At 66.3% G+C, this 57,671-nt stretch carries 43 protein-coding genes and 2 pseudogenes (1 of these 45 running past the window's edge); 25 read left to right on the forward strand and 20 right to left on the reverse strand.

The features are described from left to right. The 12 genes and pseudogenes from dnaA to H7A86_RS00060 all read left to right on the forward strand — a co-directional run bounded on the left by dnaA (window position 1) and on the right by H7A86_RS00060 (window position 13,750). Window positions 1–1,329 (forward strand): chromosomal replication initiator protein DnaA, encoded by a 1,329-nt coding sequence (gene dnaA, locus H7A86_RS00005; protein ID WP_024939149.1) that lies wholly within the window; start codon window positions 1–3, stop codon window positions 1,327–1,329. 276 nt (window positions 1,330–1,605) lie between these two features. Next, complete coding sequence (dnaN, locus tag H7A86_RS00010) at window positions 1,606–2,706, forward strand: DNA polymerase III subunit beta (RefSeq protein ID WP_104650390.1); 1,101 nt, start codon at window positions 1,606–1,608, stop codon at window positions 2,704–2,706. Between the two features lie 1,086 nt (window positions 2,707–3,792). Further along, window positions 3,793–4,899 carry a DNA replication/repair protein RecF gene (gene recF, locus H7A86_RS00015; RefSeq protein ID WP_104586351.1) on the forward strand — a complete coding sequence of 369 codons (1,107 nt, stop codon included), beginning with the start codon at window positions 3,793–3,795 and terminating at the stop codon, window positions 4,897–4,899. A 114-nt stretch (window positions 4,900–5,013) separates the two neighbouring features. Continuing rightward, window positions 5,014–7,458 (forward strand): DNA topoisomerase (ATP-hydrolyzing) subunit B, encoded by a 2,445-nt coding sequence (gene gyrB, locus H7A86_RS00020; protein WP_119130011.1) that lies wholly within the window; start codon window positions 5,014–5,016, stop codon window positions 7,456–7,458. 67 nt (window positions 7,459–7,525) lie between these two features. Then, window positions 7,526–8,362, forward strand: a complete 837-nt coding sequence (locus H7A86_RS00025) for a CPBP family intramembrane glutamic endopeptidase (RefSeq protein ID WP_119130012.1) — start codon at window positions 7,526–7,528, stop codon at window positions 8,360–8,362. 62 nt (window positions 8,363–8,424) lie between these two features. Next, the gene (locus H7A86_RS00030; RefSeq protein WP_104586348.1) at window positions 8,425–9,231 is read left to right on the forward strand and encodes a M48 family metallopeptidase; all 807 of its coding nucleotides are present in this window, start codon (window positions 8,425–8,427) and stop codon (window positions 9,229–9,231) included. Window positions 9,232–9,383: 152 nt separating this feature from the next. Beyond that, the gene (locus tag H7A86_RS00035; RefSeq protein ID WP_119130013.1) at window positions 9,384–10,580 is read left to right on the forward strand and encodes a heme biosynthesis protein HemY; all 1,197 of its coding nucleotides are present in this window, start codon (window positions 9,384–9,386) and stop codon (window positions 10,578–10,580) included. Between the two features lie 153 nt (window positions 10,581–10,733). Continuing rightward, window positions 10,734–11,405: an energy transducer TonB gene (locus H7A86_RS00040; RefSeq protein WP_039518127.1), complete on the forward strand. Its 672-nt coding sequence runs from the start codon at window positions 10,734–10,736 to the stop codon at window positions 11,403–11,405. A gap of 85 nt (window positions 11,406–11,490) precedes the next feature. Continuing rightward, window positions 11,491–12,255: a TonB-system energizer ExbB gene (exbB, locus tag H7A86_RS00045; protein WP_053046134.1), complete on the forward strand. Its 765-nt coding sequence runs from the start codon at window positions 11,491–11,493 to the stop codon at window positions 12,253–12,255. Between the two features lie 45 nt (window positions 12,256–12,300). Next, a complete protein-coding gene (locus tag H7A86_RS00050; protein WP_119130014.1) occupies window positions 12,301–12,723 on the forward strand; it encodes an ExbD/TolR family protein in 423 nt (140 codons plus the stop codon). A gap of 3 nt (window positions 12,724–12,726) precedes the next feature. Beyond that, window positions 12,727–13,137 (forward strand): ExbD/TolR family protein, encoded by a 411-nt coding sequence (locus H7A86_RS00055; protein WP_104606212.1) that lies wholly within the window; start codon window positions 12,727–12,729, stop codon window positions 13,135–13,137. A gap of 214 nt (window positions 13,138–13,351) precedes the next feature. Further along, a pseudogene (locus H7A86_RS00060) lies at window positions 13,352–13,750 on the forward strand (ExbD/TolR family protein). A 247-nt stretch (window positions 13,751–13,997) separates the two neighbouring features. Here H7A86_RS00060 and H7A86_RS00065 read toward each other — a convergent pair. From H7A86_RS00065 to cls, 3 genes are all read right to left on the reverse strand, one after another. Then, window positions 13,998–14,765 carry a pyridoxine 5'-phosphate synthase gene (locus H7A86_RS00065; RefSeq protein ID WP_119130015.1) on the reverse strand — a complete coding sequence of 256 codons (768 nt, stop codon included), beginning with the start codon at window positions 14,763–14,765 and terminating at the stop codon, window positions 13,998–14,000. A gap of 10 nt (window positions 14,766–14,775) precedes the next feature. Beyond that, window positions 14,776–15,045: a hypothetical protein gene (locus H7A86_RS00070; protein WP_104535352.1), complete on the reverse strand. Its 270-nt coding sequence runs from the start codon at window positions 15,043–15,045 to the stop codon at window positions 14,776–14,778. 74 nt (window positions 15,046–15,119) lie between these two features. After that, window positions 15,120–16,580: a cardiolipin synthase gene (cls, locus tag H7A86_RS00075; RefSeq protein WP_104586248.1), complete on the reverse strand. Its 1,461-nt coding sequence runs from the start codon at window positions 16,578–16,580 to the stop codon at window positions 15,120–15,122. Between the two features lie 136 nt (window positions 16,581–16,716). On the opposite strand from cls, the gene H7A86_RS00080 reads away from it, so the two are divergent. After that, window positions 16,717–17,811 carry a PA0069 family radical SAM protein gene (locus H7A86_RS00080; RefSeq protein WP_115676439.1) on the forward strand — a complete coding sequence of 365 codons (1,095 nt, stop codon included), beginning with the start codon at window positions 16,717–16,719 and terminating at the stop codon, window positions 17,809–17,811. A 97-nt stretch (window positions 17,812–17,908) separates the two neighbouring features. Here H7A86_RS00080 and H7A86_RS00085 read toward each other — a convergent pair whose 3' ends face one another. Then, a complete protein-coding gene (locus tag H7A86_RS00085) occupies window positions 17,909–18,610 on the reverse strand; it encodes a 2OG-Fe(II) oxygenase (protein ID WP_119130572.1) in 702 nt (233 codons plus the stop codon). 306 nt (window positions 18,611–18,916) lie between these two features. After that, window positions 18,917–20,257 carry an outer membrane protein transport protein gene (locus H7A86_RS00090; protein ID WP_104586250.1) on the reverse strand — a complete coding sequence of 447 codons (1,341 nt, stop codon included), beginning with the start codon at window positions 20,255–20,257 and terminating at the stop codon, window positions 18,917–18,919. A gap of 217 nt (window positions 20,258–20,474) precedes the next feature. Here H7A86_RS00090 and H7A86_RS00095 point away from each other — a divergent pair, with 217 nt between their 5' ends. The 3 genes from H7A86_RS00095 to H7A86_RS00105 all read left to right on the forward strand — a co-directional run bounded on the left by H7A86_RS00095 (window position 20,475) and on the right by H7A86_RS00105 (window position 22,553). Continuing rightward, window positions 20,475–21,167, forward strand: a complete 693-nt coding sequence (locus H7A86_RS00095) for a rhomboid family intramembrane serine protease (protein WP_003482177.1) — start codon at window positions 20,475–20,477, stop codon at window positions 21,165–21,167. Window positions 21,168–21,246: 79 nt separating this feature from the next. Continuing rightward, window positions 21,247–21,567, forward strand: a complete 321-nt coding sequence (locus H7A86_RS00100) for a DUF1820 family protein (RefSeq protein ID WP_016901574.1) — start codon at window positions 21,247–21,249, stop codon at window positions 21,565–21,567. Then, a complete protein-coding gene (locus tag H7A86_RS00105) occupies window positions 21,567–22,553 on the forward strand; it encodes a D-2-hydroxyacid dehydrogenase family protein (protein WP_119130016.1) in 987 nt (328 codons plus the stop codon). Before H7A86_RS00100 ends, H7A86_RS00105 begins: the two co-directional genes overlap by 1 nt. A 236-nt stretch (window positions 22,554–22,789) precedes the next feature. Here the strand turns inward: H7A86_RS00105 and H7A86_RS00110 are convergent, their stop codons facing one another. Next, window positions 22,790–24,319 carry a S41 family peptidase gene (locus H7A86_RS00110; RefSeq protein ID WP_119130017.1) on the reverse strand — a complete coding sequence of 510 codons (1,530 nt, stop codon included), beginning with the start codon at window positions 24,317–24,319 and terminating at the stop codon, window positions 22,790–22,792. Between the two features lie 141 nt (window positions 24,320–24,460). Then, window positions 24,461–25,759 carry a murein hydrolase activator EnvC family protein gene (locus tag H7A86_RS00115; RefSeq protein ID WP_180707973.1) on the reverse strand — a complete coding sequence of 433 codons (1,299 nt, stop codon included), beginning with the start codon at window positions 25,757–25,759 and terminating at the stop codon, window positions 24,461–24,463. Window positions 25,760–25,856: 97 nt separating this feature from the next. Here H7A86_RS00115 and H7A86_RS00120 point away from each other — a divergent pair, with 97 nt between their 5' ends. Together H7A86_RS00120 and H7A86_RS00125 are read left to right on the forward strand one after the other, a co-directional pair. Then, window positions 25,857–26,513, forward strand: coding sequence for a DUF4097 family beta strand repeat-containing protein (locus H7A86_RS00120; protein WP_104586254.1), 657 nt, complete (start codon window positions 25,857–25,859; stop codon window positions 26,511–26,513). Between the two features lie 60 nt (window positions 26,514–26,573). Continuing rightward, window positions 26,574–28,361, forward strand: a complete 1,788-nt coding sequence (locus H7A86_RS00125; RefSeq protein ID WP_119130018.1) for a M28 family metallopeptidase — start codon at window positions 26,574–26,576, stop codon at window positions 28,359–28,361. 327 nt (window positions 28,362–28,688) lie between these two features. Here H7A86_RS00125 and H7A86_RS00130 read toward each other — a convergent pair whose 3' ends face one another. The 4 genes from H7A86_RS00130 to H7A86_RS00145 all read right to left on the reverse strand — a co-directional run bounded on the left by H7A86_RS00130 (window position 28,689) and on the right by H7A86_RS00145 (window position 33,847). After that, window positions 28,689–29,135 (reverse strand): PepSY domain-containing protein, encoded by a 447-nt coding sequence (locus H7A86_RS00130; RefSeq protein WP_180707974.1) that lies wholly within the window; start codon window positions 29,133–29,135, stop codon window positions 28,689–28,691. 291 nt (window positions 29,136–29,426) lie between these two features. Beyond that, window positions 29,427–30,488 carry a glycoside hydrolase family 5 protein gene (locus tag H7A86_RS00135; RefSeq protein WP_119130020.1) on the reverse strand — a complete coding sequence of 354 codons (1,062 nt, stop codon included), beginning with the start codon at window positions 30,486–30,488 and terminating at the stop codon, window positions 29,427–29,429. A 511-nt stretch (window positions 30,489–30,999) separates the two neighbouring features. Next, window positions 31,000–31,989 carry a glycoside hydrolase family 5 protein gene (locus tag H7A86_RS00140; protein WP_180708108.1) on the reverse strand — a complete coding sequence of 330 codons (990 nt, stop codon included), beginning with the start codon at window positions 31,987–31,989 and terminating at the stop codon, window positions 31,000–31,002. Window positions 31,990–32,773: 784 nt separating this feature from the next. Then, window positions 32,774–33,847, reverse strand: coding sequence for a glycoside hydrolase family 5 protein (locus H7A86_RS00145; RefSeq protein WP_119130022.1), 1,074 nt, complete (start codon window positions 33,845–33,847; stop codon window positions 32,774–32,776). 308 nt (window positions 33,848–34,155) lie between these two features. On the opposite strand from H7A86_RS00145, the gene H7A86_RS00150 reads away from it, so the two are divergent. After that, the gene (locus H7A86_RS00150) at window positions 34,156–35,214 is read left to right on the forward strand and encodes an NAD(P)-dependent alcohol dehydrogenase (RefSeq protein ID WP_104586240.1); all 1,059 of its coding nucleotides are present in this window, start codon (window positions 34,156–34,158) and stop codon (window positions 35,212–35,214) included. Between the two features lie 183 nt (window positions 35,215–35,397). Here the strand turns inward: H7A86_RS00150 and H7A86_RS00155 are convergent, their stop codons facing one another. The 4 genes from H7A86_RS00155 to H7A86_RS00170 all read right to left on the reverse strand — a co-directional run bounded on the left by H7A86_RS00155 (window position 35,398) and on the right by H7A86_RS00170 (window position 43,826). Further along, window positions 35,398–36,486 (reverse strand): acyltransferase family protein, encoded by a 1,089-nt coding sequence (locus H7A86_RS00155; protein ID WP_119130023.1) that lies wholly within the window; start codon window positions 36,484–36,486, stop codon window positions 35,398–35,400. A 673-nt stretch (window positions 36,487–37,159) separates the two neighbouring features. After that, complete coding sequence (locus H7A86_RS00160) at window positions 37,160–38,641, reverse strand: FAD-dependent oxidoreductase (protein ID WP_115675515.1); 1,482 nt, start codon at window positions 38,639–38,641, stop codon at window positions 37,160–37,162. A 129-nt stretch (window positions 38,642–38,770) separates the two neighbouring features. Continuing rightward, on the reverse strand, window positions 38,771–43,243 hold the full coding sequence (gene gltB, locus H7A86_RS00165) for a glutamate synthase large subunit (RefSeq protein WP_119130024.1): 4,473 nt from the start codon (window positions 43,241–43,243) through the stop codon (window positions 38,771–38,773). Window positions 43,244–43,445: 202 nt separating this feature from the next. Then, entirely contained in the window at window positions 43,446–43,826 is a 381-nt protein-coding gene (locus H7A86_RS00170; protein ID WP_104586236.1) for an I78 family peptidase inhibitor, read from the reverse strand. A gap of 59 nt (window positions 43,827–43,885) precedes the next feature. Here H7A86_RS00170 and H7A86_RS00175 point away from each other — a divergent pair, with 59 nt between their 5' ends. Beyond that, a complete protein-coding gene (locus H7A86_RS00175; RefSeq protein ID WP_232099351.1) occupies window positions 43,886–45,187 on the forward strand; it encodes a DNA topoisomerase IB in 1,302 nt (433 codons plus the stop codon). A gap of 2 nt (window positions 45,188–45,189) precedes the next feature. Here the strand turns inward: H7A86_RS00175 and H7A86_RS00180 are convergent, their stop codons facing one another. Further along, window positions 45,190–45,753 (reverse strand): class I SAM-dependent methyltransferase, encoded by a 564-nt coding sequence (locus H7A86_RS00180; protein ID WP_232099144.1) that lies wholly within the window; start codon window positions 45,751–45,753, stop codon window positions 45,190–45,192. Window positions 45,754–46,102: 349 nt separating this feature from the next. On the opposite strand from H7A86_RS00180, the gene H7A86_RS00185 reads away from it, so the two are divergent. Next, window positions 46,103–46,423 carry a hypothetical protein gene (locus H7A86_RS00185; protein WP_119130026.1) on the forward strand — a complete coding sequence of 107 codons (321 nt, stop codon included), beginning with the start codon at window positions 46,103–46,105 and terminating at the stop codon, window positions 46,421–46,423. A gap of 225 nt (window positions 46,424–46,648) precedes the next feature. Here the strand turns inward: H7A86_RS00185 and H7A86_RS00190 are convergent, their stop codons facing one another. After that, entirely contained in the window at window positions 46,649–46,993 is a 345-nt protein-coding gene (locus tag H7A86_RS00190) for a hypothetical protein (RefSeq protein WP_119130027.1), read from the reverse strand. A 263-nt stretch (window positions 46,994–47,256) separates the two neighbouring features. Between H7A86_RS00190 and H7A86_RS20820 the strand changes: the two genes are divergently transcribed. From H7A86_RS20820 to H7A86_RS00200, 4 genes and pseudogenes are all read left to right on the forward strand, one after another. After that, window positions 47,257–47,511, forward strand: coding sequence for a hypothetical protein (locus H7A86_RS20820; RefSeq protein ID WP_232099150.1), 255 nt, complete (start codon window positions 47,257–47,259; stop codon window positions 47,509–47,511). Beyond that, a pseudogene (locus H7A86_RS20825) lies at window positions 47,511–47,600 on the forward strand (pirin family protein); the annotation flags it as partial. The gene H7A86_RS20820 and the pseudogene H7A86_RS20825, both read left to right, overlap by 1 nt. Before the next feature lie 82 nt (window positions 47,601–47,682). Then, the gene (locus H7A86_RS20830) at window positions 47,683–48,123 is read left to right on the forward strand and encodes a hypothetical protein (RefSeq protein WP_232099152.1); all 441 of its coding nucleotides are present in this window, start codon (window positions 47,683–47,685) and stop codon (window positions 48,121–48,123) included. Between the two features lie 208 nt (window positions 48,124–48,331). After that, window positions 48,332–48,946, forward strand: a complete 615-nt coding sequence (locus H7A86_RS00200) for an FMN-dependent NADH-azoreductase (protein ID WP_119130028.1) — start codon at window positions 48,332–48,334, stop codon at window positions 48,944–48,946. Between the two features lie 206 nt (window positions 48,947–49,152). On the opposite strand, the gene H7A86_RS00205 is transcribed toward H7A86_RS00200, so the two are convergent. The 3 genes from H7A86_RS00205 to H7A86_RS00215 all read right to left on the reverse strand — a co-directional run. Further along, window positions 49,153–50,100 (reverse strand): LysR family transcriptional regulator, encoded by a 948-nt coding sequence (locus tag H7A86_RS00205; protein ID WP_104650095.1) that lies wholly within the window; start codon window positions 50,098–50,100, stop codon window positions 49,153–49,155. 425 nt (window positions 50,101–50,525) lie between these two features. Then, window positions 50,526–50,744 (reverse strand): hypothetical protein, encoded by a 219-nt coding sequence (locus H7A86_RS00210; RefSeq protein ID WP_119130029.1) that lies wholly within the window; start codon window positions 50,742–50,744, stop codon window positions 50,526–50,528. Further along, a protein-coding gene (locus H7A86_RS00215; protein ID WP_119130030.1) for a glycoside hydrolase family 94 protein crosses the window boundary here: on the reverse strand, window positions 50,741–57,671 show its 3' portion. Its footprint extends 1,727 nt past the window's final position; 6,931 of the gene's 8,658 nt are visible here — the last part of the coding sequence; the start codon falls outside the window, past its right edge; it ends in the stop codon at window positions 50,741–50,743. The genes H7A86_RS00210 and H7A86_RS00215 overlap by 4 nt, the downstream gene beginning before the upstream one ends.

Genomic DNA, 57,671 nt, shown 5'->3' on the forward strand with positions numbered 1-57,671 from the left:
ATGGATGCTTGGCCCCGCTGTCTGGAACGTCTCGAAGCCGAATTCCCGCCCGAAGACGTCCATACCTGGTTGAAACCCCTGCAAGCCGAAGACCGCGGCGACAGCATCGTGCTGTATGCGCCCAACGCCTTCATCGTCGACCAGGTCCGCGAGCGCTACCTGCCGCGCATCCGCGAACTGGTGGCGTATTTCGTCGGCAACGGCGAAGTGGCGCTGGCGGTCGGCTCGCGCCCACGCGCGCCGGAACCGCAGCCGGCACCGATGGCCACGCCCAGCGCGCCGGTTGCCGCGCCGATCGTGCCGTTCGCCGGCAATCTGGATTCGCATTACACCTTCGCCAACTTCGTCGAAGGCCGCAGCAACCAGCTCGGGCTGGCCGCCGCGATCCAGGCCGCGCAGAAGCCGGGTGACCGCGCCCACAACCCGCTGCTGCTGTACGGCAGCACCGGCCTGGGCAAGACCCACCTGATGTTTGCCGCCGGCAACGCGCTGCGCCAGGCCAATCCCGCCGCCAAGGTGATGTATCTGCGCTCGGAACAGTTCTTCAGCGCGATGATCCGGGCGCTGCAGGACAAGGCGATGGACCAGTTCAAGCGCCAGTTCCAGCAGATCGATGCGCTGCTGATCGACGACATCCAGTTCTTCGCCGGCAAGGACCGCACGCAGGAGGAGTTCTTCCACACCTTCAACGCGCTGTTCGATGGCCGCCAGCAGATCATCCTGACCTGCGACCGCTACCCACGCGAGGTCGAAGGCCTGGAACCGCGGCTGAAGTCGCGCCTGGCCTGGGGCCTGTCGGTGGCGATCGACCCGCCGGATTTCGAGACCCGTGCGGCGATCGTGCTGGCCAAGGCGCGCGAGCGCGGTGCCGAGATTCCGGACGACGTTGCGTTCCTGATCGCCAAGAAGATGCGCTCCAACGTGCGCGACCTGGAAGGCGCGCTCAACACCCTGGTGGCACGCGCCAACTTCACCGGCCGCTCGATCACGGTGGAATTTGCCCAGGAGACGCTGCGCGACCTGTTGCGCGCCCAGCAGCAGGCGATCGGCATCCCCAACATCCAGAAGACCGTGGCGGACTACTACGGCCTGCAGATGAAGGATCTGCTCTCCAAGCGACGCACCCGCTCGCTGGCGCGTCCGCGCCAGGTGGCGATGGCGCTGGCCAAGGAACTGACCGAACACAGCCTGCCGGAGATCGGCGACGCCTTCGCCGGCCGCGACCACACCACCGTGCTGCATGCCTGCCGGCAGATCCGCACGCTGATGGAGGCCGACGGCAAGCTGCGCGAGGACTGGGAAAAGCTGATTCGCAAGCTCAGCGAGTAGGCCGGGGACGGCCCTGACGGTCCGCGTGGAGAAAAGCGTGGAAACGTTGGGGTCAAATGCGGGAGAATCTGTGGATAACGTTGCCTCGCAGGTCGGGCGGAAAACTATCCACAGGTTTTACCGCTAGACCAGGGGCACTAGTCCAACGACTTTCAGGCGTGAAATTTTCTTTGGAAACAAAGAGTTACGGTGGTTATCCGCTGAAAACGGCCCTACCATCACCACCAAGCTTTTGATTTATTCCATATCTTTTAAAGCATAGGGGCACGGAACCACATGCGTTTTACACTGCAGCGCGAAGCCTTCCTCAAACCGTTGGCCCAGGTGGTCAATGTGGTCGAACGCCGTCAAACCCTGCCGGTTCTGGCCAATCTGCTGGTGCAGGTGAAGGACGGACAGGTCTCGTTGACCGGTACCGACCTGGAAGTGGAAATGATCTCGCGCACGATGGTGGAAGACGCGCAGGACGGCGAAACCACGATTCCGGCCCGCAAGTTGTTCGACATCCTGCGCGCCCTGCCCGACGGCAGCCGCGTCACCATTTCGCAGACCGGCGACAAGGTCACGGTGCAGGCCGGGCGTAGCCGCTTCACCCTGGCCACGCTGCCTGCCAACGATTTCCCGTCGGTGGATGAAGTCGAAGCCACCGAGCGCGTGGCAGTGCCGGAAGCGGCGTTGAAGGAGCTGATCGAGCGCACTGCGTTCGCCATGGCCCAGCAGGACGTGCGCTACTACCTCAACGGCTTGCTGTTCGACCTGCGCGAGGGCCTGCTACGTTGCGTTGCGACCGACGGCCACCGCTTGGCGCTGTGCGAGACCGAACTGGAGAAGTCCGGCGGCGCCAAGCGGCAGATCATCGTGCCGCGCAAGGGCGTGACGGAACTGCTGCGCCTGCTGGAAGCGGCAGATCGCGACGTGGAACTGGAAGTGGGTCGCAGCCATATCCGCGTCAAGCGCGGCGATGTGACCTTCACCTCCAAGCTGATCGACGGCCGCTTCCCGGACTACGAGGCAGTGATTCCCATCGGCGCCGACCGCGAGGTCAAGGTCGATCGCGAAGCGCTGCGTGCGTCGCTGCAGCGTGCGGCGATCCTGTCGAACGAGAAATACCGTGGTGTGCGTGTGGAAGTCTCGCCGGGCCAGCTGAAGATCAGCGCACATAACCCCGAGCAGGAAGAAGCACAGGAAGAGATCGAGGCCGACACCAAGGTTGATGATCTGGCCATCGGCTTCAACGTGAACTACTTGCTGGATGCGCTGTCGGCATTGCGCGATGAGCACGTGGTCATCCAGCTGCGCGATGCGAATTCGTCGGCACTGGTGCGGGAAGCCAGCAGCGAGAAGTCGCGCCATGTGGTGATGCCGCTGCGTCTCTGACATTGCGTTCCACGTGGAACACGAAGAGCCCGGCAACTGCCGGGCTTTTTGTTTGTGCAGCGAGAGGGCGACTCTCTTGCTGCGTCAAGCTTTCGAGGCGCTGGCAATCACGGGCTGCGCAGGAGCGGCATTGCCTGCTTCGCTGCCTCGGCACGTTGCCCTGAAGCGACTGCTATGGCGTGCTGGGTGGTTGCACGACGTTGCCGGAGCCGATCGCCAGGCAGTTGGCCAGGCGAGGCTCGATGGACACGCCGCTCTTCCGGCGGTCGAGGATCGGGTGGTATGCGCGTCAGCTCGCTTCGTTGACGCCACGACCGCTGGAGCACCCCAGGCATTCGCAGGCCATGATCGTGCAGCTATTCGGCCGCTGTCATCGACGTGGACGTTGGGACGATCGCGTGTGGTGCTGCACTACATCCTTGCGACAGGCAGCGAGCTGTCTCATTACCGCATTGCTGTGAACGCTAGGGGCCTGGGTTGGACCATCTGCCGCTCCCAGAGCAAGCTGGTCCCCAGGCATGCTGTCGGTGGGATCCCCCAGAGTTGACCTGACCCAGGTCGTTGCCCTTCGAGGATTGGCGATACCGCGCGTCGCACCTGGTGGTGAGATTGCCTTTCAGTCGGGGGCGCTTCTTCGGTGCCCCAATCGACATCGTGCGAAGCCCGGTTGGCCTGAACGACTTCATCTGAGTCCAAGATTTGCTGCGCCATACTCAACTGCTCGGCAGCGCCTGGTCGATGTGTTTCCTTGGCCCGTTTTTGACTTATGCACATCGAGCTTTGCTTTTAAATCTATAAATAATTTAAGAGCTTGGTGGTGATGGTAGGGCCAGATTTCGCCAGAAACTACCCTATCTCCATGTTTTGAAAGGATTTTGTTGCCTCGAAACCCTGTGTCTAGACCCCTGTGGAAGGGTCAGCAACCTGTGGATAAGCATGCGGCGCTCCTCAGGCCTGTTTCTTATCCACAGCTTGTCCCCTGCTTGTCCGTGGGTCGCTTCACGTGGCCACGCGCAGGATCCGCATCGATCACGTATCCTCCGCTCCGACCGGGATGCCGGATCACAGCGCAGAGCACACCGATCGATGCACGTAGTGCGGTTGTCCATCCATCGACTTCGTCGTTTCGCGACCGTCGACCTTCACCCCACCCGTTCCTTGAACCTGCTGACCGGCGATAACGGTGCAGGCAAGACCAGCGTGCTGGAAGCGTTGCACCTGATGGCCTACGGCCGCAGCTTTCGTGGCCGCGTGCGCGATGGACTGATCCAGCAAGGTGCCAGCGATCTGGAAGTCTTCGTGGAGTGGCACGAGGGCACGGCCGAGACGGGCGAACGCACGCGTCGGGCAGGTCTGCGCCATAGCGGGCAGGAATGGACCGGCCGGCTGGACGGCGAGGATGTCGCACAGCTCGGCGCCCTGTGTGCCGCACTGGCTGTGGTGACCTTCGAGCCCGGGAGCCATGTGTTGATCAGTGGTGGCGGTGAACCGCGGCGACGGTTCCTGGATTGGGGCCTGTTCCACGTGGAACCAGACTTCCTGGCGCTATGGCGGCGCTATGCGCGGGCGCTCAAGCAGCGCAATGCCTTGCTCAAGCAGGGCGCACAGCCGCGGATGCTCGATGCCTGGGATCACGAACTTGCCGAATCCGGCGAAACGCTGACATCGCGTCGCCTTCGCTACCTGGAGCGGCTGCAGGAACGGTTGATCCCGGTCGCCGCTGCCATCGCCCCGTCGCTGGGATTGTCCGCGCTGACATTCGCGCCGGGCTGGAAACGTCATGAGGTCTCGCTTGCCGATGCGCTGCTCCTGGCACGCGAGCGTGACCGTCAGAACGGCTACACCTCGCAGGGGCCACACCGCGCCGATTGGGCACCCGCCTTCGACGCGCTCCCGGGCAAGGATGCGCTCTCGCGTGGCCAGGCAAAGCTCACCGCCCTCGCCTGCCTGCTGGCGCAGGCCGAAGACTTCGCCCATGAGCGTGGCGAATGGCCGGTGATTGCATTGGACGACCTGGGTTCGGAGCTGGATCGCCACCACCAGGCGCGCGTGCTGCACCGCTTGGCCTCCGCACCGGCCCAGGTGCTGATCACTGCCACCGAAGTGCCGCCCGGCCTGCTCGACTCCGGAAAGCTGCTACACCAGTTCCACGTGGAACATGGCAATGTCGCCGTATTGAGGCCCGTGGCCTAGCCATCCGCGGCGCAGGTGGGCCGACTGGTATAATTTCCGGGCTATCCCCCTTTTCCCACGGTGCGATGCGGCTCCTGCCGCCTGCGCCCGTGTTGTGGAGCTAACGGCACACGCATGACCGACGAACAAAACACCTCGCCTACTCCCAACGGCACCTACGACTCCAGCAAGATCACCGTGCTGCGTGGCCTGGAAGCCGTCCGCAAGCGCCCTGGCATGTACATCGGCGATGTCCATGACGGCACCGGCCTGCATCACATGGTGTTCGAGGTTGTCGACAACTCGGTCGACGAAGCCCTGGCGGGCCATGCCGACGATATCGTGGTGAAGATCCTCGTCGATGGCTCGGTGTCGGTGTCCGACAACGGCCGCGGCGTGCCGGTCGACATCCACAAGGAAGAAGGCGTCTCTGCGGCGGAAGTGATCCTCACCGTGCTACATGCCGGCGGCAAGTTCGACGACAACAGCTACAAGGTTTCCGGCGGCCTGCACGGTGTGGGCGTGTCGGTGGTCAACGCGCTGTCCGAGCACCTGTGGCTGGACATCTGGCGCGACGGCTTCCACTACCAGCAGGAATACGCGCTGGGTGAGCCGCAGTACCCGCTCAAGCAGCTGGAAGCCTCGACCAAGCGCGGCACCACGCTGCGCTTCAAGCCGGCCGTGGCGATCTTCAGCGATGTCGAGTTCCATTACGACATCCTGGCACGCCGCCTGCGCGAGCTGTCGTTCCTCAACTCCGGCGTCAAGATCTCGCTGATCGACGAGCGCGGCGAGGGCCGTCGCGACGACTTTCACTACGAAGGTGGCATCCGCAGCTTCGTCGAGCACTTGGCCCAGCTCAAGTCGCCGCTGCATCCGAACGTGATCTCGGTGACCGGCGAGCACAACGGCATCGTGGTGGACGTGGCCCTGCAATGGACCGACGCCTACCAGGAAACCATGTACTGCTTCACCAACAACATCCCGCAGAAGGATGGCGGTACCCATCTGGCCGGCTTCCGTGCTGCGCTGACGCGGGTACTCAGCAACTACATCGAGCAGAATGGCATCGCCAAGCAGGCCAAGGTGGCGCTGACCGGTGACGACATGCGCGAAGGCATGATCGCGGTGCTGTCGGTCAAGGTGCCCGACCCCAGCTTCTCCTCGCAGACCAAGGAAAAGCTGGTCAGCTCCGATGTGCGTCCGGCGGTGGAAAACGCCTTCGGTGCGCGGCTGCAGGAGTTCCTGCAGGAGAATCCGAACGAAGCCAAGGCCATTACCGGCAAGATCGTCGACGCCGCACGTGCGCGCGAAGCTGCGCGCAAGGCGCGTGACCTGACCCGCCGCAAGGGCGCGCTGGACATCGCCGGCCTGCCCGGCAAGCTGGCCGACTGCCAGGAAAAAGACCCCGCGCTGTCCGAGCTGTTCATCGTCGAGGGTGACTCGGCGGGTGGCTCGGCAAAGCAGGGCCGCAACCGCAAGAACCAGGCGGTGCTGCCGCTGCGCGGCAAGATTCTCAACGTCGAGCGCGCGCGTTTCGACCGCATGCTGGCGTCCGACCAGGTCGGCACGCTGATCACCGCGCTTGGCACCGGCATCGGCCGCGATGAGTACAACCCGGACAAGCTGCGCTACCACCGCATCATCCTGATGACCGACGCCGACGTCGACGGCTCGCACATCCGCACCCTGTTACTGACGTTCTTCTACCGGCAGATGCCGGAGCTGATCGAGCGCGGCTACATCTACATCGGCCTGCCGCCGCTGTACAAGCTCAAGCAGGGCAAGAGCGAGCTGTATCTCAAGGACGATGCGGCGCTCAATGCCTATCTGGCCAGCAATGCGGTCGAAGGCGCGGCGCTGATCCCTGCCACCGACGAGCCGCCGATCACCGGCGAAGCGCTGGAAAAGCTGTTGATGCTGTTCACCAGCGCCAACGAGGCGATCGCGCGCAATGCGCACCGCTACGACCCGGCGCTGCTCACCGCGCTGATCGACCTGCCGCCGCTGGACGTGGACCAGCTGCAGGCCGAAGGCGAGGCGCATCCCACCCTGGATGCGCTGCAGGCGGTGCTCAACCGCGGCACCCTGGGCACGGCGCGCTACCAGCTGCGTTTCGACCCGGCCACCGACAGCGCCTCGGCGTCGCTGGTGGCGGTGCGCAGGCACATGGGCGAGGAATTCACCCAGGTGCTGCCGATGGGCGCGTTCGAAAGTGGCGAGCTGCGTCCGCTGCGCGAGGTGTCGCTGGCCCTGCACGACCTGGTCCGCGAAGGCGCGCAGATCGTGCGCGGCAACAAGACCCACCCCATTACCAGCTTTGCCCAGGCGCATGCCTGGCTGCTGGAAGAGGCCAAGCGGGGCCGCCAGGTGCAGCGCTTCAAGGGCCTGGGCGAAATGAACGCCGAGCAGCTGTGGGAGACCACGGTCAACCCGGATACGCGTCGCCTGTTGCAGGTGCGCATCGAAGACGCCGTGGCCGCCGATCAGATCTTCAGCACCTTGATGGGCGATGTGGTCGAGCCACGCCGCGACTTCATCGAGGACAACGCGCTGAAGGTGTCCAACCTGGACATCTGAGCCACCGTCGCCTGCCGGCACATCGCGCAGGTGATGCGCCGGCGTCTGCGGTTTTTTCAGGACGACGATGCGCAAAGATCCTCCACCGAGGCCGGCAGCGACGCCGGTTGCCGGCAATGCCCCGCTGCTTCCGCCCTTGCTCGGCTTCGGCATCGATGTACTGATCGCCACCGGCCTGCTGTTGTTGCTGAGCGTGGCCGGTTTCGCGCTCTGGGGCGTGTTCCGCGGCGTCAGTGCCGTGCAGGCCGCCAAGGCGCAGGGCCTGACGCCCTCCCCGACCCAGATCATGGCCACGATCGGACAACCCGGCGTGCTGGTGCAACTGCTCACCGCGCTGGTCAGCACGGCCTCGCCGGCCCTGCTGCTGTACTACTGGCGCCGCCGTGCGACCGCAGACGAACGCAGGGCTTCGCGGGCCGCCACCAGGCGTGCCTCGACCTGGGGCTGGACCGCGCTGATCGCGGTTGGCGTGTTCCTGCTCAGCAATCTGGTCAGCGTCGCGGCGTCCGCGCTGGGCATCAAGCCGGTGCCGACCAACCTGCCGTTGATGGAAGAAGCCATCAAGCAATGGCCGCTGGCGCTGGTGGTGTTTGCCGTGGCCATCGCCCCGGCGTACGAAGAACTGCTGTTCCGACGCGTGCTGTTCGGCCGCCTGCTCGCCGCCGGCCGGCCCTGGCTGGGCATCGTGCTGAGCAGCGCGATCTTTGCGCTGGTGCACGAAGTGCCCGGCGTCAGCGGCAACGGCCCGGCCGCCATCGCGCAACTGTGGCTGGTCTACGGCAGCATGGGCGCGGCGTTTGCATGGCTGTATTGGCGCACCGGCACGTTGTGGGCACCGATCGTGGCGCATGGCGTCAACAACGCCACCGCCCTGGCGGCACTGTACTTTTTTGGCCTCGGCTGAGCCGTTTGACGAAAAGTTAAGACGAGCCTGCCAAAATGCCCCCAGGGTTCAAGGGGGACTGAATGAAAGCCAGGCTGTTGATCGTTGTCGCCGTCTTTGCATTGACGGCATGTGCCACCACAACCTCGCCGACCGGCCGCCGACAGGTGGTGGGAGGCGTCACCCAGGACCAGCTCGACAAGCTTGGCGCAGAGTCCTTCGCGCAGACCAAGGCCAAGGAAAAAGTCAGCACCGACGGCAAGCAGAACGCCTACGTGCAGTGCGTGGTCAATGCGCTGGTCGCGCAGCTGCCGCCGCAGTGGCGCGAGACCCGTTGGGAAACCGCGTTGTTTGTCGATGACGAAGCCAATGCGTTTGCGCTACCCGGTGGCAAGGTCGGCGTGAACACCGGCATCTTCACCGTCGCCAAGACCCAGGATCAGCTGGCTGCCGTGCTTGGGCACGAGATCGGGCATGTGATCTCGCGCCATCATGAAGAACGCATCACCCGTCAGCTTGGTGCGCAGACCGGCCTGGGCATCATCGGCGCGCTGGCCGGTGCGGCCTATGGCGACGGTGCGGCCAGTGCCGTCAACCAGGTCGGCGGGATGACCGCCCAGACCGTGTTTCTGCTGCCGGGCTCACGGACCCAGGAGAGCGAGGCCGACGTGGTCGGCCAGCGCCTGATGGCCCAGGCCGGCTTCGATCCTGCCCAGGCGGTGACGCTGTGGCAGAACATGATGGCCGCCAGCGGCAACCGCCAGCCGCAGTGGCTGTCCACCCACCCCGACCCGGCCAATCGCATCCGCGAGTTGCAGGCAGACGTCGGTCAACTCGAACCGGTTTACCAGCAAGCGCGACAGGACGGACGCGTGCCGCGCTGCGGCTGATCGTGCAGCGCTCGCGTACCGAATGTCGCAACACAGCATGGAAACCGTTTTCGGGAACTGAGACTTTCTGCTAACTTTGCCGGCTCAGATTTTTCGTACAGCGTTTATTCCGCTTTTCGTACCGCCCGACGGCGGCTCGTCCGAGGTGAAACATGAAACTGCTCAACCGCAAGCAAGCCCTGTTGTCCCTGTTCATCGCCGCGTCGCTGGGCGGGGCTGTCGTCGCCGATGCGGTCGCGCAGTCGGATCGTTCGTCCGAGCGCGCTAGCCGCAAGTCCAAGGGCAGCGGCAAGGCCGAAGAGTTGTATCCGCAGTCCACCCGCACCGCGCCGACGATCAAGCCCTCGTCCAAGCTGGGCAGCAAGCTGCAGAAGCTGATCGAAACCTTCAACAAGGGCGAAGACTTCCCGGCCGTGCGTACCCAGGCCGATGAGATCCTGGCCAATGGCTCGGCCAACGAAGCCGACAAGGCGCTGGCGGCACAGCTGGCCGCCCAGGCGGCGTACAACATGGACGACACCGCCGCTGCCAAGACGTATCTGCAGCAGGCCATTGGCCTCAATGCGCTGGACAACAACGGCCAGTTCCAGTCGATGCTGATGCTGGCGCAGCTGCAGATGCAGGACGATCAGCAGGCCGAAGGCCTGGCAACGCTGGACAAGTATCTGGAAGAGAGCAAATCGCAGCGCCCTGAAGATCTGATCCTCAAGGGTCAGGCGCTGTACCAGGCCGAGCGCTACAAGGAAGCCATTCCGGTGCTGAAGCAGGCTATCGCCGCCTCGCCCGAGCCGAAGGACACCTGGAACCAGTTGCTGATGGCGGCCTATGCCGAAGCCGGCCAGACCGGCGAAGCGGTGGCCGCTGCCGAAGCGCTCGCCGCCAAGACGCCGAACGACAAGAAGGCCCAGCTCAACCTGGCCAGCATGTATATGCAGGCCGATCAGATGGACAAGGCTGCCGCAGTGATGGACAAGCTGCGCGCGGCCGGGCAGTTGACCGAAGAAAAGGAGTACAAGCAGTTGTATTCCATCTACGCCAACACAGAGAACAAGGAAAAGGACGTCATCGCGGTCATCAATGAAGGTATGCAAAAAGGCATCCTTAAACCCGATTATCAGACATACCTTGCGCTGGCACAGTCGTATTACTACAGCGAAGATGTGCCCAAGGCGATCGAGAATTGGCAAAAGGCCGCACCGCTTTCCAAGGACGGCGAGACCTATCTGAATCTGGCCAAGGTGCTGCATTCGGAAGGTCGCATCCCGGAGGCCAAGCAGGCCGCGCAGCAGGCAATCGCCAAGGGTGTCAAAAAACCTGATGACGCCAAGAAGATCATCAATCTGAAGTAAAAAAGAAAATAAACCCCCGAAATCGCTGTATTTTTAGTGGTTACAGGACTCGGGATTGGTATAAGCTTGGGGGTTCCTGCGGTGTCAAAGCCGTCCGAAAACCTGGGGATCATCACAGTGATCCGGGGCCCCCACTGAAAGAGCCATTGGCGCATGACGGAACAACTCGTTATCCACAGGCATGACTATGATGCCGGGAACCAGGGTCTGAGCTGGGCCCGCATTATCGGCATTGCTTTTGTAATTGCCCTGCACCTCACTGCACTGATGATGTTGCTGATCCCTGCAGTGGCGCCGAAGGCTCCGGCAGAGAAGGAGCGCACCACCATGGTCACCTTGGTGGATGCACCGCCTCCTCCTCCGCCGCCGCCGCCGCCGCCGCCGCCGGAAGACAAGCCGCCACCGCCGGTCAAGAATCTGTCGCCGCCGAAGCCGTCACCGGTTCCGCCGCCGCCGGAAGCACCGGTCGTCGATGTTCCCGAACCGCGTCCCAGCGATATCGTCACGCCGCCAAGCCCGCCGGCTCCGCCGCAACCGCCGAGTGACATCGGCGCCAGTGTCGATATCTCGTCCAAGAACATGAACCCGCCGAAGTACCCGCCGGCTGCATTCCGGGCCGGTGTCCAAGGCGAGGTCATCCTGATCGTGGATGTGGATGCAAGCGGCAACGTGACCAACGTGTCGGTCGAAAAGTCCAGCCGCAACCGCGACCTTGACCGTGCCGCGATGGACGCAGCACGCAAGTGGAAGTTCAACGCCTCCACTGTCAACGGGCAGAAAGCCGCCGGACGTGTCCGCGTCCCGGTCAACTTTGCTCTGAACTGATCCCACGGGCCGGCCACGGTCGGCCCAGGATCCTGTCTTCCTTTCGCTCCACCCTTCATCACCACACACAACAAAGGTAAGCGTCATGCTGCAGGAAATCTTTATCGCCGCCGCTGCAGGGGGCTCCAATCCGTCGGCCGGTCTTTCGCAGATGGGCTTTGAGCATCTGATGACCGAAATGACCTCCAGCCCCGGCGATTTCGCCGTGTCCTGGGTCGTCCTGATCACGTTGATTGCCATGTCCGCTTCATCTTGGTACTGGACTGTCATCAACATCTTCCGCGCCACCCGTCTGAAGAGCGCGGCTGACCGTGTCACCACCGCGTTCTGGGATGCCCCGAATGCGCAGGACGCCATCCGCGCCATGGAAGAGCAGCCGGCGTCCGAGCCGTTCTCGAAGATCGCGCTGGACGCAGCCCAGGCCGCTGCTCACCACCAGCGTGCTGAAGGCACCAGCGTCGGTGGTCTAGGCGAGAGCCTGAGCCGTTCCGAGTTCGTCGACCGCGCCCTGCGTCAGGCCGTGACCCGCGAAAGCACCAAGCTGCAGTCCGGCATGACCCTGCTGGCCACCGTCGGTGCGACCGCGCCGTTCGTCGGTCTGCTCGGTACCGTGTGGGGCATCTACGGCGCGCTGATCAAGATCGGTGCAACCGGCTCTGGCTCCATTGAGGTAGTGGCCGGCCCGGTGGGTGAAGCGCTGATCATGACCGCGATCGGTCTGTTCGTCGCCATCCCGGCCGTGTTCGCGTTCAACTTCTTCTCCAAGGTCAACAGCTCGGTGATCGCCAAGTTCGATACCTTTGCCCACGATTTGCACGACTTCTTCGCCACTGGTTCGCGCGTTCGCTAATCCGTAGTAAAGAACGACCTCGCAACGATTTAGACGGAGCCCGTTATGGCCTTCAGTAGTGGAAACAGCGGTGGCCCGATGGCCGACATCAATGTGACGCCCCTTGTGGACGTGATGTTGGTGCTGCTGATCATCTTCATCATCACCGCACCGCTGATGTCCCATAAGGTCAAGGTGGATCTGCCGCACGCTAACTTGAACAAGGAAGAGGAAGCAACAAAGCGCTCTGATCCAATCACCTTGGCGGTTAAAGAAAACGGCGATCTGTTCTGGAACGATCAAGCAATTTCAAAAGAGGCCTTGGAGTCGCGCCTGTCCACTGCCGCACAGCAGACGCCGCAGCCGCCGCTCAATTTGCGTGGCGACCGCACGACCAAAATGCGTACGATCAACGAGATCACCAAGATCGCGCAGGGTCAGGGCATGCTCGACATCGGCTTCGTCGCGACCAAAGAGAAGGGGCAGTAAGCCATGGCATTCAGTACCGGTGGAAACCGTGGCCCGATGGCCGACATCAATGTCACGCCCCTGGTGGACGTGATGTTGGTGCTGCTCATCATCTTCATCGTCACTGCGCCGATCATGACCTATCCGATCGCCGTGGATCTGCCGCAGCGGGTACTCAACCCGCCACCGCAGACAACCGAACCGCCGCCGCCGATCGAGTTGCGGATCGACGCGAGCAACCAGGTGTTCTGGAACAACAGTCCAGTGCAGGTGGATCAGCTGCAGCAGAGGATGGAAGAAGTGATCGCCAGCGATCCGACCAATCAGCCGGAACTACGCATCGATGCGAACCAGGACGCGGAGTACGAGGTGATGGCCAAAGTCCTGGCTGCGGCAAAGAACTCGCAGATGAAGAAAATCGGCTTCATGCAGTAAGATTTCGCAAGACCGCACCACCACAGTCATGACGCGACTGCAGACGCCACCGGAAACGGTGGCGTTTTTATGCATGATCCACTCCCGGAGTGACGCTTCGGCTCGCTAGATAAACGCTGCTTCCCTGCAGTCGTCCTGCCCCGGCCTGTCGCTGCGCCCGACCAGGTGTATGCTCGATCGTGCAGCACCCACGGTCACAGCACGGGAGGCAGTCATGGCTTTCAGTACGGCCGGCAATCGGGAACCGCTGGCGGAGATCAATGTCACGCCGCTGGTGGATGTCATGTTGGTGTTGTTGATCATCGTCACCGTGCCGATGCTGACGCGAGCAATCACGGTGAATCTGCAGCAGCGTAGCGACTTACCGCAGCGACAGTTGGAGCCGCCTGCACCGCTCGCATTTGTGTGGGTGCTGGTGGCAAGGTGTTCTGGAATGCCAGCCTGGCGACACTGCAGAAGTTGCAGCTGCGGTTGACCGAGCAGATGCACGAAACAGCTGGAAATCAGCCGGAACTACGGATCGCCGTCAGTGCCGATGCGGAGTACGCGGTGATGGCCAAGTTGTTGGTTGAGGAAAAAAAATGCGCAGACCGATCGCATTAGTTTTGTGTAGTAACTAATGGAGTTAATAATGCATCGGGGCAGTGAAAATTTGCTTCGGTGGAAATAATGATCTTTACAGCGTTCAGCGCTTTAAATTAACAAAAAACGTAGCAAGCTGTCGTCAGGCGCGCGTAGAAGGTGGGCAGGAATCGAACGCGCGGGAATCCAGAGGTCAATGCGATTTCGACCTCAAACCGCGCCCAGTATTGCGGTCAGCACCGTCGTTCTTGATACACGTGCTTGTTAGCCTGAGTATCTCAAGTGCCAACCGATGCGCTGCGCAGTATCATCAGATACGAACGCACGCTCGCATCCAACCCTTGATACAAAGCCTCGCCGATCAGCGCGTGGCCGATTGACACTTCAAGCACGCCGGGGACAGCGTTCAGAAAGTCGGCAAGGTTGTCCTGCGACAGATCATGACCGGCATTGACGCCAAGACCTGCCGCGGCTGCGCGTCGTGCAGCGTCGGAAAACAGCTTGAATGCAGCATTCGGCTGGCCGCTCAGATGCGCCTGCGCATAGGGGCCGGTGTACAACTCGATACGGTCTGCACCCAGTACCGCCGCTTGCGCAATATCGGGATTGCCTGCATCGACAAACAGGCTGACGCGCGCACCGACTGCCTTGAACGAGGCAATCAGCGCGGCGAGTTGGGTGGTGTCCTGCGCAAAATCGAACCCGTGGTCGGACGTCAGTTGTCCATCGCCATCCGGTACCAGGGTGACCTGCTCGGGCCGCGTGGCACGACATAACGCCAGCAGACCCGGATAACCGTCGCGCGGTGGCGCAAACGGATTGCCTTCGATATTGAATTCGACGCCGTGCTCGCGCGTCAGCGCGCTCAGTGCCAGCACATCATCGGCGCGGATATGCCGCTGGTCCGGGCGCGGGTGCACGGTGATACCGTGCGCGCCGGCGGCAATGCAGGTGCGGGCGGCCTGCACCACATCCGGGTCGTGGCCGCCGCGCGAATTGCGCAATACCGCGATCTTGTTGACGTTGACGCTGAGCTGGGTGGTCACTGCGTCGGTCTCAGGCCTGCGGCTCGCCATCACGGGTGGCGTTGAGTGCGGCGGCCTTGCGGGCTTCGGCGATCTCGCGCAGGCGGCGCAGCTCGGCCGGGTCGATCAGGCTGCTGGTGTCGCGCTGGGCATCGCCCATGCGCGAGGCGAACCAACCGCGCGTCCACAGCAACAGCAACAGCAGTGCCACCAGCAGCGAGGCCACCAGCAACCACACGTGCGGCGTGCTGAAGGCCAGCACCAGCGCACCCAATGCCATAAGCAGAAACAGCCAGTGCATGACGAGCTCCCCGATCAGTGGCGGCAGTGTAGCGCCGCGCCAGGCATGGTTCCACGTGGGCGCGGGGGTGCGGGTCACAGCAGCGGGGACAGCAGCCGTGCGCAGGCTTCGGGCAGCCGCGAGCGCCACAATGGCCGGTGGCGGACAAAGCGCACTTCCTGCGCGTGCTGCAGGTCGGCGTCGATCAAACCGGCCAGTTCGGCCGCGACCGCCTGGTCGCGGAACAGCATCGACAGCTCGAAGTTCAGGCGAAAGCTGCGGCTGTCGAAATTGGCGCTGCCGACGATGCAGACGTCGTCGTCGGCCAGCAGCGCCTTGGTGTGCAGCATGCGTGGGCCATATTCGTAGATGCGCACGCCGGCCTCGAGCAGCTCGTCGAAATACGAACGCGCCGCGTAGGTGACCAGACGCGAGTCGCTGACGCGCGGCACCAGCAGGCGCACGTCCAGCCCGCCCAATGCGGCCGAGGTCAGCGCCATACGCGCGGCCTCGCCGGGGACGAAGTACGGCGTGACCAGCCAGACCCGATGCCGGGCTTCGTGAATGGCAGCGACCATCAGCCGGTGGATGGACTCCCACGAGGAATCCGGCCCGGAGATCAGCACCTGCGCGTCGACATCGCCCTGCGCGCGGCTTGGCACGTCCTCGGGCCAGAGCTGCTGGCCGTGGAAGGCGGCGCGGCCCTGCCCGGTGGCGTAGAGCCAGTCCTCCAGGAACACCAGCTGCAGGCTGCGCACCACGTGGCCCTGCAGGCGCACGTGCAGGTCGCGATAGGCATCGCTGCGGACCTGCTCGTTCTCTTCGTCGGTGACGTTGATGCCGCCGGTGAAGCCGATCCTGCCGTCGACCACGACCACCTTGCGGTGGGTACGCAGGTTCAGCCACGGCCGCTTGAACGGCTTGAGCAACTGGGACGGATGGAACCAGGCGGTCTCCACGCCGGCCGCACGCAGCGTCCGCAAGCTGCGCCGGGTCATCGCCGACGAGCCCACCGCATCCATCAGCAGGCGCACCTTGACGCCGGCGCGTGCGCGCTCCATCAGCGCATCGCAGATCGCGGTGCCGCTGTGGTCGGGCTGGAAGATGTAGTACTCCAGATGGATGTGGTCGCGCGCGCCGCGGATGGCCTCGATGATGGCCGCATAGGTGGCCGCGCCATCCACCAGCCAGTGCACCTCGGTGGCGCTGCTGGGGGCCAGGCCGGTGGTGGACTGGGCGATCTTGGCCAGCTCGGTGCAGTCTGCGTCCGGCGGGCAGACGCTGCTATAGCTCTCCATGCCCGAGCGCGAGCGGCCGCGCCGCAGCCGCTGGCGTTTGACCTTCTGCGGGCCGAGCCAGTAGTAGATCAGCAGGCCCAGGTACGGCAGCGCGGCCAGCGACAGCACCCAGCTGAGCGTGGCCACCGGCTCGCGCTTCTGCAGCACGATCCAGCTGGCGATCCACAGCAGGTACAGCACATAGGCGGCCAGGAGTAGCGCTTCGAGGTGGGGAACGGTGGCCAGCCGATCCCACGCGCCCTGTACGGATGCGAGCATGCGCGGATTCTACGGGCCGCACGCGCCGCTGCGATGACCGGGCGACCAACACGATCGCCGCGCCGGGCCTGAAAGCTTCATCGTGGCGCTGCGCGTGGTCGCATTGCCTGAGACCTGCCGGCCGTACGATGACGCGATGGCAACTGCGATCAAGGGCCGCGGTGCGACCGGCCACCTCCCCGGACGCTTCGAAACCACCACCCAGCAGGCAGTGGACGATGGCTGGTACGCCGACGACAGCGAGGAGTTCGCCGCGCCGGCGTTACGCACGCAGGTCACCGAGGAAACCGCGCGCAGCATCATCAGCCGCAATCAATCGCCGGACATCGGCTTCTCGCAATCGGTCAATCCTTACCGTGGCTGCGAGCATGGCTGCAGTTACTGCTTTGCGCGGCCCTCGCATGCCTATCTCAACCTGTCGCCCGGGCTGGATTTCGAGACCAAGCTGTTCGCCAAGACCAATGCACCGGAGCTGCTGCGGCGCGAACTGTCGCGCCCGGGCTATGTGCCCAGCCCGATCGCGCTGGGCATCAACACCGATGCGTATCAGCCGATCGAGCGCAAACGCGCACTGACGCGGCGCCTGATCGAGGTGCTGTGGGAGACCCGGCACCCGTTCACGCTGATCACCAAGAATGCGTTGGTCACGCGCGATCTGGATCTGCTCGCACCGCTGGCACGCGAGGGCCTGGTCAACGTGCATTTTTCGGTGACCACGCTGGACCCGCATCTGTCGGCCAGGCTGGAACCGCGTGCGTCCGCACCGCACGCCCGCCTGCGCGCAATGCGGGCACTGCACGAGGCCGGCGTGCCGGTCGGGGTGATGGCCGCGCCGGTGATCCCGTGGATCAACGACCATGAGCTGGAGGCGATCCTGCAGGCCGCGTCCGATGCCGGCGCGCACAGTGCCGGCTACGTGCTGCTGCGGCTGCCACACGAAGTGGCGCCGCTGTTCCGCGACTGGTTGCAGACCCATCACCCGCAACGCGCCGCGCACGTGATGAGCACAATCCAGCAATTGCGCGGCGGCAAGGACTACGACAGCGCCTTCGGCGCACGCATGCGCGGCCAAGGCGTGTACGCGGAGTTGCTGGCACGCCGCTTCGCCCTGGCCCACCGCCGCAGCGGTTTCGACGCCCGCGCCATGCCGGCGTTGGACACCGGCAAGTTCCGGCGCCCTGCTCCACCGGCCAAGCCGGTACCGCAATCGCCGCAGGGCAGTCTGTTCTAGCGGCGGGAAGTCGGGAATGGAGAATCGGGAATCGGAACAGCAAGAGCCGCGCTGTTGCGAATTGCTGTTGCCGTTGCGATTCCCTACTCCCGATTCCCTATTCCCCGCCGTACAAGGCGCTTGCCGACTGGAACAGGATCCAGCTGGTGGCAATGAACTTGTCGCCGCCGACCGGGCGGTTGCCGCGGTGGGTGTGGGTGAAGGCGGTGGGGGCGATCAGCAGGCTGCCGGTGCGCGGGCGGGCCTTGCGCTGCTGGAACAGGAATTCGGTTTCGCCCTGTTCGAACTCCTCGTTGAGGTACAGCGTCCACAGCAGATGGCGGTGCAGCGTGTCGGCGCTGGCATCGCGTGGATACAGTTCGCAATGCCAGTACGGATAGCCGCCCTGGTCGGCGGTGTACCACTGCAGGTTGATCGCGCCCGGGCGCAGGCAGGTGCGGGCCAGGTCGCCCAACGCCTGGTCGCTCATCTGCACGATGTCCTCGGCCACCAGCCGGTGCGGGCTGCCGTCGGCGGTGGTGACCTGTAGCATCAGCGGTGAAATCAGGGCTTGTGGATACTGCCGCAGGTAGGTCAGCACGCCTTCGAACACGGCCTGTTGCAGGCGGTTTTCCACCGCAGCCCATTCGGCCACGCCGCTGATGCGCAGGTCGCGGCTGTGCTTGAGTTCGGGAAACACGCCGCTGCCCACGCGCCCCGGTTGCAGCTGCTGGCTGGCGCGCATGCGCTGCACGATGGCGGCGCAATCCCCGCGCGAGACGGCGTCGTCGGTGATCTGGATGAAGTCGGGTTGGTCCATGCGCACGACCATAGCAATCCACGCTGCCGCCTGCACGGCGCGCCCGGCGGCGTAGACGGCCTCGGTCAACGCATTGCCATGAGGCATCGCCACTGCATGGCTCGGCGTTGCGTCGCCCAGAACGACGGTGCCTCGGCCCGCCTATGCACGCCATGCCAGCCAGTACGCCGCTGCCATGGCGCTGGGGGAACGTGCGCAGCCGCACTCAGCCGCCGGCCTGCAACGCAGGTGGCGGCGTGCGCAAGGCAGTAACGAAAAAACCCCGCCGAAGCGGGGTTTTTCGTTACACGCGTGGTGCTACGACGATCAGAACTTGTAGTTGACCGAAGCGGCCAGCACGTCGCCCTTCACCTTGTAGCTGCCCGCCAGACGGTCGCCGGTGGCGCTGACGGTGTCGCTGGTCGGGTCGCTGGTGAACAGATGGGTGTAACCGAAGTTGTATTCGGCCTGCTGCGACGGACGCCAGCTCAGACCCAGCGAGACCCACTTGCGGCTCGCATCCGGCACGCGCACGTCGCGGTGCTCGGCGGTGGTCGGGGTCTGGTCGTAGGCCAGGCCGCCACGCAGGGTCAGCGTCTCGCTCATGCGGTAGTCGGCACCGATCGAGGCGAAGGTGGTGTCGCGGTAGGAGAAGTCCAGCACGGTGTTGGGCTGGTTGGAGGCGAAGTCCAGCGTGACCTGGTCGAACTTGCTCCAGGCGGTGCGCGTGACGTCGGCCATGATCGACCACTGCTCGTTCACGTTGTGGGTGAAGCTGGCCGTGGCACTGGCCGGCAACTTCACGGTTGCACGGCCGCTGGTGTCGATGAAGGTGCCTGGTGCTGCATTTGCGAAGACCGCAGCGGCGCCGCCGGGCATGGTGAAATCGACGTCCGCACCGGTGATCTTGTGCTCCACTTCCGAGCGGTAACTGAAACCGATGTGGGTGTTCTCATCGATACTGAACAGGCCGCCGAGGGTGAAGCCCACTTCGGTGCTGTGGCCCTTCATCTTCAGCGCGCCATCGGCATTGCCCGGTGCGAAACCCGGCACCCGCGAACGCGCCAGGATCGAACCGGCGTCCACGGCGTTGCGCAGTTCGATATCCAGGCGCTCGGCGAACACCGACGCACCGAAGGACACGTACGGGTTCACGTCGTAGGAGAACGCGACGTTGAAATCGATCGCCTGCAGCTCGGTCTTGGTGCCGTGGTAACGGCCGACCCAGTTGCTGTCGTATTCGGTCTTGAAGCCGAACGGCACGGTCAGCGAGGTGCCCAGGTGCATGTTGTCGTTCTCGCCGAACGGCACATGGAAGTACATCGCCGGGACCGGCGCGATCATGCCGGCATCGCCGCCATTGCCGCCGGAGACCGGGGCGCCATTGGCGTAGGTGGCGGTGTCGGGCTGGAACTTGGCCGAGAAGCTGATGGCGCTGACGTCGGCCTGGAACAGGCGACCGTCCAGCTGGCGCATGCCGGCCGGGTTGTTGGCGATGATCGAGGCATCGTCCGGGGCGCTGCCGGAACCTGCGAAGGCGCGGCCAAGACCCTTGGCGCTGTTTTCCTTCAGCTGGAAGGCGGCGCCGTGGGCCTGGCCAACGGCCAGTACGCCGGCGATACCGACGGCCAACAGGGTGGCGCGGCTGAGAGTGGAAGCGGTAGACATAAGATGGTGCTCTCCGGATAAAGACTGCAGTGGTCGGTACAGCGCCCGCGCCCAGCGCCAAGTGGCTGCTGGAGCGCGCCGGAGACCCCCCCCCGACATACGACGCCGTACGCAGTATACCCACGACAATTAACCGAACAATAACGAAGCCCGTATTGATCGGCCGGACAGGTTAGGGGTGGGTTCAGGAGCGTGAACCCGCTAGAGTGCCACTCCGATGTTCGTCTCCCTCCCCTCCCGCAAGAAACCCACCCCGCGCTGGGCGGTGCCGTTGCTGTTCGCCACCGTCTGGCTGGCCTATCTGTGGTCGATCAGCCGGCCCGGTGAGGCGCGCAATACGCTGTGGCTGGACTGGGGCGCGCTGTCCAGTGGCGTGTCCAACCTGGGCGACTGGTGGGCGACGCTGCGCGACGGCAGCGTGCTGCGGCTGTTCACCGCGCTGTTCCTGCATGCCGACTGGTCGCACCTGCTCGGCAACCTGGTGTTTCTGCTGATCTTCGGGCTGCCGGCCGAGCGCATTCTCGGGCCATGGCGCCTGTTGTTGCTGTTCCTGGTCGGCGGCGCGGCCTCCAACCTGGCGGCGATCTTCGCGATCGGCACGCCGGACCGGGTGATCATCGGTGCCTCCGGCGCGGTGTCGGCATTGATCGGCACCTATCTGGCGCTGTTTCCCGGCGCCAAGCTGGGCGTGGTGCTGCCGCTGGGGGTGTTTCTGGAATTCATCCGCGTGCCGGCGCCGTTGCTGATCGGCGCCTGGGCGCTGCTGCAGGTGGTGTTCGCCTACATCGGCCCGGCCTTCGGCATGGTGGCGTGGTCGGCGCATATCGCCGGGTTCGTGTTCGGCATCGTCTACGGGCTGTACGTGCGCGCGGCGATCGCGCGGCGGCTGCGCAAGCGCCACGGCTTCTAGCGCGGCGCCAACGGGGCAAGGCCCCCCGGGCGCAGTGATGCGCGGCCGCGCGCTGCGTAGTGGCGCCTATAATCGCCGCATGTCCAAGCCTCTGTACAAAGTCACCTTCCTCAATCACGGCAAGGTCTACGAGCTCTACGCCCGCCAGGTCACCGGCAGCCATCTGTGGGGATTCAACCAGATCGGCGAGCTGGTGTTCGACGTGCACGACGGACTGGTGGTCGATCCCACCGAAGAGCGCCTGCGCGAAGAGTTCGGCAACACCAAGACGCTGCACCTGCCGATGCAGAGCATCGTGCGCATCGAGGAAGTCGAGAAGAAGGGCCAGTCGGTGATCCGCGACGCCACCACCGGCGACAAGGTGGTCACGCCGTTCCCGTTGCCGACCAAGCCGCGCTGATGCGCATCCTGGTGCCCGACGATTACCAGGGCGCCGTGCGTCACCTGCCCTGCCTGCAGCGCCTGCACGGCCACGATGTGCAGGTGCTGGGCGCACTGGCCACCGATCCCAACGAATGGGCCGAGCGGCTGGTCGAAGCCGATGCGCTGGTGCTGATCCGCGAGCGCACCCGCGTGGACGCCACGCTGTTGCGGCGGCTGCCGCGCCTGAAGTTGATCAGCCAGACCGGCCGCATCGGCGCGCACGTGGACGTGGCCGCGTGCACCGAGTTCGGGGTGGCGGTGGCCGAAGGCGTCGGCTCGCCGGTGGCGCCGGCCGAACTGACCTGGGCCCTGATCCTGTCGGCCAGCCGGCGCCTGAGCGAGTACCAGCGCGCGCTGCACCAGGGCCGCTGGCAGGCGCTGGGCGATCCCGGCCTGGGACGCGGAGTGCACGGGCGCACCCTGGGCATCTGGAGTTATGGGCGGATCGGCCAGCGCGTGGCCGGCTTCGGGCGTGCGTTCGGCATGCAGGTGCTGGTCTGGGGCGGCGACGCCTCGTGCGCACAGGCCGCGCGCGACGGCTTCGCCATCGCCGGCAGCCGCGAGGAACTGTTCGAACGCAGCGATGTGCTGTCGCTGCATCGGCGCCTGACCGCGCAAACCCGCCACCAGGTCGGTGCGCAGGATCTGGCGCGGATGCGCCCGGATGCGTTGCTGGTCAACACCAGCCGCGCCGAGCTGATCGCGCCCGGCGCCTTGCTGGCCGCGCTGGATGCGGGCCGGCCGGCACAGGCGGCGGTGGATGTGTTCGAGCGCGAACCGGTGCTGGATGCACGTGATCCGTTGCTGCAACACCCGCGCGTGCTGGCGACGCCGCATCTGGGCTATGTGGAAAGCGACAGCTATGCGCTGTACTTCGAGGCGGCGTTCGACAACGTGCTGGCCTTTGCCGCCGGTGCGCCGCGCAATCTGGTCAATCCCGAGGCGCTGGCGGTAGCGCGGTAACGCTGGTTTGACGTGGTGATCGCGTGTTCGGGAAGGCTTGTCGCGACCGGGGTCGCTCCTACAAAAGCATTGGCGCTCGATAGTGCCTCGCTGCGGCAGGGCCCAGGGGCGAGGTCAAACACGCCAGCGCTGGGCGGTTGGGTTATCGAGAGAGCCATGCAGCAAGCGTGCAGGGCCGCGCGTATCGATCGCGCCGGGCGCGCAGCGGGTGATGCACCCGCTGCGCTGTAGCCGGATTACTTGACCGGTTCGGCCGGCTTGGGCTTGTCCGCAGGCGCAGCCGGTTGGGTCGGTTCGGCCGGCTTGGCCGGCTTGGCCTTTTCCGCCGGTTCGCTCGGCTTGTCGGCAGGCTTGGGCTTGTCGGCCGCTGCCGGGCGCGCGGCAGGCGGCTTGGGGTCGGCCGCAGGCTTGGCAGCCTTGGCCTTCTGCGCTGCCTGCGCCTTGGCCTTGAGCGCGGCTTGCGCCTTGGCGGCCGAGCCGGGCTGCTTGAGCTCGGCCAGCGCGGCGGCGATCGGGCCATCGCCCGGCAAGACGTCGCCGGCGCTGTAGCCCTCCTCGCCTTCGGCATCGCCACGCAGATGGCCCGGCAGCGTGGCTTCGCTGAAGTCGGTCAGGCTGGCCGGCACATCGGCGTCGCCCGGTTGCGGTTCCGGGGTGAGCAGCACTTCCGGCACGATGCCGCTGGCCTGGATCGACTTGCCGCTGGGCGTGTAATAGCGCGCGGTGGTCAGCTTGACCGAGTCGCCGTTGTCCAGCGGCAGCACGGTCTGCACCGAGCCCTTGCCGAAGGTGCGGCTGCCGATGATGCGCGCGCGCTGGTTGTCGCGCAGCGCTCCGGCCAGCACTTCCGACGCGCTGGCCGAGCCGGCGTCCACCAGCACCACCACCGGTGCGCCGCCGAGCAAATCGCCTGGGGTGGCATCGAACTTGGCATCGCTGATGGAGATGCGCCCGCGCGTGCTGACGATGTTGCCCTTGTCGAGCAGATCGTCGGCCACCTGCACCGCCGAGGTCAGCAGGCCGCCGGGGTTGCTGCGCAGGTCCAGCACCAGGCCGCGCAACTTGCCGCCGGCCTGCAGCTGCTTGAGGTTCTTCTGGAAATCGGCACCGGTGTCGGCCTGGAAGGTGCTGATGCGGATGTAGCCATAGCCCGGTTCCAGCAGCTTGCTGCGCACGCTGGCCACGCGGATGGTCTCGCGCTGCAGGGTGACGTCGAACGGCTTGGGCGCCTTGTCGCGCACGATGGTCAGCACGACCTTGCTGCCGGATTCGCCACGCAGCGGTTCCATCGCCTTGCTGGCGTCGATCGGCTTGCCGTCGATGGCCACGATGACGTCGCCGGCGCGGATGCCGGCACGCGCGGCCGGGGTGTCGTCGATCGGCGCAATCACCTTGAGCGTGTTGTCCTGCTGCTGCAGCAATTCCACGCCGATGCCGTCGTAGGCGCCGGTGGCCTGCTCGTCGAAGGCTTCGGCATCTTCCTTGTCGAAATAGGTGCTGTGCGGGTCCAGGTCCGAGAGCAGGCCGCGCACCGCCGCGTGCATCAGCTTCTTGTCTTCGACCGGGTCGACGTAGGCCTGCTTGACCGCGTTGTACACCGCCACGAAGCGGCGGATCTCGTCCAGCGGCACCTTGGACACGGCGGCTTCGTTGGCTTCCGGATCGTCCGCAGTGGCCTGGGCGGCGGCGGGACTGGCTTTCTGCGCCCAACCGGGTGAGGCGAACAACGCCAGCGACAGGGCAACGGACAGGACGGCTACGCGCATGAAGCACTCCGACAAAGAGATAAGACGCCCCGCAACGGAGCGGCCTGGATTATGCGCGAAGCGGCGGTAAATCCGCGTTGACTCGGCAGGGCCGGGTCGGGCCACGGTCATGCACCGGCGCGCGCGTGGCCTGGGTGGGGCTCAGCGGCGCTGCAACCAGCTCGACGGATCCACCGGCTGCCCGTTGCGCCGCAGTTCGAAGTACAGCGCGGGCACGCCCTGCCCGCCCGAGCTGCCGACCTTGGCCACCGCCTCGCCGCGCTTGATCGACGCGCCGGCGTCGCGCAACAGCGTGTCGTTGTGCGCGTACAGGCTCATGTAGCCGTTGCCGTGGTCCACGATCAGGATCATGCCGTAGCCGGTCATCCAGTCGGAGAACACCACCGTGCCATCGGCCACCGCGGTGACGGTGCTGCCCTTGGGCGCGCCGATCAGCACACCCTTGCTGGTATGGCCGTCCGGCAAGGGGGCATTGAAGCGCGCCAGCAGGTTGCCCGACACCGGCCAGCTCAGGCCGCCGACCTTGGGTGCCGGCGCGCTGGCGATGACCTTGGGCGGGGTCTTGCCGGGACGCTCGGGGCGCTCCGTATTGCCGCGCTTCGCCTGCGCGGCGGCTTCGGCGGCGGCGCGCTTGGCGGCGGCGCGCCGTTCGGCCTCGGCCTTGGCGGCGGCCGCGCGCAGATTGGCGAGCAGCTGCTCCAGCGACCTGGCGTCCTGGCCCAGGGCTTTTTCGCGTTCGGCGCGTTGTTTGTAGCGGTCGTCCAGCTGCGCGACGGTCGCTGCCTGTTGCGAGCGATCCTTCTGCAGCAACGCGGCCTGCGCCTTTTGCTGCGCACGCGCCGCATCCAGCGCCTGGCGCCGGCTGGCGATGTCCTGTTCCACCTTGGCCAGCGCATCCAGCTGCGTGGTCAACGCCTGGATGCGCTGCGCACGTGCGTTCTGTACATAGCGGTGATCGGCCAGCATGCGCGTGGCATCGCCGACGGTGTCCTGCGACAACAGCACCTTCAACGGCGCGTTGCGGCCGACCTGGTCGGCGGCGCGCAACAACGCGGCCAGCTGCACGCGCTGGTTCTGCAGGCCGCGCTGCAACTGCGCACGGTCCTGCTGCAGCTTGCCCAGATGCTGTTCCTGCTCGCGCATCGCCGATTCGGTCTCGCTCAATGCACGCGAGGTCCTGGCCACCTTCTCATCGGCCTGGCGCAACTGCTGGGCGGCATTGCCGCGCTTGCCTTCCAGCGCGCGGCGGTCAGCGCTGATGGTCTTGAGTTCCTCGCGCAGCTGCTGCAATTTGCGCTCGGCCTCGCGCTGGCTCTGCGCGCCCGCCCCGGTGCTGCCCAGCAGCGCACAGGCCAGCACGGTCACCGCCAGCCACGCGCGTGGGCGGCCGGTGGCGGGGGCAAGCGGCAGGCGCGATCGCGGTGCGGGCGACAGGGGCAACGAAAGGTCCAATGACTTCAGGCAGGTGCGCGATTGTAGCCAAGCATGGTGTGATCGCCGCCACGCCCAAGACAGCCGCCGCCGCGCAAGGTTCAGCATGAAAGCCCAGCATCTCGTTCTGGCGTTGTCCCTGGTCTGCGCAAGTGCCTGGGCCGACGAGGACATCAGCAAGGTCAACGGCCGCATCAGCGCCGAGGCCGGCAAGGTCTATGGCGGGCTGGATACGGTCAACGGTTCCATCGAGATCGGCGCCGGCGCGCAGACCCGTAGCGTGGAAACGGTCAACGGCAGCATCCAGATCGGCGACAACGCCCGTACCGGCGATGTCTCTACGGTCAATGGCGCGATCACGCTGGGCCAGAAGGTGGTGGTGTCCGGCGGGCTGGAGACAGTCAACGGCAGCGTGCTGGTGGAACGCGGCAGCCGGATCAGCGGCGGCGTGGAAACGGTCAATGGCAGTATCGGCCTGGTGGAAACCGAGCTCGGCAAGGGCATCGAGACCGTCAACGGTGACATCACCGTCGGGGTGCGCTCGCATGTGCGTGGCGGGATCGAGGTCACCAAGCCGAACTTCAGCTTCTCGTTCAAGCCTGCGCGCAAGCCGCGGGTGGTGATCGGCCCGGATGCGGTGGTCGATGGCCCGCTGGAGTTCGAGCGCGAGGTCAGCCTGTACGTGCACCGCACCGCGAAGATCGGCGCAGTGACCGGCGCCACCGCGCGCAGCTTCGACAGCGACGTGGCACCCAGGGACTGACGCCCCGACCACGGGGCCAGCGCCTAGAATCGGGGGACCTTCGCCGCACGAGGAGTCCCGATGCCCCGCAAGATCCTGTTGTGCCTGGCCGCGACGCTGGCCCTGGCCGGCTGCAAGCGTGAACCCGCCGATGCGCCGAGCGCACCCGCCGCGCAGGTGCCGGCCGACAGCGCGCCCAGCGCCCCGGTCAGTCGCCACGCCTTCTCGCCGGAGCTGACGCCCGGCGACTTTGCCGAGCTGGTCAAGACGCTGGCCTCGGACGACTTCGAAGGGCGCGGCCCCGGGACCCCCGGCGAAGAGAAGACCGTCACCTACATCCGCGACCAGATGCAGCGCATCGGCCTGCAGCCGGGCAACGGCGACAGCTGGTTCCAGGACGTGCCGATGGTGGAAACCACCGCCGATGCGGCCACCGCGCCGACCCTGCGCAGCGGCGAGCAGACCCGTACCCTGGCCTTCGGCAGCGACATCGTGGTCGGTACGCGTACCGGCCAGGCCGAGGTCAAGCTGGACAACAGCGAGCTGGTGTTCGTCGGCTACGGTGTGGATGCGCCCGAACAGCAGTGGAACGATTACGCCGGCCAGGACTGGAAAGGCAAGACGGTGGTGATGTTCGTCAACGACCCGGGCTTCCAGACCGGCGATGCCACGCTGTTCGACGGCAAGCGCATGACCTATTACGGGCGCTGGACCTACAAGTTCGAAGAGGCCGCCCGCAAGGGCGCGGCCGCTGCGCTGATCGTGCACGACACCCCGGGCGCCAGCTACGGCTGGGACGTGGTGAAGAACTCCTGGGCCGGCCCGCAATACGACCTGCCGGCCAAGGACGATCCCGATCCGCGCCTGCCGGTGCAGGGCTGGATCAGCGCCGAGACCGCCAAGCAGCTGTTCGCCAATGCCGGGCTGGACCTGGCGCAGGCCTACAAGGACGCCAGCAAGCGTGGCTTCAAGCCGGTGCCGTTGAAGGCCAGCTGGTCGGTGGACCTGAAGAGCAGCATCGCCGAAAAGACTTCGCGCAACGTGGTCGGCGTGTTGCCGGGCACCAGCCACGCCGACGAGGCGGTGCTGTACATGGCGCACTGGGACCACCTGGGCAAGCATCCGGGCGAAAGTGGCGACAACATCTACAACGGCGCGGTGGACAACGCCACCGGCGTGGCCGGCATTCTCGAAATTGCCGACGCGTTCGCGCATCAGGATCCCAAGCCGGCGCGCTCGGTGGTGTTCGTGGCGGTGACGCTGGAGGAATCGGGCCTGCTCGGTTCCAAGTACTACGTAGCCAACCCGAGCTTTCCACTGGACAAGATCGCGGCGGTGATCAACCTGGACGCGATGTCGGTGGCCGGGCGCGCACGCGATGTCACCGTGGTGGGCATGGGCAGTTCGGAGCTGGAAGACATCCTCAAGCCGATTGCCGCGATGCAGGGCCGCACTCTGCATGCCGAGGCCACGCCGCAAAGCGGCTCGTATTTCCGCTCGGATCACTTCAACTTCGCCAAGGCCGGCGTGCCGGCGCTGTATGCCGATGGCGGCGAAGACCTGCGCGAGGGCGGCACCGCGGCCGGGCGCGCGGCCGCCGAGGACTACGGACGCAATCGCTATCACGCCCCTGGCGACGAATACGATGCGGCCACCTGGAAGCTCGATGGCACCATCGAAGACCTGCAGGCGGTGTATGGCGTGGGCAAGGAGGTGGCCGCCGGGCAGCGCTGGCCCAACTGGTATGCCGGCAACCCGTTCAAGGCGGCGCGCGATCGCATGATGGCCGGCAAGCCCGCTACGGGCGAGGCGCCCGATACCGGAAAAGACGCCGGCGAAGAGGGCAAAAAGGCAGCACCGACGCGTTGACCGGTGCCGGGACGGCACGCGTCATGCAGCCGGTGCATGGCGGGGTGATGCGGTCTGCAAGGACAGCAGCAGTGCGTCCGCGCATCGATCAGACGCGCATCGATCAAAAACGCAAAGGGCCTCCTGGTGGAGGCCCTTTGCGTCGGGTGCGTCCTGGTCGTGACGGTTGCGGACCAGATCGCGCTTGTTGCCGATGCAGCACGGTCGCGATAGTGCTGCGATGAATAATGCATCGATGCACTACGCGATGCCTTTAGCCGTGCTGCCGGCCACGCGCTGCCATCAAGCCAGCGGCATCATCTACGCCACCGGCTTCGGGCGTCCCGGTCAGTCGTTGTCCACGCTGACCACGTGCCCGTCTTCCGGATCGACATGCAGCTCGACCTTCTGCCCGCCACGCTCGGCATCGGCGCTCCACAAGCCGTCTTCGAACTTGAGGTCGTGCACGTTGGAATAGCCGCCGGTCGACAGCGCGGCGCGGATATCGGCCTCGCTCAGCTTGGAGGTGGTCTGGTCGCCATAGACGCGGCCGGTGACCGGATCGATGCGGACGTCCACGTCCTTGCCGTCGCCGCTACGCGCGTCAGCGGTCCACACGCCATGCTCGAACTTGACGTCGTGCACCTTGGTGTAGCCCTTGCCGGTCAGCATGCTGGTGACCTCGCTGGAGGTCAGTGCCTTGGCCGGCTTGTCGGCGGCCGCTTGCGCAAATGCGCCCTGCGCCGCCATTGCCAGTGCGCCGATCAGCGCGGTCTTCATCAGTCGATATGCCATGTGATGCTCCTGCAGTGAAGTGCGCCCATGCTGGACGCGGCTTTATCGCTGTCAGGTGAAAGCCACTTCAAACGCGTTGCGAAAGTTCAGTGAGCTCAAGCTTTGGTGATGATGCGCCTGCGCTGCATGCGGTGGCACGCGCGGTCGTAAGAGGGCGTTGCGCAGTGGCACGTTGCGCTACCGCAACCGCATCATTCGCACTGTCCGACGACATGTGATCCGTGCGAAGGACGCAAAAAAGCGAGCCGCCTCGCGGCGGCTCGAGATTGACCTACAACCCTCTGCCTCACCTTACGGAATGGCGCGTGTGGCGCGAGCGGCCTGGGGCGAGAGGATGGACATCTGCGGCCTGTCGGTGCCGTCCTTGTTGGGATGCACGCTGTACTCGTAACTGACATTCCACCACGAGCCGGCAGCCCACCACGTCCAGCCCGTCCAGACATCTGCATTGGTGTCGATATAGCGGAGCATGCCGCGCAGCGCTTCATTGCAGACCGGGTTGTTGCCGGTGCCGAATTCGCCCAGGAATCCGCGCTTGTGGTTGGTGCGCAACCACTCGGTGAAGCTGCGCAGGCGCTCGACACCGATGGTGGCACTGACGCAGACATTGGTGGTGCCGCTGGAGTCGGCATCCAGGTACTGATGCACCTCGAACGCGTAGCGATTGAGCGGATCGTAGATCGAGACCAATGCGGTTGCGTTGGAGTAACCATCGTTGGTGGGCGAATACCAGCTGTGCGCACCGGTCCACAATGCGCCCGGCACCAGGATCAGATTGTTCGCACCGGTGGCACGAATCGCATCGATGCCTGCCTGTGCAGTGGCTGCCCAGCCGCTGGCCGATACGCCGTTGGGCTCATTCATCAGCCCGAAGATCACGGCGTTGTCGCTGGGAAATACCAGCGCAAGGCGGCGCCACAGGTCGGCGAACGTGGCGTTCGACACCTGGTCGCCGCCAATCTTGTAGCCGTAGTATTTGCCGTAATTGTGGATGTCCAGCACCAGGTACATGCCCGATGCCTTGGCGCGTGCCACGGCTTGCTTTACCAGAGCCAGTTGGGTCGGATCCAGTTCGCCGCGTGCACTCGGCTGCAGGCGTTCCCACAGCACCGGCAGGCGGATCGTATTCATGCCAACGCCGGCGAAATAGGTGTAATCGCTGGCCGGGGCATACATATAGTCCTTGTTGAGGACACCGGGTTTCTTGGACGATGCAAATTCGGCGCCGGATAAATTGACGCCGGCATATTTCAGTGCGCGGGTTTGTGCGTAAACGGGTGCGAATGTGCCGAACAGGACGCAGAGCAGGGCGCAGCGGAAAATGGTGCGCAGCGTTTGAGAGACAGCAGACATAAAACAACTCCTTAGACGACGGGGATGGTGTGTCGCAGCGGGTTGCGTGCGATCTGCGCGAGGTGCGCCACACCTGTCGTAACCAATGCATCTGCCGTGCCTAATTGCCCACCACATCGCGTGTGAATTAAATGTGTTGGCTGGGTCGCAGTCACTTACCGCAGGGGTCACGTTCTGGAACAGCACGCTGTAACGCGCCGCGTTGAAAAGCGGTCGCGCACGCTTGTCGGCACCGCCATCGCATGCATGGCGCTGTCGAAAAATCGGCGAATGGATGCGCTCGCCGTCAACGCTGCGACGTCGGGTCACTGACGCGGCAGCGCTGTTGCGCGCGCACACATGGCGAGCGCTAGCGCGCGCCGTGTGCTGGCGTTTTATTGCGGAAGGACTGTGCTCACCGCGGCCGGGCACGGTTGCTGCCTGGCATCGGCACGCACTGCGCGTGCATGCCGATGCCGGGTGCCTGCTGCGCCGCGTGCGACGGGTGACCCTCGCTCGCGGCGTGCTTCGACTAGTGGGTGATGCGTTTTGCGCGCGCGCTCAGGATCGACATCTGCGGCTTGTCGCGGCCCTGCGCATCGGGATGCACGTTGAAGGGGTAGGTGCGGTTCCACCACGCGCCGGCGGCCCACCAGGTCCAGCCCAGCCACACGTCGCGGTTGGTCTCCAGATACCCGAGCATGCCGTTGAGTGCGCTGTTGCAGGTGGCGTTGTTGCCGGTGCCGAACTCGCCGAGAAATCCCTGCTTGTGATTGATGCGCAGCCATTGGGTAAAGCTGCGCAGGCGCTCGGCACCGACAGTGCTGCTGACACACCCGGCGCTGGTGCCGCTGGAGTCCGTATCCAGGTATTGATGCACTTCGATGGCATAGCGATTGAGCGGGTCGCGAATGGAGGCCAGCGCCACTGCGTTGGATTGGCCGGCGAAGGTGGAGTACCAGCTGTGCGCGCCACTCCATAGCGCGCCGGGCACCAGGATCAGATTGTTGGCGCCGGTTTTGCGGATGGTGTCGATCGAGGCCTGCGCCGCGTTGGCCCAGGATTGCGGATTGATGTCGTAAGGCTCGTTCATCAGCCCGAAGATCACGCTATTGTCGTTCTTGAAGGCGATTGCCAGGCGTCGCCACAGATCGTTGAAGGTGCTGATCGGCACGCGTGCACTGCCGATCTTGTTGCCGTAATACCTGGCGTAGTTGTGGATATCCAGGATCAGGTAGACCTTGGCGGCCTTGGCGTTGGCCACGGCCTGGCGGATCAGCGCCAGCTGCGCTGCATCCAGCTCGCCGCCGGCCTTGGGTTGCAGGCGTTCCCACAGGATCGGCAGCCGAATGATGTTCATGTGCTTGCCGGCGAAGTAGCGGTAATCGCTGGCGGCCGGATACAGGTAGTCGACGTTGAGCACCCCGGGCTTTTGCGAGGATTTGATTTCGGCACCGGATAGATTGACGCCTGCGTACTTCAGGCGGTTCTGTGCATGTGCCAAGGGCACGCCTGCAAGCAGCACGCTGGCAAGCAGCAGCAATGACAACGCACGGCTGGACAGCCGGCGCGTCGGAGTGGGGGAGGGCAACATGGGTGACTCCTGAAGCATTCGCGGGGGAGATGCATGGCCCGGCGAACCTGCCACGGGCATGAAGACACTGCATCGCGCTTCACCCTAAGCGCATCCGGACATTCAAACTACGAATGCGAGATATCACTTAATTCGAGCTGTGAGCCACTCCGCAGTTATTGCCAAACATGCACACGCTTTGTTGTGGTAAAGCGACGCCACCCAGCCACGCGCATTGCAGGCCGGGTGCACTCTGCGCCGCACGGCTGCGGAAACGCCGCGCATCCGGCCTGCCTGGAGGCGGCTGTTGTGCGATCGCGATGCTGCAGGTGATGACGTCGCGCGTGGCGGCCACGCAGATCGCAGTCGCGATGCGCTGCCCTGCGCAGGGCGATCGCCGGAACGCAAAAGCGCGGCGCGTGCGACCGCGGTGCGACGCGCTGGGATCAGCACGCCGGCACGCGCAAATGTCACCTGGTGCGATCGCGGAACTTGGTATGTGCCATGTGCAGCGCGTGCGTTGTGGGCTGCGCCATGCGTCCGGCAGCGGACCGCCAATGCGCATCCTGCGACACACTGAGTGCGCTGGCGTCTGCGAGCGATGCAGCGCGCTGCAGGCACTTGTCGGCGGATCCCATCGCTTATCCGTGGCAGGACGTGGACGATGGCACGCAAAAAAAAACGGTGGCCGCAGCACAGGCTGCGACCACCGTGAGCGGCCCGCCCGCGTGGGCTACTTGGTCGCGCGGCGTGCGTACTTGCTCAGAATCGACATCTGCGGCTTGTCGCTGCCGTCCTTGCCCGGCTGCACGGTGAAGAAGTACTCCGGCTTCCACCATGCGCCAGCGGCCCACCAGGTCCAGCCCAGCCACACGTCGCTGTTCTTTTCCATGTAGGTCAGCATGCCTTCCAGTGCCTGATCACAAACCGGGTTGTTGGCGGTGCCGAATTCGCCCAGGAAGCCCTTCTGCTTGTTCTCGCGCAGCCAGGCGGTGAAGCCGCGCAGCTTCTCTTCGCCGACCGTGGCGCTGGTGCACACCGGCTTGGTGCCGCTGTAGTCGTTGTCCAGGTACTGGTGTGCTTCGAAGGCCAGGTTGTTGCCCGGGTCCTTGAGGATTTCCAGGGCCTTGGCATTGGAGACGCCGTAGCTGGCGCTGCGCCAGCTGTGTGCGCCGCTGTAGGCGGTGCCCGGCACCAGGATCAGGTTCCTGGCGCCGGTCTTGCGGATGGCGTTGATCGCGCCTTGCGCCGCGGTTGCCCAATCGGTGGCGGAAATGCCGTTGGGCTCATTCATCAGCCCGAAGATCACCGACGAGTCGTCCTTGAATTCGAGCGCCAGCCGGCGCCACAGGTCCGCGACCGCCGCGGTGGGCACCTCGCTGCTGCCGATGCGCTTGCCGTTGTACTTGGCGTAGTTGTGCACATCCAGGATCAGGTACTGCTTGTTGGCCTTGGCCGCCGCCACCGCTTTCTTCAGCAGCGCCAGTTGCGCCGGGTCCAGGTCGCCGCTGAGCTGCGGTTGCAGGCGCTCCCACAAAAACGGCAGGCGAATCGTATTCATGCCCTTGCCGGCGAAGTAGCTGAAATCCGCTGCGGACGGGTAGGTGTAGTCCTTGAACAGGGTGCCGGGTTTCTTGCGTGAGTTGAACTCGGCGCCGGACAGATTGACGCCGACATACTTCAGGCCGCTGGACTGCCTGTCAGGATGGCCAGGCTCCTTGGCGTGCGCCAGCGGCATCGTGGCCAGCAGGGTCAGTGCGAGTGCAGCGCTGCGCAAGGATGGGAACGTGGGGGGAGAACGGAACATGGAAGCCTCCTTCGGCATCGACGTAGGCGGCCGCAGGGGGAGGGCACGGCCAGCAGGGATGGTGCAGGTCAGGACGGTGGTTGGTCAGCGTAGAAGCTCCGGCGTTAGCGCACCATTCACGCCGGCAACGGCGATTTGATCGCGTACAAACACCTGCAGGGCGCACCATGCCGCTGCGGTCGCGTCCGCAACCCGACAGGCAAGACGCACTGTCGCAGGAGTGCGACAGGCGCCTGTCTTAAGCTACAACCCGATTTCTTTTGTCGTCCGCACTGTCGCGGGGGACGTCACATCCCGGAGTCTTTCCCATGAGCCAAGCCCACGCTTACGCCGCACACACTGCCGATCAGCCGCTTGCACCATTCGTGTTCGAACGACGCGCGCCCGGCCCCAACGATGTGCAGATCGATATTGCCTACTGCGGCGTGTGTCACTCGGATCTGCATACCGCACGCAACGAATGGCAGAACACACGCTACCCGTCGGTGCCCGGCCACGAGATCGTCGGCCGCGTCACTGCGGTCGGTGATGCGGTCACCGGCTTCAAGGTCGGCGACCTGGCCGGTGTCGGCTGCATGGTCGACAGCTGCCGCAGCTGCGCGTCCTGCCAGGAAGGCGAAGAGCAGTATTGCGAGCAGGGCTTTACCGGCACCTATAACGGTCCGATGTTCGGGGGTGGCGAGAACACCTACGGCGGCTATTCGGACCACATCGTGGTCGATCAGAAGTACGTGCTGCGCATCTCGCACAGCGACAACCTGGCCGCCGTGGCCCCGTTGCTGTGCGCCGGCATCACCACCTATTCGCCGCTGGCGCACTGGAAGGTCGGCCCCGGTCAGAAGGTGGGCGTGGTCGGTCTGGGCGGCCTGGGCCACATGGCGGTGAAGATCGCCAAGGCGATGGGCGCCACGGTGGTGCTGTTCACCACCTCCGAGAGCAAGCGCGCCGATGCGCTGCGCCTGGGCGCCAGCGAAGTGGTGATCTCCCGCGACGAGGCCCAGATGGCTGCGCAGACCAACACGCTGGACTTCATCCTCAACACCGTGGCCGCGCCGCACAACCTGGACCCGTTCCTCAATGCGCTCAAGCGCGACGGGGCGATGGTGCTGGTGGGCGTGCCCGAGGAATCGCACCCGTCGCCGAGCGTGTTCAACCTGATCATGAAGCGCCGCACGCTGGCCGGTTCATTGATCGGCGGCATTCGCCAGACCCAGGAGATGCTGGATTTCTGCGCCAAGCACAACATCGTCTCGGACATCGAAACCATCCGCGCCGATCAGATCAACGAGGCCTATGAGCGCATGCTCAAGAGCGACGTGAAGTACCGCTTCGTGATCGACATGGCCACGCTGGACAAGGCGGCCTGATGGCCCGCCCTGCCGCCTTGTCACAGGGCGGCAGGGCGTTCGCCGGCGCTGCGCTCGGCCCAGGTGATGCGCGCGCGCATCACCTGGGGTTTTGCACGGCAGGTGGTGCGTGACCGCACGACATCGGTCGTAATCAGTTGGATCGATGGCGCCGGTGAGCGGCACCATCGGCACGCAGGCCCACTAGGCGGACACCGGTGAGCCGTGCAGCGTGCCGACGGCAGGCAACGCGCTGCGTGGGCGGCGGACCGGCATCGGTGCGGAGAACAGCAGGTTCAGCGCAGGCAGGCGGCCGGGCGCGCGCAGCAGGCACAGCACGGCCGGGACCAGTACGCCGACCCCCAACAAGGCAAAGAACAGCACCGCTCCCTCGTCGATCCAGCGCGGCAGCAGATAGGCCAGCACGATGAAGGGCGGAAAGTGGCTCAGGTAGAACACCACCGAGTTGCGGCCCACATAGCGGATCGCCTGCGCGGCCGGTTGCCGGTTCGCCCACATCGCCACAGCGACCAGCAGTGGCAGCGCGATCATCACCAGCGGCAGGTAGCCGATCCAGATGCCATGCAGCGCGGTGAGATTGGCGATCAGCACGATGGCGCACAGGCTCAGGCACGACAGCGGCCAGATCCAGCGCGGTGCCTGCCGCAGCAGTGCCGGCACCCGGCCGGCCAGCAGCGTGCCGATGTAGAAGAACGCAAAGTAATAGAACGGATCTGCGCCCTGGCGCAGCAGCGGACCCAGGCAGACCGAGCCCAGCACGGTCGCGGCCAGCACCAATGGCGGCGGCAGCCGACGCAGCAAGGGCATCAGCACCAGGAACACGAACAGGTAGAACAGGAACCAGGTCAGCGCCACGTTGCCGACCGCGATCTTGCCCAGATCCAGCCAGGCGATGGGTTCGGCCTTGGCCAGCACCGAGCCTGCCTCGCGCAGGGCGAAGATCAGCACCGACCAGAGCAGGTACGGGTACAGCACGTGCCGCAGCTTGCCGCCAAGGTAGGGTGCGATGCCCTTGTCCAGCCCACGCGCGACGAACAGGCCCGACAGCAGGAACATCAGCTGCATGCGCAGCGGTGCCAGCGAGCGGTTGAGGTGCTCGATGGACAGCATCAGGGCACTGGCTTGCTCGGTCGCGCCGCCGCGCAGTTCCGGGTAGGCATCGAAGGCGAAGCCATAGGCGTGCAGCACGATCACCATCAATACGCTGGCGCCGCGGAGCCAGTCCACCCAGTCGTCGCGTCCATGTTGGCTGGTAGCGAGTTGCTGCGTCATGAGGTTGCTTCCTTGGTGAGGCCCACGGCTTCGCCGCCGCGTGGCGCGGCGACACGTGAACGAGGTCTGGAGTCCACGGCGGCGGCGTTGCCCGCACCCGGGATGGAACCGACTGCTGTCACTGCCCGGCACCTCCAGGTCGGCGCAGAACGTCCTGCGCGTCGGGGGTGATTGATTGGGCCGGTACTACGTGGCGACAGAAGATATGTGACTTAAATCACACTTCCACAGGGGGTGCAATCGTAGAGGCTGCAGATCGCGGCAGCCCTGCGGGCATGCCGATTGCGGGCGCTGGCGTGCGTGCAGCGCGTCGAATGGCGGCCAGACGCTTGCGTCTGCCGCCGCCGCGCACCGGCCGGCGCGTGCTGAGCGCGAGGCCAATGGCGGAGCCACGTGGTGTGTTCGTCGCGCGCTGCGGGTCGGACCGGACACGCGCGTGCGGAGGCGAAGCTGGCTTGCGCCTGGAGGCGCCTGGCGGCGTGGCAGGCAGGTGCGCGCCTGGTCTTGCGCCAGGTGCAGGCGATTATTGCGTCGCGCATGCGGGCGTTTTCCCGCGCCGTGGATACGCTGCAGCGCGCAGCGTCATCCAGTCTTGCCGCGCAGGCCGCATGCGGCTTGCCTGCAGGCGACGCGACAGCCAGCGCTGGGCACCGAGCCCACGCGCTGGTCACACTCAGGCGGCGGCGGGTTCCTTGACCTGCGCCTTGACGCCCAGCAGCTGCACGATGCTGCCGGCCGCGTCGCGGCCTTCGGCCACGGCGGTGACCACCAGGTCGGCGCCACGCACGCAGTCGCCACCGGCGAACAGGCGCGGGTTGCTGGTTTGGTAGGGCAGGCGGCCGTTGTCGTCGGCCGGTGCGACGATGCGGCCGTTGCTGCCGGCTTCCACGCCCTGCGAGGCCAGCCAGTCGGGCAGGGTCGGCGAGAAGCCGAATGCGATGATCACCACGTCCGCTTCCAGCAGCGATTCGCTGCCTTCCACCGGCACCGCATTGCGCCGCCCGCTGGCATCGGGGTCGCCGAGCCTGGTCTCCACCACGGTGACGCCGATGGCCTCGTCGTCGGCGCCGGATTCGATCGACAGCGGCTGACGGTTGAACAGGAAACGCACGCCTTCCTCGCGCGCGTTGGCGACCTCGCGCGCCGAGCCCGGCATGCTGGCCTCGTCGCGGCGGTACGCGCAGGTGACCTTGGCCGCGCCCAGGCGGATCGCGCTGCGCACGCAGTCCATGCCGGTGTCGCCGCCGCCCAGCACCACCACCCGCTTGCCGTTGAGATCGGGCAGCGCCATCTGGTCTTCCCAACCGGCGATCGGCCGGCCGTGCGGGTCGTTGCCGCTGACGATGCGGCTGTTCTGCACCAGGAACGGCAACGCCGGCAGCACATTCTTCAGGTCCTGCCCGGGCAGCCCGCCATCGGTGTAGCGGTAGGCGCCGGTGCCCAGGAACACCGCGTCGTATTCGCCCAGCAACTGCTCGATGCTGATGTCGCGGCCCACTTCCACGCCCAGGCGGAACTGCACGCCCATGCCTTCGAGAATCTCGCGGCGCTTGCCGATCACCGACTTGTCCAGCTTGAAACTGGGAATGCCGAACTGCAGCAGCCCGCCGATCTGCTCGTAGCGGTCGTAGACCACCGCCTCGATCCCGGCACGCACCAAGCGGTCCGCGCAGGACAGGCCGGCCGGGCCGGCGCCGATCACCGCCACCCGCCAGCCGCTCGGCTGCACATTGCCCAGGTCCGGGCGCCAGCCCATCTTGAACGCGGTATCGACGATGTATTTTTCCACCGCGCCGATGGTGACCGCGCCGAATTCCTCCAGCGTGCAGCTGCCTTCGCACAGGCGATCCTGCGGACACACCCGCCCGCACACTTCCGGCAGCGGATTGGTGGAATGGCACAGCGCGGCGGCTTCTTCGATGCGGTTTTCCTGCACCAGCTGCAGCCACTGCGGAATCGCGTTGTGCACCGGGCATTTCCAGCTGCAATACGGGTTGCCGCAGTCCAGGCAACGGCCGGACTGGTACTGCGCGTCGGCCTTGTCGAACTTGCCGTACAACTCGCCCCAGTCACCGGAGGTACGCAGCTCCACCGGAATGCGCGTGGGCATGGTCCGGGGCAGGTCGAGGAATTGGAAGGCTTGCTTGCGGCTCATAAAAGAAATCCGTGGCTGATTCCCTTCTCCCGCGTGCGGGAGAAGGTGCCCCGAAGGGGCGGATGAGGGTTGCGGGCCACCGGCCCTCACCCCCGACCCCTCTCCCGCGAGCGGGAGAGGGGAGCACGACTAGGCGGCGCGCCGCAGCGACTCAGTCAGCGACTCGATGCTGGCGGCCTTGGGTTTGACCAGCCAGAACTTGCCGATGTAGTCGCGGAACTCGTCCAGGATCTGCTGCGCCCAGATGCTGCCGGTCAGCTCGCGGTGGCGGCTGATCAGGGTGTGCAGGTGCTGGCGATGGTTCTCGAAGCCCTCGGCGGAGACGCGGTGGATGTCGATCAGCTCGTGGTTGTAGCGGTCCACGAAGTCGCGTTCGATATCCAGCACATAGGCCAGCCCGCCGGTGAAGCCGGCGCCGAAGTTCAGGCCGACCTTGCCCAGCACCAGCACCACGCCGTCGGTCATGTATTCGCAGCAGTGGTCGCCTGCGCCTTCCACCACCGCCAGCGCGCCGGAGTTGCGCACCGCAAAGCGCTCGCCGGCGCGGCCGGCCGCGAACAGCTCGCCGCCGGTGGCGCCGTACAGGCAGGTGTTGCCCACGATCGGCGTGCTGCGCGCCTCGAAGCGCGCACCGCGCGGCGGACGCACCACCAGCCGGCCGCCGGCCATGCCCTTGCCGACATAGTCGTTGGCCTCGCCTTCCAGCTCCAGCTGCAGGCCACCGGCGTTGAATGCGCCAAAGCTCTGCCCGGCGGTGCCGCGGAAGCGCAGGTTCAACGGCGCATCGCTCATGCCGTGGTTGCCGTGCACGCGCGCGATGGCGCCGGACAGGCGTGCGCCGATCGAGCGGTCGGTGTTGTGGATCAGGAAGCGATGGTCGCCGCCGGTCTTGTTGGCGATCGCATCGGCCAGCAGGCCATCCATCTGCGTGGCCAGGCTGTCGGGCGATTCGTACAGGCGCTGGGCCGCGCAATGGCTGCCGTCGTAGCGCGCATGGGTGAGCAGGCGCGACAGATCGACCTTGACCCCGGCACGTGGCGAGACCTCCAGCTGTTCGAGCAGGTCGGTGCGGCCGACGATGTCGTCCAGCGACCGCACGCCCAGGTAGGACAGCCACTGACGCACTTCCTCGGCCAGCAGGCGGAAGAAATGCTCCACGCGCTCGGGCAGGCCGGTGAAGTAGTTCGCGCGCAGGCGCTCGTCCTGGGTTGCCACGCCGGTGGCGCAGTTGTTGAGGTGGCAGATGCGCAGGTACTTGCAGCCCAGCACGATCATCGGCGCGGTGCCGAAGCCGAAGCTGTCGGCGCCGAGCAGCGCGGCCTTGACCACGTCCAGGCCGGTCTTCAGGCCGCCGTCGGTCTGCAGGATGGTGCGCTCGCGCAGGTCGTTGGCCACCAGCGCCTGGTGCGACTCGGCCACGCCCAGTTCCCATGGCACGCCGGCATAGCGGATCGAGCTGACCGGGCTGGCCCCGGTGCCGCCGTCATGGCCGGACACGGTGATCAGGTCGGCGCCGGCCTTGACCACGCCGGCGGCAATGGTGCCGACGCCGGCATGCGCCACCAGCTTCACCGACACCAGCGCGGTCGGGTTGACCTGCTTGAGGTCGTAGATCAGCTGGGCCAGATCCTCGATCGAATAGATGTCGTGGTGCGGCGGTGGGCTGATCAGGCCGATGCCAGGCTTGGCGTAGCGCAGCCGCGCGATCAGCTCGTTGACCTTGTGGCCGGGCAGCTGGCCGCCTTCGCCGGGCTTGGCGCCCTGGGCGACCTTGATCTGCAGCACTTCGGCGTTGACCAGGTATTCCGGGGTCACGCCGAAACGGCCCGAGGCCACCTGCTTGATCTTGGAGCGCTTCTCGGTGCCGTAGCGGGCCGGGTCTTCGCCGCCTTCGCCGGAATTGCTGCGCCCGCCCAGGCGGTTCATCGCAATGGCCAGTGCTTCGTGCGCCTCGGGCGACAGCGCGCCCAGGCTGATCGCGGCGGTGTCGAAGCGGCGCAGCACATCGGCCGCGGGGGCGACCTCGTCCAGCGGGGTCGGGGTCGCGGCACGCTTGAGCTGGACTAGGTCGCGCAGCGTGGAGGCCGGGCGCGCATGCACCGCGTCGACGTACTTCTGCCAGTCGCCGGCATCGCCGGTGCGGGTGGCGCGCTGCAGCGTCATGACCACGTCCGGGTTGTACATGTGGTACTCGCCGCCGTGCACGTACTTGAGCAGGCCGCCCACTTCCGGCTTGAGCTGGTCGTTCCAGGCGCGTGCGGTGAGCTCGCGCGCCTCGGTGTCCAGCCGCGCCAGGCCCACGCCGCCGATGCGGGCGGGCGTTTCGGCAAAGCACAGCTCCACCACGTCCGGGTCCAGCCCGACGATCTCGAACAACTGCGCGCCGCGGTAGCTGGCGATGGTGCAGATGCCCATCTTGGAGATGATCTTGGACAGCCCCTTGTAGATGCCCTTGCGGTAGCGGCGGCCGATCTGCGACTGCTCGCCGCCCTTGCTCAGCTGCAGGATGCCGCGCCGGCCCAGGTCGAACAGCGTCTGGTAGGCCAGGTACGGATACACCGCGGTGGCGCCGAAGCCGAGCAGGCAGGCCATGTGGTGCGCATCGCGCGCGGTGCCGGTCTCGATGATCAGGTTGACGTCGCAGCGCAGGCCCACCCTGCACAGGTGGTGATGCACCGCGCCGGTGGCCAGCAGCGCATGCGCCATCGGCCGGTCCGGCACCGGGTAGCGGTCCGACAGCAGCAGCATGACGGCGCCGGCGCGCGCGGCCGCTTCCACTTCCTGGCAGATGCGTTCCAGGCCGGCCTTGAGGCCTTCCTCCACGCTGTAGGACAGGTCGATCAGGCGGTTGCGCTCGACGTACTGCTCCATCTTCAGCAGCTGGCGCAGCTTGCGCTGGCTGAGCACCGGCGAGTTGAGGATGACGTGGTTCACCGTCTCCGCGCCGGCATGGAAGATGTTGGTTTCCTTGCCGAGCTGGGTGGTGAGCGACATCGCGATGCCTTCGCGCAGCGGGTCGATCGGCGGGTTGGTGACCTGCGCGAAGGCCTGGCGGAAGTAGTCGTACAGCGGCCGGGTCTGGCGGCTGAGCACCGCCATCGGGGTGTCGTCGCCCATCGAGCCGGTGGCTTCCTGCTCGGTCTCGGCCAGCGGGCGCAGGATCTGCTCCACTTCCTCGGTGCTGAGCTGGAACAGCTTGTGGTAGCTGCGCAGGGTCTGCTCGCTGAAGGGTTCTTCCACCAGCGAGGGGTCGATCAGTTCGGTCTGCAGGTAGGTCACGCCCTGCTGCAGCCATTGCTTGTAGGGCGCGCGCGCACGGTTGATGCGGTCGATGGCGTCCGAATCGAGCAGATCGCCGCGCTTGAGGTCGATCGCCATCATCTCGCCCGGGCCCAGCTTGCCCTTGCGGGTGATGCGCTCGGCCGGCAGTTCCCACACGCCGGCCTCGGAGGCCACCAGGAAATGGCGGTCGGAGGTCAGCATCCAGCGCGCCGGGCGCAGCCCGTTGCGGTCGAGCATGCAGGCGGCATAGCGGCCGTCGCAGGCGACGATGCCGGCCGGGCCATCCCACGGCTCGGTGTTGAGGCCGTAGAACTCATAGAACGCAGCCAGGTCGGCGTCCTTGAACTCCAGCGACTGGGTCGCCGGCGGCACCAGGATGCGCAGCGCCTGCAGCAGGTCCATGCCACCGGCGATCAGCAGCTCCAGCATGTTGTCCAGGCTCTGCGAATCGGAGCCGTGCATGGAGATCACCGGGTCGAACTGCGCGATATCGAAGCGCGGGGTCTGCCACACCTTGCTGCGCGCCTGCGCCCAGCGGCGGTTGCCTTCGATGGTGTTGATCTCGCCGTTGTGGGCGAGCAGGCGGAACGGATGCGCCAGCGGCCAGCGCGGCAGCGTATTGGTGGAAAAGCGCTGGTGGAAGACGATTGCGCTGGAGGACAGGTCGCTGCGCTGCAGGTCCGGGTAGAACGTGCTCAGCTTGTCCGGCAGCACCATGCCCTTGTAGCTGATGCCGTTGGGCGACAGGGTGGTGACATAGAAGTCCGCCACCTCACGCAGCACCTGCTCGGCGCGGCGGCGCGCCAGAAACAGCGCCAGGGTGAAGCTGTCCTCGCTCTGGTCGGCACCGGCATCGACGAAGACCTGCTCGATGCGCGGCAAGGTGTCGCGCGCCAGCTGGCCGCACACGCTGTCGTCGGTGGGTACCACGCGCCAGCCGCGGAACTGCACGTCGGCGGCGTGCAGCTGGGTTTCCAGTTCGGTACGGCAGCGTGCCGCATCGCCCTCGTCCAGCGGCAGGAACACCACGCCGGCCGCGTAGCGCGTGCCCACGGTGATGCCGGCGTCGCGCGCCAGCCCGCGCAGGAACGCATCGGGTTTGCGGATCAGCAGACCGCAGCCATCGCCGGTGAGCCCGTCGGCCGCCACGCCGCCGCGGTGGGTCATGCGCGAGAGTGCCGCAATCGCGGTGTCCACCAGCGAGCGGGATGGTTGGTCGTCCAACTGGGCGACCATGCCAAAACCACAGGCGTCGCGCTCATCGCGCGCGCTGTTGTAGAGACCGTAGTCGTTGAGCCCTTGGCGAGTGCGGGGGGCCATGTCTGCCTCTTTGCGATCTGGGAGAGCGGCGACGACGTTGCAGCGCTCGATCCGTGGAGCGTTTCGAAGAGGTCACCGGATGATCGACTAGACCACAGTTGATGCGGTGCCGCAATACACCGTTACAGCTGCAACGAGGGCGGCCGCGAGGCCTTGTGCCAGCTGGCTCGGCGCCTGTTCGCCAACAGGCGCCAGGTGGCGCTCAGCCGCAACGCACCGAGGCGATCACGTTCTTGGCATCCACTTCCAGGTTGAGCCGCTCGCCGTTGAACTCCATCGTGGTCATCTGGCCGGGTTTGAGCACGCGCACCGATTTGGCGCCGGCATCGGTGCGGGCCTGTTCGCTCACCGCGTCGGTCAGCGCCTGGCCCACCAGCGACTGCACCTGGGTGGCATCGCAGCTGCCGATCGGCGGCGCCTCGGGCGCGGCGGCCGGTGCCGGTGCGGCGGCTTGTTCGGCGGCTTGCTGCGCCTTGGCGGAGACGGCTTCCTGCTCGTCCGGTTGCGGCGAGCCGCAGGCACTCAATGCCGCCAGCACGACCAAGGTACAAGCCAGGCGGGCGGTAGGCAGGACAGCGCGCATCGATAACTCCAGCACAGTGAGGGGAAGCCCAAGCATAAGCAGAAAACCCGCCCGCGGGCATCGCTTGCCCACATGGCGTTGTCGCAGCGTTGACGCGGCCTAGTCCCGCCCGGCCCAACAATCGGCGCCTGTCCTTCGATCCGTGCGCAATGAAAGCCAAACGTGTTCTTCGCAATGCCGCAGCCACCGCCAGTGCGGCCGGCAAGCTGGCCTCCGTTGCCGCCGGCGCGGTGGCCGCCACGGCCGCGGTGGCGAGCGTGGCCGCGGTCGCGCAGGCCAAGGCCACCGCGCGCGCGGCCGGGCTCACCTACGTCAACGATCAGCAGCCCGGCATCAGCCGCCGCAAGGCCGGCAAGAGCTTCAGTTACCGCAGCGCAGACGGGCAACACGTGGCCGATGCGGAGACCTTGCAGCGCATCCGCGCCCTGGCCATTCCGCCGGCGTATACCGAGGTGTGGATCTGCGCCAAGCCCAACGGCCATCTGCAAGCCACCGGGCGCGATGCGCGCCGGCGCAAGCAGTACCGCTACCACGCCGATTGGGCGCAGGTGCGTGGCGAAGGCAAGTTCGAACGGGTGATCGCCTTCGGCCAGGCGTTGCCCAAGCTACGCCGCCGGCTGCGCCGCGATCTGGTCCTGCCGGGCTTTCCGCGCGAGAAGGTGCTGGCGATCGTGGTGGCGTTGCTGGCCGACACCCTGGTGCGCGTAGGCAATGCCGAATATGCGCGCAGCAATCGTTCCTACGGGCTGACCACCTTGCGCAACCGGCATATGGAATTCCTGCGCGGCGGACGTGCGCGGCTGAAGTTCCGCGGCAAGAGCGGTCAGGATCACGATATCGAAGTGGACGACAAGCAGCTGGTCAAACTGATCCGCGAATGCCAGCAATTGCCGGGGCAATCGCTGTTCCAGTACCGCGATGACGACGGCCAGCTGCAGCCGGTGGATTCGGGCGAGGTCAACGACTACCTGCGCGAAGCGATGGGCGAGGATTTCACCGCCAAGGATTTCCGCACCTGGGGCGGCACGCTGGCCGCGCTGCAACGGCTGGCACGCCTGCCACTGCCCGAGCGCATGAGCGAACGCGCGCTGACCCAGGTGCAGAACGATGTCATCCGCGAAGTGGCCAACGCGCTGGGCAACACGCCCTCGGTGTGTCGCAAGGCCTACATCGACCCATGCGTGTTCGAAGGCTGGCGTGCCGGCCACTTGCAGGCCATGGCCACCGGCGTGCGCGGCGAGCGCCAGTGGGAAGCGGCCACGCTGCGCTTTCTGACCGACTCGCGCAGCAAGCCAGGCAAGACCAGCAGCAAACCGCGCAAGGCGGCCGGGGCGCGCCCGCGCCGTGCAGCATCGGCCTGAGGCTATCGCCGACAGGCGCGATGCTGGATGCGGTAGGTCGTCGCAGGCGGCACGTTACGGTAGGTGCGCCCGATCCTGACGGCCTCCAGATCCAGCGCGTCGAGTATCTGCGCCGGAACCGAGCACTTGAATCCGTAGGTAAACAGGTACAGCCGGCCGCCGGGCTTCAACTGCAGGAAGGCGCCACGCAGGATCGCGGCCACCTGATGCGCCGGCATGTTCAACAAGCCAAGGCCGCAGACCACGGCATCGACGCAGGCTCCATCGATGCGGGGTACCGATTCGAGATCGGCAACATCCATCTGCAGCAAGCGTGCGTGTGGAAAGCGCTGCCTGAGCAACGCGGAGAAGGTGGCGTTGTATTCGAGCAGGATGAGGTTCTTTTCCCGCACGCCCTTGTCGATCATTGCCTGAGTGAACACGCCGGTGCCCGGCCCGAGTTCGAGAACGCGGCCGGTCTGTTCCGACAACTCGGATGTGATGACGGAGGCGAGTGCGCGTCCGGAGGGGAGTATCGCGGCAACGGAGCAGGGTGCGGTGAGCCATTCGCGAAAAAACGACGTCATATACGAACGAGCCATCTATCCTCACAACATTGAAAGAGTTCGTTCAAACCGTAGCTGCGCACATCGATGCAAATGCGCGATCGTGCGAAAAACAAGGCTAAAGCAAGACGCTGTCCGCCGTCTGTCCTGACTGCGAATCGGCCACGAGAGTTCAGGTTCTTATCAGCATTGGCGCCGTGGCAAGGCCACGTTGGCACTGCACTGATGACGTCATCAAAGAGCAGGTGTCTGTGCGATCGTCGCTGCAGGCGATGGCCTGGTGCAGTGCGCCGCGCTTGCACGAACGCCTGCATCGCACAGTCGGGCGACAGCCAAACTGCGCGGTGGGCACAGCGCGTCAATCATGCAGATGCTGCGCACCGACAGCAGCGGCGATGGCGCGCCGCTGCGCACCATGCCGAACAACTGGCAGGTCATGCTCGGGTGTGCAGGCACGAGCGCATCCAGGCGATTTGCACGCACTGTCCAATTGACGCGTGCCATCGCACGATGGTCTGGCGTCGTCATCCGGCGTGCGGTGTTGGCAATGGACTGCAGGCCGGGCGAGATCAGCCGCCACGGCCGGCAGCGCGATCGCGCTGAGCGCCGATCCCTGGGGAGCTGTCATGGCGCCGACCAAGGCAGATGCCTGCATCCGGCCGCCGCATCGAACATGTTGCTGATCCACTAAAGCGTGATCAGCATCGTGGCGACGATTGGCGACATGCTGCCGCCTGCCGCACCGGCGGCTGGGACCAACGCCAGTTCCGTCAGCCCATGGGATAGCGCCCAGCGGTGCGGTTGGCCGGTTCGCCAGCGTGGGGCCTGGGCGTGGTCCGGCAGTTGCAGGCAACGTGGTGCCTGCGCGCTACGCGTGGCCGCCCGAGGTGGGGCGGCCACGATGCCGGGGCCAGTCTCAGCCGCAGTAGATCGCGGTGATGTTGTTGTTCGGGCCGGTCTCGACGGTGAGGTGATCGCCGCCGCTTTCGCTGGCGCCCTGGGCCGGGTCGGCCAGGCCGCTGGCAGTGGTACCGCCGGTGGCGCGTTCGCCGCGGCGCACGCTGACCTGCAGGCTGTCGCTGTCCACGCGCGCCCGTTCGATGGTCTGCGCCGCTGCGGCCAGGCCGACAGCGCCGCGCACCTTGTCGATATGGCACTGGCCTGAGACGGCCCCGTCGATGGGCTGCACCTGCGCAACCTGGTTGGAGGCACAGGCCGAGAGCAACAACACGGTAGCGAGCGGGGCGAGGGTGCGGATCATCGGGGGTCTCCAGCGGAAGAATATGGCAAGCGTGAAGAACCCGTTGTTGGCGTGGCATGAAGACTGCGCCGCAGGCGCGGCCAGACGCACCATGCCTGCCGCTGCCCAGGGCGCTGCATGCGTGACCCGCAGTGCCCGCCTGCGATTACTACGATTTCTGGACGACTCCACTCCACATCTTCCGGCTAGTCCATCAATCGGCGGATCTTTACTGTGTGCCTCACGGGGCCGCGCGCCCCACCACCGCCGCAAGGAGATCTGGCATGCACGCACAACTGGCGACCGCCGACACCGCTCAGCCGCAGCACACGCCCAGCGTGCTGGGCGCGCCGCGCCCGGTGGTGTTCCGCACCCGCGGCAGCACCCGCGGCCCGATCACCCGGCTGATGAGCCCGGGCGACCTGGGCCAGCTGGTCAAGCCGTTCGTGTTCCTGGACCTGTTCACCGTCGAGCCGTCGATCGGCGGTGCGCCGATGGGATGCACCCGCATTCGGGCATTGCCACGCTCACCTACCTGATGAGTGGCCAGCTGGGCTACGAAGATTCCACCGGCGAACAGGGCATCCTGCCGACCGGCGGGGTGGAGTGGATGCGTGCCGGCAACGGCGTCTGGCACGACGGCGGGCTGGCCGGCCAGGCCACGGTTAAGGGCTTCCAGCTGTGGGTCGCCTTACCCGCCAGCGAAGAAAATGCTGTATCTGTCGCCCGACGATGTGCCGGTGGCCGGCCCGGTGCGGGTGCTGCTGGGTCGCTACGGCGCGCTGGAAAGCAGGATCCCGGCGCCGGCCGACATGACCTACCTGGGCGTGCAGCTGCGCGGCGGCGAGACCTGGCGCTATGTGCCGCCGGCCGGTCACACGGTGGCCTGGATCGCGGTGCACGGCGGCCAGCTGGAAGCGGCCGAGACCATCGGCAGCGGCCAGATGGCGGTGTTCAAGGATGCCGAGCAGGCCATCGAGGTGGCGGCGGTGGGGGCGACCTCCTTCGTGCTGGGCTCGGCGGTCAAGCATCCACACGAGCTGGTGATGGGCCACTACTCGGTGCACACCAGCGAGGCCACGCTGGCGCAGGGTGAGGCGGAAATCCGCCGCATCGGCGAGCAGTTGCGCGCGCGCGGCCGCCTGGTCTGAGCCCGACGCCAGCGGCCGGCCATGCATGCCGTGTGGCCGGCGCACAGCGCGCCGGTTGCCAGCCACACCAACGCACTGCCGACGCTTCCCAACCGGCGCGTCTTCGGCAGCTCATCTCAATTGCAAGCTCCACCACGTCGATGCGTGTGCGCCTGCGCCACGCGTCGCCGGACCCCTCACCTCCCACACGTTTCCAAAGGTACCCGACATGAAACTGCTCCATCTCGATTCCAGCATCCTCGGCGCTTACTCGGCCAGCCGTCAGCTCTCGGCGGCCACCGTCGCAAGGTTGCAGTCCGGCAACAGCGATATCGCAGTGACCTACCGCGATCTGGCCGCCGAGCCGCTGGCGCATCTGTCCGGCGCGCATCTGGCGGCCCAGCAGAATCCCACCGGCGACCAGAGCCCGGCACTGGCCGCTGAACTTGCCACCAGTGCGGCGGTGCTGCAGGAGTTCCTGGACGCCGACACCGTGGTGATCGGCGTGGCGCTGTACAACTTCACCATCCCGACCCAGCTCAAGGCCTGGATCGATCGGGTGCTGGTGGCCGGCAAGACCTTCCGCTACAACGCGCAGGGCGTGCCCGAAGGGCTGGCCGGCAACAAGCGCGTGATCCTGCTGGTGGCGCGTGGCGGCTTCTATGGCGCCGGCTCGCCGATGGCATCGCTGGAGCATGCAGAGAGCTACATGCGCACCGCGCTGGGCTTTGTCGGCGTGCACGCCCCCGAGGTCATCGTGGCCGAAGGCCTGGCCACTGGCGCAGACGCCCGCCAGGCGGGGATTGCCAGCGCCCAGCAGCAGATCGATGGGCTTGCTGCCTGAGTGATGTGGCGGGCGATGCGTGCCGGGGGGCATCGCCCGCGCTGGCGATCATGTCATCCGTTTGCACGGTGCCGATCTTTCACACGTGCCGACACTGCATCGAGCGGACAGCGTGCCGCTGGATGGACCACATTTCGCGCGCATGCTCGGTGCGAAGACTGGATCGAATCAAGGCGTTGAAACCGCCGCACTCCGCATCGCCACGCTCACCGCACGCCCGGCATGGCGACGCTGTTCGCCAAGCCAGTCACCTCTTTGCATTCAGCCGCATTCAATCGCGTCGTCACGGCCTGGATAAACGCCGACACCGCGCGCGGCAGATGGTGCCGGCTTGGATACAGCGCGTACAGGCTCTGGCCCTTGCGTTGAAAATCCGGCAACACCACGGTCAGGCGACCTTCGTGGATATCGGGCCAGGTGAGCGCCTGCGGCAACAACGCGATGCCGAGCCCGGCCACCGCCGCAAGCCGCAACGCGCGCGCGGTGGTGGCAGCCATGCGCGCCTGCACCTGGACGTCTTCGGCAAGCCCGGACGGGCCGACCAGGGTCCAGGTGGCGTACCCGCTCGGATGCGGGAAACTGAGGCAGTCGTGCCGCGGCAATTCATCCAGCCGCAGCGGCCTGCCGCGTGCCTGCAGGTAGCCGGGGCTGGCCACCAGCACATCGTTGGTGTCGGCCAGGATCTGGCGGCCGACATAGCCCAGGTCCGTCACCACACCGCCCCGGAAGGCCACATCGATGCGCTCGGCGATCAGGTCGGCCTTGGCGTCGCTGAGCACGAATTCCAGGCGCACGCGCGGATGCGCGGCGAGAAATTCGCCCACCCATTCAACGCGGAAGAAATCCAGGAAATCCGCCGGCGCCGCCACCCGCACCAGGCCGGCCGCTTCCTCGCCACCTGCCACCAGGCTCTGCCCGGCAGAGGTCAGCCCGTCCACCGCGTCGGCGCAACGTTCGTAAAAGGCCTGCCCGGCATCGGTCAGGGTGAGCTTGCGGGTGGAGCGTTGCATCAGGCGCGTGTCCAGCTGCGCTTCCAGCTGCTGCACGCGCCGGCTGACGCTGTTGGGCGCGGTGCCCAGGCGGCGCGCGGCCTCGGCAAAACTGCCGCTGCGCACCACCTGCACGTACAGCGCAATGTCATTGAGATCGATCACCAGCGGCCTTGGTAGGTGCAAACGCGGAGTCTAAGCGTGCTGGCTGCGCGCAGTCGATCATGACGGCATCGAGTGCTGTATGCGGCAGCTGTGGCTCCAGGGCCCTTCCCCGCCCACCATCGCAGGACACGCCGCAAGTACGTCCATGTAGGCTCTTACGCGGCATCCATGCCGCGTAAGGTCCCGCGACGGTGAGCGGGCAAGGACCCGTCGAGATGGTCGATACGCAAAGCTAAGAGCAGTGCTGGGTGCGCCTTGTTCAATCGTGAAGCATCGGCTCCACGTCTGATGCACACCGCACGAGAGACAGCTTTCAGATGAGCGCCGACCAACTGTCTGGTGCGGTGTCCTTGCCGGTTGCGGGACCGTGTGGCGGCATGGATGCCGCCACCGAGCCGCCGCCGTGGAGATTGCCGGCGCGCTTATTACGTGCGCGTCAGGCCATGGCGGTGCAGCAGCTGCCGCAGGCGGCGCTGCACCCGCTGCAGGTCCGCCTGGTCCGCCTCGTCGAGAATGCCTTTGGCCAAGGCATCGAATTGCGGCCAGAACTGGCTGGGGTCGCGCACCCGCTGCGGCCAGACCGACAGCATCTTGCCCAGGTCGGCGAGTTGATGGCTGGTATGGGTATGTCTGCGTGTGCTCATGTCGCGTCCGCCGGCCAGTCCAGTGCCACAGCGTGAACCGCGCCGTCGTCAACCAGGGTGAAAGCCAGCTCGGCCTGTGTCACGCCGTCGATCTCCAGCCGCGCCTTGATGCCCGGGCGTTGGGTGACGTCGATGACATAGGTGCTGCTGCCGAAGCGATAGCGCAGCTGGTAGCCCGGCCAGCCGGCCGGGATGCACGGCACGATGTGCATGCGCTCGCCGTGGCGCTGCAGGCCGAGCAGCGATTCGGTCAGCAGCCGGTACATCCAGCCGGCCGCGCCGGTATACCAGCTCCAGCCGCCGCGGCCGGCGTGCGGTGCCACCGCGTAGACATCGGCGGCTAGCACATAGGGCTCGGCCTTGTAGCGTTGCATGCCGGCCGCGTCGCGGGCGTGGTGGATCGGGTTGATCAGGCCGGCCAGTTGCCAGGCGCGCGCGCTGTCGCCGCGGTGGGCAAAGGCCATCGTCGCCCACACCGCCGCATGCGTGTACTGGCCACCGTTCTCGCGCACGCCGGGGACGTAACCACGGATATAGCCGGGGTCGTGCCCGGTGCGGTCGAACGGGGGCACCAGCAGCTTGACGATGCCGGCGTCGGCATCCACCAGCTGCTGGTGCATCGCCTCCATCGCTTGCGCACTGCGTGCCGGATCCATCGCCCCGGACAGCACCGCCCAGCTCTGCGACAGCGAATCGATGCGGCATTCGTCCGAATCGCTCGAACCCAGCGGCGTGCCGTCGTCGAACCAGGCCCGCCGGTACCACTGCCCGTCCCAGGCGTGCTGTTCCAGCGCGGTGCGCAAGGCCTGTGCCTGCGTGCGGCAGGTTGCCGCGAACGCCGCATCGTCGCGCTGTGCGGCCACGGCGGAAAAGCGCAGCAAGGCGTCGTAGAGGAAAAAGCCCAGCCACACGCTTTCGCCCTTACCGTCCTTGCCGACCCGGTTCATGCCGTCGTTCCAGTCGCCGCTGCCGATCAGCGGCAGGCCGCGCTCGCCCAGCCGTGCCATGCCGCGCTGCAGGGCGAGCACGCAGTGCGCGTACAGCGACTGCACGTTGCCGGTGATCTGCGGCAGGTCGTAATACGATTCTTCGTCGGGCTTGAGGGCGCGCCCGTCGATGAAGCTCACCCGCTCGTCCAGCACGCTGGCATCTGCGGTGACCTCCAGATAGCGGCACAGCGCCTGCGGCAACCACAGAAAATCGTCCGAGCACTGCGTGCGCACGCCGCGGTCCTGCGGCGGGTGCCACCAATGCTGCACATCGCCCTGCGCAAACTGATGCGCAGCACAGCGCAGCAGATGCGCGCGGGCCAGCGCCGGCTGCGCGTGCACCATCGCCATGCTGTCCTGCAGCTGGTCGCGGAACCCGTAGGCGCCACCGGACTGGTAGTAGCCGCTGCGTGCCAGGAACCGGCAGGCGATGGTCTGGTAGAGCAGCCAGCCGTTGGCCAGCAGGTCCACCGCCGGGTCGGGCGTGCGCACCTGCACGCTGCCCAGCACCTGCTGCCAGTGCGCGCGTATCGCCAGCAAGGCGGCTTGCGCGGCAGCGACGCCGCGGCTCTGGCGTGCCAGTGCCAGCGCGGTGTCGCGATCCACCGCCGCGCCCAGGCGAAACACCGTTTCGAAGCTCTGCTCGGCCGCCAGCGTCACCGGAATCTGGATCGCCGCGCACGGGTCCAGGCCGGCACCCACGCGCCCGGACAGGCGTTGCCGGCCGAGTGCGGCGGGCGCGGCCAGGCTGCCATTGCGCCCGATGAATTCGCTGCGGTCTGCGGTGATGCTGCGGCTGGGCGCATCGGCATCGAAGAATGCCACCCGCCCGTCGAACTCGGTGTTGTACGGGTTGCGCGCGGTCAGCACGCTGCTGCCCAGGTCCACCTCGCTGACCACATGCAGCTGCGAGCGTGTGCGGATGTCGCCCAGCACCCATTCCACATAGCCGGTCACGCTGAGCCGGCGCGGGCGCCCGGACAGATTCTTCAGCCGCAGATGGCTGAACTTGATCGGCCGTTCCACATCGACGAACACCCATAGCTCGCTGCCGATGCCGTGTTCGATATGGCTGTAGACGCTGTAACCGAACCCGTGGCGCACCGTGTAGCGCGCGTTGCCGCGACACGGCAGCGCCATCGGCGACCAGACCTGGCCGGTGTCTTCGTCGCGCAGGTAGAACGCCTCGCTGGAGGCATCGCCGACCGGGTCGTTGTGCCACGGCGTGAGCCGGAATTCGTGCGCGTTCTCGGCCCAGCTGTAACCAGGGCTGCTGTCGCTGACCACCGTGCCGAAGTGCGCATTGGCCATCACGTTGCACCAGGGCGCCGGCGTGGCCGTGCCCGGGTCCAGGGTGATGCGGTATTCGCGGCCGTCGGCAGCGAACGCGCCCAGGCCGTTGTCGAACGCCACCGCTTCTTCGGCGGCGGCCTGCAGGGTGGTGTCCAGGTAGGCGGCGTGCGTGCTGCTTGGATAATCGGCGCTGTCCAGTTGCTGGATGGGTTCCAGCGCCGGCGGCAGCGCGCGTGCGTTGGGGTGGCGTTGCAGCTGCGCGTCCAGGCTGCCGTTGGCATCGCTGAGGATCGCGCGCGCCACGGTCTGCAGCAGCACGCGGTCTTCCTGCGAGATGTGTTCGATGGCGCGCACGAAGATGCCGCCGGGGCGGTCGAGCACATTGGCCTCGGGGTCGGCGGCGATCAGGCCCAGGATGGCGTCCTGCAGCGACTGCCGATAGCCGGACTGGCTTTCGTTCCAGATCACCAGATCCGCGCGCAGGCCTTTCAGGCGCCAGTACGCGTGCGCCTGCACCAGCTGGCGCACCAATTCCAGATTGTCCGGGTCGGTGATGCGCAACAGCACGATCGGCAGGTCGCCGGAGATGGCGTGACTCCACAACGCCGACTGGCCGCGGTGGTTGTGCAGCAGCACCTCGGTGTCGGCGCGCAGTTGCGGGTCGACGAACAGCACGCGCGCGGCCAGCCGCTCGTAGCGCATCGCGTCGTCCAGCGAGGCATTGATCTGCCTGCGGGTGACCTGGCTCTGGGTCAGTGCCAGGTCGAATACGCGATCGGCCAGACGGCGGTCGCGGTACTTGTCGATCAACGCGGTGCAGGCCGCGCGCTGTGTGCCGACGCCGTAGACCATGTCCACCTGCGCCTGTTGGTCCGGTGCCAGCGAAATACGGCAGCGGATCGCCACGATCGGGTCCAGCACCGAGCCGGCTGCGCCGGACAGGCTGGCCTGACCGTGCAGCGCCAGCGGATCGCGGGTGCTGCGCCCGCGCCCGACAAACGCGGCGCGGTCGGTCTCGTAGGAGATCGACGCCACATCGGCATCGTGCACGGCCACCAGGTGCAGCATCCACGGCTGCGCTTCGTCATGCCCGCGCGGGCGTCGCGTGCACAGCAGCGCCTGTTTGTCGGCCAGGATCTCGGTCTGCACGAACAGGTTGCTGAAGGCCGGATGCGCCTCGTCGGCCTGCGCCGGTGCCAGCACCACTTCGGCGTAGGTGGTGATTTCGATCACCCGCGTCTGCCGCGAGCGGTTGCGGATGCGCAGCCGGCGCAGTTCCACGTCGTCCTCGGCGGAAATGGCGATTTCCAGATGGCTGTCGTAGCGCTGGTGGCTGCCCTTGAACTCGGCCTTGGCCTCGGAAAAGATCGCCTCGTAGCGCTCCACCGGCACGCAGGTGGGCTGGTGCGCGGCCGACCACACCACGCCGCTGTCCACATCGCGCAGGTAGCAGAACGTGCCCCAGTGATCGCGGGTGCCGTCCTCGCGCCAGCGCGTCACCGCCATGTCGCGCGCGCGGCTGTAGCCACCGCCGGCCGAGGTCAGCATGCCGTGGTAGCGCCCGTTGGACAGCAACTGCAGCGCCGGCTGGGCCAGGCTGGGGTCGCGATGGATGCGCAAGGCCATGCCCGCCTCGGCGGCCACCGGGCGTTGCGCCGCGTCGGCCAGGCCTTTGACGTAGACGCCTGCGCGCGGTGCGCGCTCCTGCAACAGCAATAGCGTGGCCTGGAACTGCGGGTCGGCGACAAAGCGCCGCTGCATCGGCGCATCGCGCAACACGTGGTCCAGCGCCAGCAGCGCCATGCCCTGGTGATGCGACATGAACGAGCGCACCAGCGCGTGGTGTTCGCCACGCGGCACCCGCGACGGGGTGTAGTCGATCGCCTCGTACAAGCCGAAGCGCCCGCCAAATCCCAGCGCCTGCAGCTGCTGCAGGTTGCGGCAGGCCGCATCCGGTTCGACCATCAGTGCCATGGCGCTGGCATACGGGGCGATCACCAGGTCCTGGCCCAGGCCGCGCTTGAGCCCCAGGCCGGGCACGCCAAAGGCGCGGTACTGGTAATTGCGCCGCGTATCGACCGTGTTGTAGCCAGATTCGGACACGCCCCACGGCACCGCGCGCGCGGCGCCGTAGCGGATCTGCGCCTGCACCGCGCCACGCATCGAGCGGCTCAGCAGCGTCTGCGGGTAGCTGGGCATCACCAGATCGGGCATCAGGTACTCGAACATCGAGCCGCTCCACGACAGCAGCGTCGGTTCGGCGCCGGTGTCGGTGAGCGTGCGCCCGAGTGCGAACCAGCTGTCCTGCGGCAGCTTGCCCTGGGCAATGGCCACGAAGATCCCTAAGCGTGCCTCGGAGGCGAGCAGATCGTAATGCCCGCTGTCCAGGCGGTGGTCGTCGACGTTGTAGCCGATCGAGAGCAACTGCTGGGCGGGGGTGTAGAGGAAGTCGTAGTCCATCTGCGCCAGTTGCCCGGCGATATGCGCAAGCCGTTGCAGCTCCTGCACGCGTGCGGCGGCCCAGGTCTGTACGCCAGGTGTGTGGTGGCCGGCGGCGAGTTGGCGCAGCGTGGCGACGGCGGCGCCAGGCGTCTGCGTTGCGTGCGCATCGGTATCGGCAGGCGTGCCTGCACAATGGACCACCTCGGCCAGGGCGGCCGCACAGCTGTCGATCAAGCGTTGCGGCCACGGCTCGTCGTCGTCGCTGCCCGGCATCAGCGCCAGGAGCGTGTGGCTCTGCGCCAGCAGCAGGGCCAGCGCCTGCTCGGCCTGGTGCAGGTTCGGCGCGGGCTGGCTGCGGATGCGCTGCGCGCTCTGCGCCATTGCGTCCAGCGCCTCGGTGGCGGCGTCGCTGCGTGTGCGTGCTGGCGATGCCAGCAGGCCCAGGATGTCGGCCAGGCCATCGAATACGGCCATCGACACCGCCGGTGCATCCACCAGCGCCAGCAGCCCTTGCCGCAGCGTCAACAGATGCCCGACCAGGTTGCCGCTGTCCACGGTGGAGACGTAGCGCGGCAACAACGGCACCAGCGTTTCGGTGTCGTACCAGTTGTAGAAATGGCCGCGGTAGCGCGGCAACGTTTCCAGCGTGGCCAGGGTATCGGCCACGCGGGTCATCGCGCCGGCCACCGTCAGGTAGCCCAGATCGTAGGCGGCCAGATTGGCCAGCAGGCCCAGGCCGATATTGGTCGGCGAGGTGCGGTTGGCCACCACCGTGACCGGATATTCCTGCACGTTGTCCGGCGGCAGCCAATGATGCTGCGCCGTGCAATGGCTCTCGAAGAACGCCCAGGTTTGCCGCGACAATCCACCCAGGAAGGCGCGCTGCTCCTGCGACAGCTGTGCCACCGGCGCGGCGGGCTGCTCGCCCAGCCAGGCCATCAACCAGGGCGCGCCCATCCACGCCAGCCCCAGCGGCAATGCCGCCCACAGGGCCAGCGGCGACCACCAGGCCACCGCGGCGATCACCAAGGCCGCACTGCAGGCGGCGCCGGCCATCAGCTGTTGCTCGGCATTGCCGCTGCGCGCGCTGCGCTCCACTTCGCTGGAGGGCGCCCACTGCAACAGGTGGCGCCGGGTGATCGCCATCCGCACCAGCGTGCGGGCGATTGCCGACAGCTGCAGCCCCGCTTCGAATGGCAGGCAGGCCAGCACCACGCCGGTGCGCAGCAGGTGCTGACGCAGCCCCATCCCGACCTGGCGCGCGTGATGGCGCAGTCCCAGGCCCTCGGGCGGATGCGCCAGCGCATACAGCGCCGAACACAGCCCCGGCAGCAACCACAGCACCAGCAGCCACAGCGTCCAGCGCAACGGGGTGGGCGAGACCAGCCAGCCGATCACCAACAAGCCCAAGGCGGCCGGTGCCACCAGGCTGCGGCGCAGGTTGTCCAGCAACTTGCCGCGCGACAACCACGACAGCGGATTACGCGCGCGTCGACCGCCACGGTCGGGCACCCACGGCAACAGCCATGGCAACAACTGCCAGTCGCCACGCACCCAGCGTGCGCGCCGCTTGGCATCGGTGGCATAGCGTTGCGGATGCCGTTCGTACAACCGCACGTCGCTGAGCAAGCCGGCGCGCACGTAGCAGCCTTCCAGCAGGTCATGGCTGAGCACACGGTTGTCGGGGAAGCGGCCGGCCAGCACCTGCTCGAAGGTGGCCACCGCATAGATGCCCTTGCCGATGAAGGAGCCTTCGCCGAACAGATCCTGATACACGTCCGACACCACGCGGGTGTACGGGTCGATGCCCGGCTCGATGCCGAACATGCGCGCAAACCGCGATTCGCCGCCCTCGCTCATGCCGGTGCCCAGGCCGGGCTGCAGAATGCCGTAACCGGCCTCGACGATCTGCCCGGACGCATCCATGCGCGGCACATTCAACGGATGCGACATCGCCCCGACCAGCGCGCGTGCCGCATCCCGCGGCAGGTGGGTGTCGCTGTCGAGCGTGATCACATAGCGCACCTGCACCAGCGCGGCCACATCGCCCTGCACCTGCAGGAATTCGCTGGCTGCCTGCAGCCGCGCGTCGTCGGCGCACAGCAGGCGGTTGAGCGCCTCCAGCTTGCCGCGCTTGCGCTCTGCGCCCATCCAGCAGCCCTCGCCAGCGTTCCACTGGCGTGCGCGGTGCAGCAGGAAGAAG

It is taken from the genome of Xanthomonas euroxanthea (genome assembly GCF_903989455.1).
GTDB classification, from domain to species: Bacteria; Pseudomonadota; Gammaproteobacteria; order Xanthomonadales; family Xanthomonadaceae; genus Xanthomonas; species Xanthomonas euroxanthea.

Bases quoted from the DNA above. Each gene is read 5' to 3' on its own strand.
- dnaA (WP_024939149.1), top strand. From the start codon at position 1: ATGGATGCTTGGCCCCGCTGTCTGGAACGTCTCGAAGCCGAATTCCCG.
- dnaN (WP_104650390.1), top strand. From the start codon at position 1,606: ATGCGTTTTACACTGCAGCGCGAAGCCTTCCTCAAACCGTTGGCCCAG.
- recF (WP_104586351.1), top strand. From the start codon at position 3,793: ATGCACGTAGTGCGGTTGTCCATCCATCGACTTCGTCGTTTCGCGACC.
- gyrB (WP_119130011.1), top strand. From the start codon at position 5,014: ATGACCGACGAACAAAACACCTCGCCTACTCCCAACGGCACCTACGAC.
- H7A86_RS00025 (WP_119130012.1), top strand. From the start codon at position 7,526: ATGCGCAAAGATCCTCCACCGAGGCCGGCAGCGACGCCGGTTGCCGGC.
- H7A86_RS00030 (WP_104586348.1), top strand. From the start codon at position 8,425: ATGAAAGCCAGGCTGTTGATCGTTGTCGCCGTCTTTGCATTGACGGCA.
- H7A86_RS00035 (WP_119130013.1), top strand. From the start codon at position 9,384: ATGAAACTGCTCAACCGCAAGCAAGCCCTGTTGTCCCTGTTCATCGCC.
- H7A86_RS00040 (WP_039518127.1), top strand. From the start codon at position 10,734: ATGACGGAACAACTCGTTATCCACAGGCATGACTATGATGCCGGGAAC.
- exbB (WP_053046134.1), top strand. From the start codon at position 11,491: ATGCTGCAGGAAATCTTTATCGCCGCCGCTGCAGGGGGCTCCAATCCG.
- H7A86_RS00050 (WP_119130014.1), top strand. From the start codon at position 12,301: ATGGCCTTCAGTAGTGGAAACAGCGGTGGCCCGATGGCCGACATCAAT.
- H7A86_RS00055 (WP_104606212.1), top strand. From the start codon at position 12,727: ATGGCATTCAGTACCGGTGGAAACCGTGGCCCGATGGCCGACATCAAT.
- H7A86_RS00070 (WP_104535352.1), bottom strand. From the start codon at position 15,045: ATGCACTGGCTGTTTCTGCTTATGGCATTGGGTGCGCTGGTGCTGGCC.
- cls (WP_104586248.1), bottom strand. From the start codon at position 16,580: ATGCTCGCATCCGTACAGGGCGCGTGGGATCGGCTGGCCACCGTTCCC.
- H7A86_RS00080 (WP_115676439.1), top strand. From the start codon at position 16,717: ATGGCAACTGCGATCAAGGGCCGCGGTGCGACCGGCCACCTCCCCGGA.
- H7A86_RS00085 (WP_119130572.1), bottom strand. From the start codon at position 18,610: ATGGACCAACCCGACTTCATCCAGATCACCGACGACGCCGTCTCGCGC.
- H7A86_RS00090 (WP_104586250.1), bottom strand. From the start codon at position 20,257: ATGTCTACCGCTTCCACTCTCAGCCGCGCCACCCTGTTGGCCGTCGGT.
- H7A86_RS00095 (WP_003482177.1), top strand. From the start codon at position 20,475: ATGTTCGTCTCCCTCCCCTCCCGCAAGAAACCCACCCCGCGCTGGGCG.
- H7A86_RS00100 (WP_016901574.1), top strand. From the start codon at position 21,247: ATGTCCAAGCCTCTGTACAAAGTCACCTTCCTCAATCACGGCAAGGTC.
- H7A86_RS00105 (WP_119130016.1), top strand. From the start codon at position 21,567: ATGCGCATCCTGGTGCCCGACGATTACCAGGGCGCCGTGCGTCACCTG.
- H7A86_RS00110 (WP_119130017.1), bottom strand. From the start codon at position 24,319: ATGCGCGTAGCCGTCCTGTCCGTTGCCCTGTCGCTGGCGTTGTTCGCC.
- H7A86_RS00120 (WP_104586254.1), top strand. From the start codon at position 25,857: ATGAAAGCCCAGCATCTCGTTCTGGCGTTGTCCCTGGTCTGCGCAAGT.
- H7A86_RS00125 (WP_119130018.1), top strand. From the start codon at position 26,574: ATGCCCCGCAAGATCCTGTTGTGCCTGGCCGCGACGCTGGCCCTGGCC.
- H7A86_RS00130 (WP_180707974.1), bottom strand. From the start codon at position 29,135: ATGGCATATCGACTGATGAAGACCGCGCTGATCGGCGCACTGGCAATG.
- H7A86_RS00135 (WP_119130020.1), bottom strand. From the start codon at position 30,488: ATGTCTGCTGTCTCTCAAACGCTGCGCACCATTTTCCGCTGCGCCCTG.
- H7A86_RS00145 (WP_119130022.1), bottom strand. From the start codon at position 33,847: ATGTTCCGTTCTCCCCCCACGTTCCCATCCTTGCGCAGCGCTGCACTC.
- H7A86_RS00150 (WP_104586240.1), top strand. From the start codon at position 34,156: ATGAGCCAAGCCCACGCTTACGCCGCACACACTGCCGATCAGCCGCTT.
- H7A86_RS00155 (WP_119130023.1), bottom strand. From the start codon at position 36,486: ATGACGCAGCAACTCGCTACCAGCCAACATGGACGCGACGACTGGGTG.
- H7A86_RS00160 (WP_115675515.1), bottom strand. From the start codon at position 38,641: ATGAGCCGCAAGCAAGCCTTCCAATTCCTCGACCTGCCCCGGACCATG.
- gltB (WP_119130024.1), bottom strand. From the start codon at position 43,243: ATGGCCCCCCGCACTCGCCAAGGGCTCAACGACTACGGTCTCTACAAC.
- H7A86_RS00170 (WP_104586236.1), bottom strand. From the start codon at position 43,826: ATGCGCGCTGTCCTGCCTACCGCCCGCCTGGCTTGTACCTTGGTCGTG.
- H7A86_RS00180 (WP_232099144.1), bottom strand. From the start codon at position 45,753: ATGACGTCGTTTTTTCGCGAATGGCTCACCGCACCCTGCTCCGTTGCC.
- H7A86_RS00185 (WP_119130026.1), top strand. From the start codon at position 46,103: ATGCTGCGCACCGACAGCAGCGGCGATGGCGCGCCGCTGCGCACCATG.
- H7A86_RS00190 (WP_119130027.1), bottom strand. From the start codon at position 46,993: ATGATCCGCACCCTCGCCCCGCTCGCTACCGTGTTGTTGCTCTCGGCC.
- H7A86_RS20820 (WP_232099150.1), top strand. From the start codon at position 47,257: ATGCACGCACAACTGGCGACCGCCGACACCGCTCAGCCGCAGCACACG.
- H7A86_RS20830 (WP_232099152.1), top strand. From the start codon at position 47,683: ATGCTGTATCTGTCGCCCGACGATGTGCCGGTGGCCGGCCCGGTGCGG.
- H7A86_RS00200 (WP_119130028.1), top strand. From the start codon at position 48,332: ATGAAACTGCTCCATCTCGATTCCAGCATCCTCGGCGCTTACTCGGCC.
- H7A86_RS00210 (WP_119130029.1), bottom strand. From the start codon at position 50,744: ATGAGCACACGCAGACATACCCATACCAGCCATCAACTCGCCGACCTG.